This is a genomic window from Mesorhizobium sp. (assembly GCF_041661565.1).
GTDB lineage: Bacteria > Pseudomonadota > Alphaproteobacteria > Rhizobiales > Rhizobiaceae > Mesorhizobium.
This window is the reverse complement of the sequence record NZ_JBAZUD010000011.1, coordinates 1-57,671: the sequence shown is the minus strand read 5'-3', so window position 1 is coordinate 57,671 and position 57,671 is coordinate 1. Positions and strand designations below refer to the sequence as shown.

Annotated in this window: 48 protein-coding genes and 5 pseudogenes (1 of these 53 running past the window's edge); 33 read left to right on the top strand and 20 right to left on the bottom strand. The window is 62.8% G+C overall.

Features of this window, described 5'->3' with window-relative positions; translation table 11 throughout:
- From WC739_RS03865 to WC739_RS03840, 6 genes and pseudogenes are all read right to left on the bottom strand, one after another.
- The coding region annotated (locus tag WC739_RS03865) for a TRAP transporter permease (protein WP_372951693.1) crosses the window boundary (this coding region is incomplete at its 3' end): on the bottom strand, positions 1–995 show 995 of its 1,417 nt. Its footprint begins 422 nt before the window's first position.
- An 86-nt stretch (positions 996–1,081) separates the two neighbouring features.
- Positions 1,082–2,071: a TAXI family TRAP transporter solute-binding subunit gene (locus WC739_RS03860; protein ID WP_372951692.1), complete on the bottom strand. Its 990-nt coding sequence runs from the start codon at positions 2,069–2,071 to the stop codon at positions 1,082–1,084.
- A gap of 316 nt (positions 2,072–2,387) precedes the next feature.
- Positions 2,388–3,177, bottom strand: a pseudogene (locus tag WC739_RS03855) (enolase C-terminal domain-like protein); the annotation flags it as partial.
- Positions 3,178–3,239: 62 nt separating this feature from the next.
- Entirely contained in the window at positions 3,240–4,322 is a 1,083-nt protein-coding gene (locus tag WC739_RS03850; RefSeq protein WP_372951691.1) for an L-idonate 5-dehydrogenase, read from the bottom strand.
- A gap of 22 nt (positions 4,323–4,344) precedes the next feature.
- Positions 4,345–5,022, bottom strand: a pseudogene (locus WC739_RS03845) (SDR family oxidoreductase).
- 129 nt (positions 5,023–5,151) lie between these two features.
- Entirely contained in the window at positions 5,152–5,859 is a 708-nt protein-coding gene (locus tag WC739_RS03840; RefSeq protein WP_372951696.1) for a FadR/GntR family transcriptional regulator, read from the bottom strand.
- A 177-nt stretch (positions 5,860–6,036) separates the two neighbouring features.
- Between WC739_RS03840 and WC739_RS03835 the strand changes: the two genes are divergently transcribed.
- The 6 genes and pseudogenes from WC739_RS03835 (at position 6,037) to dgoD (ending at position 12,796) form a co-directional block, all read left to right on the top strand.
- Positions 6,037–6,984 carry an ABC transporter permease gene (locus tag WC739_RS03835; protein ID WP_372951690.1) on the top strand — a complete coding sequence of 316 codons (948 nt, stop codon included), beginning with the start codon at positions 6,037–6,039 and terminating at the stop codon, positions 6,982–6,984.
- A gap of 21 nt (positions 6,985–7,005) precedes the next feature.
- The gene (locus tag WC739_RS03830; RefSeq protein ID WP_372951689.1) at positions 7,006–8,085 is read left to right on the top strand and encodes an ABC transporter substrate-binding protein; all 1,080 of its coding nucleotides are present in this window, start codon (positions 7,006–7,008) and stop codon (positions 8,083–8,085) included.
- Positions 8,086–8,150: 65 nt separating this feature from the next.
- Positions 8,151–8,672 (top strand): annotated as a pseudogene (locus tag WC739_RS03825) (ATP-binding cassette domain-containing protein); the annotation flags it as partial.
- Between the two features lie 207 nt (positions 8,673–8,879).
- Complete coding sequence (locus WC739_RS03820) at positions 8,880–10,697, top strand: ATP-binding cassette domain-containing protein (protein WP_372951695.1); 1,818 nt, start codon at positions 8,880–8,882, stop codon at positions 10,695–10,697.
- A complete protein-coding gene (locus tag WC739_RS03815) occupies positions 10,694–11,584 on the top strand; it encodes an SMP-30/gluconolactonase/LRE family protein (RefSeq protein ID WP_372951688.1) in 891 nt (296 codons plus the stop codon). The genes WC739_RS03820 and WC739_RS03815 overlap by 4 nt, the downstream gene beginning before the upstream one ends.
- A 39-nt stretch (positions 11,585–11,623) precedes the next feature.
- Positions 11,624–12,796, top strand: a complete 1,173-nt coding sequence (dgoD, locus tag WC739_RS03810) for a galactonate dehydratase (protein ID WP_372951687.1) — start codon at positions 11,624–11,626, stop codon at positions 12,794–12,796.
- 52 nt (positions 12,797–12,848) lie between these two features.
- On the opposite strand, the gene WC739_RS03805 is transcribed toward dgoD, so the two are convergent.
- Positions 12,849–13,286 (bottom strand): Lrp/AsnC family transcriptional regulator, encoded by a 438-nt coding sequence (locus WC739_RS03805; protein ID WP_372951686.1) that lies wholly within the window; start codon positions 13,284–13,286, stop codon positions 12,849–12,851.
- A gap of 137 nt (positions 13,287–13,423) precedes the next feature.
- Here WC739_RS03805 and WC739_RS03800 point away from each other — a divergent pair, with 137 nt between their 5' ends.
- The 4 genes from WC739_RS03800 (at position 13,424) to WC739_RS03785 (ending at position 17,066) form a co-directional block, all read left to right on the top strand.
- On the top strand, positions 13,424–13,744 hold the full coding sequence (locus tag WC739_RS03800; protein ID WP_372951685.1) for a DUF1330 domain-containing protein: 321 nt from the start codon (positions 13,424–13,426) through the stop codon (positions 13,742–13,744).
- A 13-nt stretch (positions 13,745–13,757) separates the two neighbouring features.
- Entirely contained in the window at positions 13,758–15,011 is a 1,254-nt protein-coding gene (locus WC739_RS03795; protein WP_372951684.1) for a PLP-dependent aminotransferase family protein, read from the top strand.
- Between the two features lie 68 nt (positions 15,012–15,079).
- Complete coding sequence (locus tag WC739_RS03790; protein ID WP_372951683.1) at positions 15,080–15,991, top strand: helix-turn-helix domain-containing protein; 912 nt, start codon at positions 15,080–15,082, stop codon at positions 15,989–15,991.
- Positions 15,992–16,169: 178 nt separating this feature from the next.
- Positions 16,170–17,066 carry an amidohydrolase gene (locus WC739_RS03785; protein WP_372951682.1) on the top strand — a complete coding sequence of 299 codons (897 nt, stop codon included), beginning with the start codon at positions 16,170–16,172 and terminating at the stop codon, positions 17,064–17,066.
- Positions 17,067–17,092: 26 nt separating this feature from the next.
- On the opposite strand, the gene argE is transcribed toward WC739_RS03785, so the two are convergent.
- Positions 17,093–18,256: an acetylornithine deacetylase gene (argE, locus tag WC739_RS03780; protein WP_372951681.1), complete on the bottom strand. Its 1,164-nt coding sequence runs from the start codon at positions 18,254–18,256 to the stop codon at positions 17,093–17,095.
- 119 nt (positions 18,257–18,375) lie between these two features.
- Here argE and WC739_RS03775 point away from each other — a divergent pair, with 119 nt between their 5' ends.
- The 6 genes from WC739_RS03775 to WC739_RS03750 all read left to right on the top strand — a co-directional run bounded on the left by WC739_RS03775 (position 18,376) and on the right by WC739_RS03750 (position 25,242).
- Positions 18,376–19,623, top strand: a complete 1,248-nt coding sequence (locus tag WC739_RS03775; RefSeq protein ID WP_372951680.1) for an ABC transporter substrate-binding protein — start codon at positions 18,376–18,378, stop codon at positions 19,621–19,623.
- A 107-nt stretch (positions 19,624–19,730) separates the two neighbouring features.
- Positions 19,731–20,465, top strand: a complete 735-nt coding sequence (locus tag WC739_RS03770; RefSeq protein WP_372951679.1) for an ABC transporter ATP-binding protein — start codon at positions 19,731–19,733, stop codon at positions 20,463–20,465.
- Positions 20,462–21,253 (top strand): ABC transporter ATP-binding protein, encoded by a 792-nt coding sequence (locus tag WC739_RS03765; protein WP_372951678.1) that lies wholly within the window; start codon positions 20,462–20,464, stop codon positions 21,251–21,253. Before WC739_RS03770 ends, WC739_RS03765 begins: the two co-directional genes overlap by 4 nt.
- Positions 21,250–22,137, top strand: coding sequence for a branched-chain amino acid ABC transporter permease (locus tag WC739_RS03760; RefSeq protein WP_372951677.1), 888 nt, complete (start codon positions 21,250–21,252; stop codon positions 22,135–22,137). The genes WC739_RS03765 and WC739_RS03760 overlap by 4 nt, the downstream gene beginning before the upstream one ends.
- On the top strand, positions 22,137–24,026 hold the full coding sequence (locus tag WC739_RS03755; protein ID WP_372951676.1) for an alpha/beta fold hydrolase: 1,890 nt from the start codon (positions 22,137–22,139) through the stop codon (positions 24,024–24,026). The genes WC739_RS03760 and WC739_RS03755 overlap by 1 nt, the downstream gene beginning before the upstream one ends.
- A gap of 16 nt (positions 24,027–24,042) precedes the next feature.
- Positions 24,043–25,242 carry an amidohydrolase gene (locus WC739_RS03750; protein WP_372951675.1) on the top strand — a complete coding sequence of 400 codons (1,200 nt, stop codon included), beginning with the start codon at positions 24,043–24,045 and terminating at the stop codon, positions 25,240–25,242.
- Between the two features lie 432 nt (positions 25,243–25,674).
- On the opposite strand, the gene WC739_RS03745 is transcribed toward WC739_RS03750, so the two are convergent.
- A complete protein-coding gene (locus WC739_RS03745) occupies positions 25,675–28,068 on the bottom strand; it encodes a transketolase (RefSeq protein ID WP_372951674.1) in 2,394 nt (797 codons plus the stop codon).
- A gap of 129 nt (positions 28,069–28,197) precedes the next feature.
- On the opposite strand from WC739_RS03745, the gene WC739_RS03740 reads away from it, so the two are divergent.
- Positions 28,198–28,662 (top strand): Lrp/AsnC family transcriptional regulator, encoded by a 465-nt coding sequence (locus WC739_RS03740; RefSeq protein ID WP_372951673.1) that lies wholly within the window; start codon positions 28,198–28,200, stop codon positions 28,660–28,662.
- Between the two features lie 98 nt (positions 28,663–28,760).
- Here WC739_RS03740 and WC739_RS03735 read toward each other — a convergent pair.
- The 3 genes and pseudogenes from WC739_RS03735 to WC739_RS03725 all read right to left on the bottom strand — a co-directional run bounded on the left by WC739_RS03735 (position 28,761) and on the right by WC739_RS03725 (position 30,704).
- Positions 28,761–29,711, bottom strand: a pseudogene (locus tag WC739_RS03735) (magnesium transporter CorA family protein).
- Positions 29,712–29,822: 111 nt separating this feature from the next.
- Entirely contained in the window at positions 29,823–30,119 is a 297-nt protein-coding gene (locus WC739_RS03730; RefSeq protein ID WP_372951672.1) for a SemiSWEET family sugar transporter, read from the bottom strand.
- 15 nt (positions 30,120–30,134) lie between these two features.
- Entirely contained in the window at positions 30,135–30,704 is a 570-nt protein-coding gene (locus WC739_RS03725) for a hypothetical protein (RefSeq protein WP_372951671.1), read from the bottom strand.
- 544 nt (positions 30,705–31,248) lie between these two features.
- Between WC739_RS03725 and WC739_RS03720 the strand changes: the two genes are divergently transcribed.
- Complete coding sequence (locus WC739_RS03720; protein ID WP_372951670.1) at positions 31,249–33,795, top strand: excinuclease ABC subunit A; 2,547 nt, start codon at positions 31,249–31,251, stop codon at positions 33,793–33,795.
- A 162-nt stretch (positions 33,796–33,957) separates the two neighbouring features.
- Here WC739_RS03720 and WC739_RS03715 read toward each other — a convergent pair whose 3' ends face one another.
- The 3 genes from WC739_RS03715 to WC739_RS03705 all read right to left on the bottom strand — a co-directional run bounded on the left by WC739_RS03715 (position 33,958) and on the right by WC739_RS03705 (position 35,527).
- Positions 33,958–34,122, bottom strand: coding sequence for a hypothetical protein (locus WC739_RS03715; RefSeq protein WP_372951669.1), 165 nt, complete (start codon positions 34,120–34,122; stop codon positions 33,958–33,960).
- The gene (locus WC739_RS03710; protein ID WP_372951668.1) at positions 34,119–34,319 is read right to left on the bottom strand and encodes a hypothetical protein; all 201 of its coding nucleotides are present in this window, start codon (positions 34,317–34,319) and stop codon (positions 34,119–34,121) included. The genes WC739_RS03715 and WC739_RS03710 overlap by 4 nt, the downstream gene beginning before the upstream one ends.
- A gap of 377 nt (positions 34,320–34,696) precedes the next feature.
- Complete coding sequence (locus WC739_RS03705) at positions 34,697–35,527, bottom strand: SMP-30/gluconolactonase/LRE family protein (protein WP_372951667.1); 831 nt, start codon at positions 35,525–35,527, stop codon at positions 34,697–34,699.
- 461 nt (positions 35,528–35,988) lie between these two features.
- Here WC739_RS03705 and WC739_RS03700 point away from each other — a divergent pair, with 461 nt between their 5' ends.
- The 3 genes from WC739_RS03700 to WC739_RS03690 are packed head-to-tail and all read left to right on the top strand — an operon-like array spanning position 35,989 to position 39,915.
- Positions 35,989–36,609, top strand: coding sequence for a (2Fe-2S)-binding protein (locus tag WC739_RS03700; RefSeq protein WP_372951666.1), 621 nt, complete (start codon positions 35,989–35,991; stop codon positions 36,607–36,609).
- A gap of 1 nt (position 36,610) precedes the next feature.
- Positions 36,611–37,633, top strand: coding sequence for a xanthine dehydrogenase family protein subunit M (locus WC739_RS03695; protein WP_372951665.1), 1,023 nt, complete (start codon positions 36,611–36,613; stop codon positions 37,631–37,633).
- Positions 37,634–37,635: 2 nt separating this feature from the next.
- Positions 37,636–39,915 (top strand): xanthine dehydrogenase family protein molybdopterin-binding subunit, encoded by a 2,280-nt coding sequence (locus WC739_RS03690; RefSeq protein ID WP_372951664.1) that lies wholly within the window; start codon positions 37,636–37,638, stop codon positions 39,913–39,915.
- 96 nt (positions 39,916–40,011) lie between these two features.
- Here WC739_RS03690 and WC739_RS03685 read toward each other — a convergent pair whose 3' ends face one another.
- Complete coding sequence (locus tag WC739_RS03685; RefSeq protein WP_372951663.1) at positions 40,012–41,193, bottom strand: LacI family DNA-binding transcriptional regulator; 1,182 nt, start codon at positions 41,191–41,193, stop codon at positions 40,012–40,014.
- A gap of 75 nt (positions 41,194–41,268) precedes the next feature.
- Between WC739_RS03685 and WC739_RS03680 the strand changes: the two genes are divergently transcribed.
- The 5 genes from WC739_RS03680 (at position 41,269) to WC739_RS03660 (ending at position 46,116) form a co-directional block, all read left to right on the top strand.
- Complete coding sequence (locus WC739_RS03680) at positions 41,269–42,060, top strand: ABC transporter ATP-binding protein (protein ID WP_372951662.1); 792 nt, start codon at positions 41,269–41,271, stop codon at positions 42,058–42,060.
- Between the two features lie 17 nt (positions 42,061–42,077).
- The gene (locus WC739_RS03675; protein ID WP_372951661.1) at positions 42,078–42,893 is read left to right on the top strand and encodes an ABC transporter permease; all 816 of its coding nucleotides are present in this window, start codon (positions 42,078–42,080) and stop codon (positions 42,891–42,893) included.
- 44 nt (positions 42,894–42,937) lie between these two features.
- Entirely contained in the window at positions 42,938–43,927 is a 990-nt protein-coding gene (locus tag WC739_RS03670; RefSeq protein ID WP_372951660.1) for an ABC transporter substrate-binding protein, read from the top strand.
- An 81-nt stretch (positions 43,928–44,008) separates the two neighbouring features.
- Positions 44,009–44,956 carry a nucleoside hydrolase gene (locus tag WC739_RS03665; RefSeq protein WP_372951659.1) on the top strand — a complete coding sequence of 316 codons (948 nt, stop codon included), beginning with the start codon at positions 44,009–44,011 and terminating at the stop codon, positions 44,954–44,956.
- A 212-nt stretch (positions 44,957–45,168) separates the two neighbouring features.
- Positions 45,169–46,116, top strand: a complete 948-nt coding sequence (locus tag WC739_RS03660) for an IS110 family transposase (protein ID WP_372951658.1) — start codon at positions 45,169–45,171, stop codon at positions 46,114–46,116.
- 753 nt (positions 46,117–46,869) lie between these two features.
- Here WC739_RS03660 and WC739_RS03655 read toward each other — a convergent pair.
- Together WC739_RS03655 and WC739_RS03650 are read right to left on the bottom strand one after the other, a co-directional pair.
- Positions 46,870–47,181, bottom strand: coding sequence for a hypothetical protein (locus tag WC739_RS03655; protein ID WP_372951657.1), 312 nt, complete (start codon positions 47,179–47,181; stop codon positions 46,870–46,872).
- Between the two features lie 13 nt (positions 47,182–47,194).
- Positions 47,195–47,404 (bottom strand): hypothetical protein, encoded by a 210-nt coding sequence (locus WC739_RS03650; protein WP_372951656.1) that lies wholly within the window; start codon positions 47,402–47,404, stop codon positions 47,195–47,197.
- A 491-nt stretch (positions 47,405–47,895) separates the two neighbouring features.
- On the opposite strand from WC739_RS03650, the gene WC739_RS03645 reads away from it, so the two are divergent.
- Positions 47,896–48,615 carry a GntR family transcriptional regulator gene (locus WC739_RS03645; protein ID WP_372951655.1) on the top strand — a complete coding sequence of 240 codons (720 nt, stop codon included), beginning with the start codon at positions 47,896–47,898 and terminating at the stop codon, positions 48,613–48,615.
- Between the two features lie 7 nt (positions 48,616–48,622).
- Here the strand turns inward: WC739_RS03645 and WC739_RS03640 are convergent.
- Positions 48,623–49,541 (bottom strand): annotated as a pseudogene (locus WC739_RS03640) (SMP-30/gluconolactonase/LRE family protein).
- A 170-nt stretch (positions 49,542–49,711) separates the two neighbouring features.
- Here WC739_RS03640 and WC739_RS03635 point away from each other — a divergent pair.
- The 6 genes from WC739_RS03635 to WC739_RS03610 are packed head-to-tail and all read left to right on the top strand — an operon-like array spanning position 49,712 to position 56,383.
- Positions 49,712–50,746: an ABC transporter substrate-binding protein gene (locus tag WC739_RS03635; protein ID WP_372951654.1), complete on the top strand. Its 1,035-nt coding sequence runs from the start codon at positions 49,712–49,714 to the stop codon at positions 50,744–50,746.
- A 19-nt stretch (positions 50,747–50,765) separates the two neighbouring features.
- Positions 50,766–52,220, top strand: coding sequence for a sugar ABC transporter ATP-binding protein (locus WC739_RS03630; RefSeq protein WP_372951694.1), 1,455 nt, complete (start codon positions 50,766–50,768; stop codon positions 52,218–52,220).
- Positions 52,217–53,182, top strand: coding sequence for an ABC transporter permease (locus WC739_RS03625; protein ID WP_372951653.1), 966 nt, complete (start codon positions 52,217–52,219; stop codon positions 53,180–53,182). Before WC739_RS03630 ends, WC739_RS03625 begins: the two co-directional genes overlap by 4 nt.
- On the top strand, positions 53,179–54,129 hold the full coding sequence (locus WC739_RS03620; RefSeq protein ID WP_372951652.1) for an ABC transporter permease: 951 nt from the start codon (positions 53,179–53,181) through the stop codon (positions 54,127–54,129). Before WC739_RS03625 ends, WC739_RS03620 begins: the two co-directional genes overlap by 4 nt.
- An 18-nt stretch (positions 54,130–54,147) precedes the next feature.
- Positions 54,148–54,963 carry an HpcH/HpaI aldolase/citrate lyase family protein gene (locus WC739_RS03615; RefSeq protein ID WP_372951651.1) on the top strand — a complete coding sequence of 272 codons (816 nt, stop codon included), beginning with the start codon at positions 54,148–54,150 and terminating at the stop codon, positions 54,961–54,963.
- 4 nt (positions 54,964–54,967) lie between these two features.
- Positions 54,968–56,383, top strand: a complete 1,416-nt coding sequence (locus WC739_RS03610; protein WP_372951650.1) for an FAD-binding oxidoreductase — start codon at positions 54,968–54,970, stop codon at positions 56,381–56,383.
- Between the two features lie 666 nt (positions 56,384–57,049).
- Here WC739_RS03610 and WC739_RS03605 read toward each other — a convergent pair.
- On the bottom strand, positions 57,050–57,469 hold the full coding sequence (locus WC739_RS03605; protein WP_372951649.1) for an HD domain-containing protein: 420 nt from the start codon (positions 57,467–57,469) through the stop codon (positions 57,050–57,052).
- Between the last annotated feature and the right edge of the window lie 202 nt (positions 57,470–57,671).

Genomic DNA, 57,671 nt, shown 5'->3' with positions numbered 1-57,671 from the left:
ATGGTCGTGTAGGGCAGTTCGAGAAATTCGATCATCAGGAAGGCCGCTGCGCCCATGATCGGCGGCGTCACCTGACCGCCGGTCGAGGACGCCGCTTCCACCGCTGCGGCGAAATGTTTCTTGTAGCCGAGCTTGATCATGGCCGGGATGGTCAGCGAGCCGACAGTGACGGTGTTGGCGACCGACGAGCCGGAGATCATCCCGAACAGCGCCGAGCCGAAGATCGACACCTTGGCGGGACCGCCGGCGTAGCGGCCGGCGACCCACGCCGCGCAGTCGAGGAAGAGCTGACCGAGGCCAATGCGGGTGGCGAAGACGCCGAACAACACGAAGTGGAAGACGTAGGTGGCAACGACGCCAAGCGCGATGCCGTAGATGCCCTGCGTTGTCAGATAAAGGTGATCGACGAGCTGGGAGACGGACGCGCCGGGGTGCACAAGAATGCTCGGCATATACCGTCCCAACAGCGCGTAGGCCATGAAGACGACGGCGATGATAGGCAGCGGGATGCCGACGGAGCGGCGCGTCGCTTCCAGCAGAAGCAGGATGAGGATAAGGCCGAACACCACGTCGAGCGCCGTGGGATTGCCGACGCGGAAGGCAAGGTCGTCGAGCGGGATCATAGGCACGTGCATGACGACGACAACGGCAGCGATCGCCAGCAGCCAGTCGAAAAAGGGTATGCCGAGCGGCCGCAGCAGGCTGGGCTGCGCGGGCTGGTCGTAGCTTTTCTTGACCAGCGGGAAGACGAGAAAGATCAGCGCCAGCACCATCGACAGATGGATGCCGCGGTGCAGCATTTCCTGCAGCAGCCCGAAGCCGGCGGTGTAGTAATGAAACAGGGACAGCGCCACCAGGAGGAAGCCGACCAGCCAGCCCGCGACACGGGTCAGTGGCCGGAAGCGGATTTCGGAGTCGAATTTCTCCTCCAGTTCGCGAGCGTTCTCCTCGTCGAACTCCATTGCGGAAAGCTTGATCTTCTCGTCGTCGCTCATGGCCGGTTCCGTGTCCTGAATTTCCAGACAAAAGAGGCGGAAAGCATGCCTTCCGCCTCGTTGTTGTCAGCCGGTCCAAGTGCCTCCTATTTCAGGGCGCCGACTTCCTTGTAGAATTTCTCCGCGCCGGGATGAAATGGAATGCCGGCGCTGGTGACCGCGTTCTGCAGCGTGATCAGCTTGCCCTTGGCGTGGCCTGCCTGCAGCGCCTTCTGGGTTTCTTCGCTGTAAAGCGACTTGACGATCTTGTAGACGAGGTCGTCGGTCTGCTTGGCGCTGGTCACCCATTGCGCGGCGACGGAAATGGTCTTGGTTTCGCCGACATTTTTGTAGGTGCCTTCCGGCACGGTGTCGGTGGAGAAGAACTTCTGCTCGGACAGAAGCTTGTCTGCTTCGGGGCCGGTGATCGGCACCAGCGTGATGTTGTTGGTGGTGGCAAGCTCAACAATGGCGCCGGTCGGATAGCCGCCGACGAAGAAATAGGCGTCCATGGCGCCATCCTGCAGCCGCTCTCCGGCCGGGCCAGGCTTGAGGTATTCGGGATGCACGTCCTTTTCAGTCAGACCGTAAGCGCTAAGCACAAGTCGCGCATCGACGATGGTGCCCGAGCCCGGCTCGTCAAGGGAGACGCGCTTGCCCTTGAGATCCGCCACCGACTTGATGCCGGCGTCGGCACGCGCGACCAAATGGATCGTCTCGGGATAGAGCGTCGCGATGAGGCGCAGGTCGTCAACCTTGGGCTTGCCCTCATAGAGGCCAGTGCCCGAATACGCCCAGTAGGCAACGTCGGATTGCGTGAAGCCCGATTCGGACGCTCCCGACTGGATGGCGCTGATATTGGCTACCGAACCGTTGGAGGACGTGGCGCTGGCGACCAAGCCTTCGACGCCGGCCGGCCCCGTTGCCGAGATGGCGTTGGCGATCAGGCCGCCCACCGGATAGTAGGTGCCGGACGTTCCGCCCGTGCCGATGCGGAAAAATGCCTGCTGCGCGCGTGCCGGCGAAAATCCGGCCGCAGCCAGCGCCAGAGCGCTCGCGCCTATGGAAAAGGTGCGGCGGTTGATCGAAATAGTCATGCTACCTCCCAGTCTAAAGACCGGCAGGATGTTGCAGCAGCCAAGGTGTTGTCAACCTGCACGCGCTCTTTGAGAGTGGATCGGTCCTCGCGGGCTGTGGCTATCGGCTGTTGCTGGCCATGGCGTATCCTAAGTGCAAATAGGGAAGAAGCACCAAAATTCGATCTGAGGCTTCATCATTGGTTGAACAGCAGTCATCCGCATCCTTTCGCGATTGCAGGCATCGGCGCATGGCCGCTTTGGGGCGTGGAGGCTCGTAAGGGCGCTCCCACATTTGCAACCAGCTCGCCATTCACCCGGAGATGGGTTGTTGTCCGAAAGTCTCAGTCGGCGCGGCAAGCTCGGCAAGCGCAGAGGTCGAATTCATGCCGATAGGGTCCTCGTACCAGGTCGGTTGAAAGGCTTCGAGTTCGCGTGCGATACGCTTGATGCTGGGCAGATGCCACAGGCAATGGAACTCGACCATGATCTGCATCTGGTCGCCGACGCGCTTGCGGATTTTCTCGAACGGCGAAAGGGCTGTGCGAAGCTGGCCTGCCGTGATCAATCGCCCATCGTTGTCCACGGCGGCGGGGTCGCAGGGCCATATCTTCATAGCTGTGATGCCGCTCTCCAGCAGATTTTCGGCCAATGCGCCGGCGTCAGTCATGAAGGAGACGAGGTCTTCGTAAGGACCGTCGGACGCTCCCATGTTCCAGGTGTCGACCGGTTTGATGCGGTTCGAACGCACATAGCCGTAGCCCGCACAGCTGTTGTAGACGGGGATGCGCGTATGGCAGGCGCCGCCCGGCATTTGGTGGACAGGAAGGTTGCAGACCGTGCCGAATATGTCCCACAGGGCCAGATCGATCGCGCAAGCAGCCCTGTATTCCGCTGCCGGTGGAGGATTGCGCCAGCGGCAGGTTCACCAGTTCCCGCGACAGCGCCTCGACGTGGAGGGGGTCCCGGCCAAGCAGGCGACTGGACAGTACTTCGTGGATATGGGCCTCCACGGCGCCAGCGCCGTAGGAGGTCTTGCCGAGCCCAATGAAGCCGGCATCGGTCTCGAGTTGAACCCAAAGCACATTGGCGAACTCTTGCAGCCTTAAGGTGCGGATCGCGGTGATCTTGGGCTTGGCGGCTCCTCGGTCGGTCTTCGCCGCACCCTGGCGGCCATGGGGTGGATGAATCACCGGTGGCCGAGCATCGTCCCGGCGCTCGGTTGTTGCTGGATGTCCTGACCAAAGCTGATCTGGACCTTTGTCGCCTTCGATTTGTCATTCGCCAGCGCAAAGGCCTCCAACACTCTGTCGAGCGGAAAAACGGCGCTGAGCAGTGGCCTTACATCGATGCGCCCGCTGTTGATGAGAGCGACGGCCTCCTCGAACTCCTTGTCGAAGCGGAAGCTGCCGCGAAGATCGATCTCGCGGGTCACGACCAGGTTAAGGGGAAGCCCGACGTCGCCTCCCAGACCAAGCTGCACCAATATGCCGCGTGGACGCAGGTGAGGGAGCGCACCGCGCAGGACCAATGCGCTTCCCGAAGCTTCGAAATGGACGTGGAATGCGCCGCTCCGCTTGGCGAACTCGGCAAGCGCCTCAGGATCTTCCGCCACATTCAGGACATGGTCGGCCCCGAGTTTGTGCGCCAGAGCAAGGGCGGAATCGTGGATGTCGGTCGCCACGATTCCGGCAGCGCCGGCATCGCGGGCGGCCATGATGGTCAGGATGCCGATCGGCCCGCAGCCGGTGACCAGCACCTGGCGCCCTTCGAGCGGCCCCGCCCGTCTGACGGCGTGCAGGCACACGGCAAGCGGCTCGGCCATTGCGGCCTCACCCAGCGACACGTCCTCGGCGACGGGAAAGACCTGATCCCGATCGACACAAAGCATTTCACGGAATCCGCCCTGGATATGCGGGAAGCGCATGGCGCTGCCCATGAAGCGCATATCGATGCAGTGGTTGCGCAGACCGGCCCGGCAATTCTCGCAATCACCACAGGGCCGGCTGGGATTGATCGCCACGCGTGTTCCCGGCGCGATGCCGGAGACGCCGGGGCCAAGGGCCGCGATGGTGCCGGCGATCTCATGGCCGAGGATCATCGGCTCGCGCAAACGGATCGAATCCGTTCCCCCGTGATTGAAGTAATGCAGGTCCGAACCGCAGATTCCGCCTGCCGCAATACGGATTTGAACCTCACCTGGCCCCGGTTCGATATTGTTAATCTCCTCGACGCGGAGATCGAGAGCAGCATGGACGACGACACCGAGCATTTTGATTCCCTGAAGTGGCCGGCTAGAGGACGGCAAGCATGCCGCCGTCGACATAGATGATCTGGCCGTTGACGCAATCCGAGGCGGGCGATGCGAGGAAGATTGCGGTTCCAACCAGATCCTTAGGCAGGCCCCATCGGTCCGAGGGCGTGCGACCCTTGACCCAGGCATCGAACTTGGGGTCGGACGTCAACGCCTTGTTCATTTCGGTATCGATGCAGCCCGGGCCGATCGCATTGGCCTGGATGCCGTGGGCCGCCCATTCGGCCGCCATCGCGCGGGTAAGCATCTTGATGCCGCCCTTCGCTGCCGTGTACGGGGCGACGCTGGCGCGCGCGACCTCACTATATTGATGATCTTGCCGCCGCCCCTTGCAACCATCCGGCGGGCGGCCTCGCGGCCCACGATGAAGGCGCTGGTGAGACTGGTCTCCAGCACCCCCCGCCAATCGGCGCTTTCCAGCTCGAGCATCGGCCGGCGAAACTGGACGCCGGCATTGTTGACCAGGATATCGATGGTGCGACCCTCGTCGTCGAGGCGTGCGGACGCGCTCCGGATCGCCTTCATCGCATACGTCAAATACACTGCAGTGAACCTGTGCTGCGCGCTCGGCGAAGCTCGCTGCCGCCTGCGCGAGCCTGTCGGCATCACGTCCGTTGAGAACAACCTCAGCGCCTGCTTCCGCCAGGCCACGGGCCATGGCCAGACCCAGTCCGCCGGACGACCCGGTCACCAGCGCGGTCTTGCCCGTCAGGTCGAAGTAGGGGATCGCACTCATTCTCAACTCGATTTCGATGCGGCGGTATCAAGGGTTGGAGCGTGCCGCGGATCAAACGACTCCGGCGGTGAGCAGGGCGCGGACGGTGAGGTCGAAATGGTCCGCCATCGCCTTCTCGGCCGCCCTCGCATCACCGCGCCGGATGGCGGCGGCGATTGTGCCATGGCCTTCGATGCTACCCATGCGCTCGGCGTCGGTTGGGCGGGCGGCCCAACCGATTGCCCAATTCTGCCGCGTGACCGAAGCAAAGGATGTGACCAGCAAGGCGAAAAGGGGGTTGCGCGACGCTCGCGCCACGGCAGCGTGGAAAGAGATGTCGAGTTCCATCACGTCGCCTGTCGTTGCAAAGCTCAGCTTCATCCCGTCTGCGAGCGCACAAATCTCGTCAGCCTCCTGGTCGGTGCGGCGCAGGGATGCGAGGGCGGCCGTCCTCAGTTCGATCGTGCGGCGCACGTCGAATATCTGCTGGACGGAAAGCTGGTTGGTATAGACGCAATGGTCGATCATACGGCCGATCGCGGAGCCGTCTGCGGGCGCCACGCGCGCGCGCCGGCCGTTGCCGACATCGATCAGCCGCAACGCGGCAAGGCTTCTGAAGGCTTCGCGGGCGACGGCGCGCGAGGCGCCTGCTTCGCCAGCGAACGCCGACTCACTGGGAAGCGGGGAACCGGGTGCAAGTGCATTGGTGCGAATGTGGTCAACCACCCTGTCCGCGACGGCGTCGACGAGCGACTGCGGCGCGTCGCCGGTTTCTATCATTTTTGTCATCGCAGTCATTCCGCTCCTTATCGCTTCAACCTATATGATAGGTCAAGCTCATTTTGCCTAAATTTTCGCCGAACCTGTTTACATCAGCGACTTGCGCGTGATACAGGGCATGCCAATTTTGCAGGAAGCATCGTGCACGACCCGATGACAACAGAGAAGTTCGCATAAATGCGCCCGGCGCTCGGCATGGTGCGGCGCTATCCGGTCTGGGTCGCGGTGATCGTGCTTTACGCCGTGGCGGGTTTCTTCTCGCCCGCCATGCTGAAACCTGAGCAGGTCCTCAACATCCTTCAGGTCACCGCCTTCCTTGGGCTGGTCGCGTCGGGTCAGACACTTGCCCTGCTCGTCGGCGGCATCGATCTTTCCGTCGCAGGCGTCGTCACCATGACCAACATCCTGGCGACCAGCATCATGATGGGCCAGAACGAGCGTATTCCGCTGGCACTGGCCTGTTGCCTGGCGCTTGGACTAGGGGTCGGCGTGATCAACGGGATTCTGATCGCGGTCCTGCGCATTGCGCCAATCATCGCCACCCTGGCCATGAACGCCATCCTGTTCGGCGCGGCCCTCGTTTACACGGGCGGCGCGCCGTACGGAACCTCCGCGCCGGCCTTCAACGTGGTTGGTCAGGGCTCGCTTTTCGGCCTTCCAGCGAGCGCTTTGTGCTGGTTGGCCATTACGCTTGCGCTCGCCTGGATCATGCGGCGCACGACGCTCGGCCGGTGGATTTATGCGGTCGGCGCCAATGAGACTGCGGCGCGGTTCATGGGTGTGCCGGCGCGCAGCGTCCTGGTCATAGCCTACGCGCTCTCAGCCATGCTGGCCGTGCTCGGCGGCCTTCTGCTCACGGCCTATATCGGCAATCCGAGCCTCGGCATCGGCAACCAGTTCCTGCTGACTTCGGTCGTCGCCGTCGTTGTCGGAGGAACTGCGCTAACGGGTGGCATTGGAAGCGTGCTCGCCACCGTCGCCGGCGCGCTGTTCGTAACCGAACTCAACAGCTTCACCAACATCGCCCAGGTATCCACGGGCACCCAATACGTCATCCAGGGCGTTCTCATCGCCCTGAGCGTGATCGTCTACCGGCTAATCGGCGCGAGTGCCGATGAACGGTGAAATCCCAGAAGGAGGAGAGCAATGACAGAATATACAATCGACCGCCGCAAGCTGCTGATGATGGGCGCAGGGGCCGCCATCGGTTCCTTGACACTCGCCCGTGGCGCCTTGGCCGACGTGATCAGCAACGCCAAGATCGAAGGCTCGGCCGACATGGCCAATGGCACGCAAAAATCTGGCAAGATGCGTATCGGCTTCTCGAACGGCTTCTCGGGCAACACCTGGCGCACGCAGAACCTTGCCTCCATGCAGACCGAGGCTGCCGCCAACAAGGACAAGTACGACCTGATCACGGTCGACGGCCAGGGTGATATCACCAAGCAGGTCAATGACATCGAGGACCTGATCGCGCAGAATGTCGATGCCCTGCTTGTCATACCCAACTCGGGCACGGCGGTTGTTCCAGCACTGAGGAAAGCAACCAGGGCCGGTATCATCACAATTCCCTTCAACCTGCCGGTCGAAGGAGACAACTGGACCGCATTCATCGGCACCGATCCGAAGAAGAAGGGCGCGACCACAGGCAAATTCCTCAATGATGCGCTGGGCGGCAAGGGCAAGATCGTCGCCCTGGGCGGCCTGCCGGGCAACTCCTACACGGCAGAGTGCTGGGCAGGTGCGCAGACTCAGTTCGGTTCCGGCATCGAGGTGCTGGCCTTCAAGGATGCGTCCTGGCAAGAAGACAAGGCCAAGGTGGTCATGGCGGACCTGATCGCAGCTTATCCGCAGATCGACGGCATCTGGTGCGATGGCGGGCAAGACGCGGCAGGGGGGCTCAAGGCGCTCATGGCGGCGAACCGTCCGCTGGTGCCCGCCACGGGTGACGACTACAATGGGCTTCTCAAGCTCTATGACGCGCAGAAGGCGGCCAATCCGAAGTTCAAGATCGGCTGCGTCTCCGAGCCGTCATGGGAAGGTGTCGTTGCCTTGCGCACAGCGATGAAGCTGCTTTCCGGCCAGGACGCCCCCAGGCGCCAGATCATCAGCCCGGTCCTCATGGATGACAGCAACTACAGCCAGTTCATCAAGAAGGATCTGCCTGACGGGGTGTTCGTCGACACGCTGCTGACTGACGATGAACTGAAGAAGCTCTTCAGCTGAGAACTGGAAGAACTGACCGGCGGGCCGCTCCAGAATGCGGCCCGTCCTTGCCTGAAAGACACCGGATGCAGCACGACACGGCCGCTGGGACGGACACCTACGCGCTAGAACTGAGGGGCATCGAAAAGAGCTTCGTCGGCGTCAAGGCGCTGAAAGGCGCTTCGTTCGCATGCCGTCCAGGCGAGGTCCATGCGTTGATGGGGGAGAACGGCGCCGGCAAGTCGACGCTCATGCGCGTCATCGCCGGCGTCTGGAAACCCGATGCGGGAACGATCCTCGTCCAGGGGCGCGAGGTGCACATCACCGGACCGCGTCATTCCCAGGGTCTTGGCATCGCGATGGTCTACCAGGACACGCGCCTTGTTCCCGATCTCGACGTAGCGCAGAACATCTGGCTGGGACGCTAACCAGGCGGTGCGATCACGGTCGATCGTGGGGCCATGGAGGAGGGCGCGCGCACTATCCTGGGTCGTCTCGGCGTGACCTTGCCGATGACTCGTCTGGTCAGGGATCTTGAGGTCGCCGAACGCCAGATCGTGGAGATCGCGCGGGCATTGACGGGCGATCCTTCTGTCTTGATCCTCGATGAGCCGACTTCGGCCCTCGACGCGGCTGAAATCGAACGGCTGTTCTCGATTGTGACCGAACTCAAGCGTCAGGGCACCGCGGTCATTTTCATTTCCCATAGGCTGCCGGAAGTCTTCGCGATCGCCGATCGTATCACCGTTCTCAAGGACGGAGAGCTCGTCGGAACGGTCGACCGCGACGCCGTGGACCATGAGCAGCTCGTGGCGATGATGGTCGGGCGCGATCTCGCCCTGGCCTATCCACCACGCGCGCAAGCGGTGGGTGCGGAGCGGCTCAAGGTCGAGGCGCTTTCGAGCCCCGGTCTTTTCAGCCATCTTTCCTTCAGTGTTGGCGCCGGAGAGATCGTCGGCTTCGGTGGCATCCAGGGTAATGGCCAAGCCGATGTCGCCCGCGCTCTTTATGGCTTGGCCCCCTGCGCCGGCTCGGTGATGTTGGACGGCAACCCGGCGCGCTTCAAATCGCCCGCGCACGCCATCAAGGCCGGCTTGGTCTATATTCCCGGCGACAGGCACCGCGAGGGCCTGTTCATGCCGCACTCCATCCGCGAGAATCTGTCTGTTCCGCATCTGGCGGAATGGGCTGGTCTCGGACGCATCCCCGCCCCCCGAGAGCGCCGGGAGACGCGCGATGCGATGTCGCGTTTCACAATCAAGGCGTCCTCTGGCGAGCAGGCTGTACGCGCGCTATCGGGCGGCAACCAGCAGAAGGTCGTGCTCGGCCGATGGACCGTCGGCAATCCCAAGGTCTATGTCTTCGAGGATCCGACCCGCGGCGTCGACGTTGCCACCAAGCTCGAGATCTACCGGCGGATCCGCGCGCTGGCCGAAACCGGCGCGGCCGTAATCCTGGTCGCCTCCGACCTTCTGGAACTGATAGGGTTGAGCGACCGCATCCTCGTCTTCTCTAAAGGCCGGATCGTCGACGAAATCGCCGGCGCCGATGCGACGGAGGAGAGGATCGTCGGCAGCGCCGTCGAGGCCGGGCAGACGCATGGCGATCCGCAGGCTGCCACGCAAATGATCGGCGACGCAACAACACCTTCGGCCCCAGCTACAACGGGCTCGGCAGCCGGTTCTGGCCTGCTTTCCCGTTACATAGGTCCGCTGTTGCTGCTGCTGCTCATAGCATTGCTGGGGCTGGCGACGACCCGCTACTCCGATTTTTTCCTGACGTCGCGCAACCTGTCCAACATTGCCGCGCAGGTGGCGCCGCTGGCTCTCGTTGCGCTTGGACAGTTCTGCGTGGTCGTGCTGGGCGGCATCGATTTGTCCGTCGGTCCCCTCATCAGTCTCGTCACGGCCATGGCCTCCTTCCTTGCCGCGACCGAAGGTGGTGCTGGAGTCGTGGCTGCCATCGGCGCTGCTCTGGCGGCCGGTGCGGCGACGGGCCTGGTCAACGCTTTCCTGATCGTGCGGTTGAAGATCCCCGACCTCGTCGCGACGCTTGCCACCTACTCGCTCGTCTTCGGCCTTGCGCTGATTGTCCGGCCCAGCCCCGGCGGGCTCGTGAGCGATGATTTCCTCGACTTCTTCGAGACCTCGCTGGGCCCGATGCCGGTCGCAGCGCTCGCGATCGTATTTTTCTATATTGCTTTCGAATACTTGATGCTGCGGGGGCGCCTGGGCCAACGCCTCTATGCCGTCGGATCGAGCAGCGAGGCAAGTCTGGCTGTGGGGATCCGGACATCCTGGATTCGCGGGGCCGCCTATGTCTTTTGCGGAATTTGCGCCGCCATGGCCGGCCTTATCGTGACCGCACGTATCGGAAGCGGCGATCCGCAGGCCGGTTCGATCTTCACGCTCGCCTCGGTGACGGCTGTCGTGGTGGGTGGCGTCTCCGTGTTCGGTGGGCGTGGCACCGCGATCGGGGTGCTGCTTGGCGCCGTGGCGGTCGGGGTGATGCAGAATGCGCTGAACCTGATGCAGGTTTCCGCCTACTACCAGTATATCTGGACCGGCGGCCTCACCCTGCTCGCGGTCGCAGGCTACTCGCTTCGACTGTCGAGGAAGAGGAAGAGGTCATGACAAGGGAGGCGTCAGCGCCGGAGGTTTTCTGCGTCGTCGACTGCGCGAACAAGCTGGGCGAGGTGCCCGTGTGGGACGTGGGCGAGCAGGCACTCTATTGGGTTGATATCGAGGGGTGCCTGCTGCAGCGCTTCCATCCGGGGTCCGGCGAAACCCGCACCTGGCGCCTGCCCGAGCGCGTCGCCTCGCTGGCGCTGCGCGTGGCGGGAGGCATCGTGCTGGCGCTCGCCTCCGGCTTCGCCTTTTTCGACCCGAAGACCGGTGCGATCGAACGGCTCGCCGCCCCCGAGGCCGACAAGCCAAGCAATCGCTTCAATGATGGGAAGTGCGATCGGCGCGGCCGCTTCTGGGCAGGGACGATGGACGATTCCCTCAAGAACCGTACGGGCGGCCTGTATCGTCTCGATCCCGATCTGTCCTGTACGACGATGGAGGAAGGTATCGGTATCTCCAACAGCCTGGCTTGGAGCCCGGATGACCGGACATTCTACTTTGCCGATACGCTGATCCGTACGATCTTCGCCTACGACTTTGACCTGGAACATGGGGCGATTGCCAATCGCCGTGTGTTCACAGATTGCACGGGTCAGCCTGGGAACCCCGACGGTTCGACGATCGACGCGCAAGGGTTTCTGTGGAATGCGCAGTGGGACGGCTGGCGGCTGGTGCGTTACGCACCCGACGGCCGCGTCGACCGCATCGTCCCATTGCCCGTCCAGAAACCAACGAGTTGCATGTTCGGCGGCCCCGATCTCTCGACGCTTTACGTCACGTCCGCCATCTGGGATCTCTCGACCGAGGCCTTGAAGCAGCAGCCTCATGCCGGCGGCATTCTTGCTCTCGATGTCGGCGTGCGCGGCCTGCCCGAGCCGCGCTTCGCGGGCTAACGCTGTCTCCCTCCCTCCCTCGCATCAGGTGCCAAGACCTTGAAGATCACCGCCATAACGACCCGCATCGTCAACGCAGAGATGCGCAACTGGGTTTTCGTCAAGGTCGAGACCGACCAGCCGGGGCTTTTCGGCTGGGGGGAGGCGACGCTGGAATGGAAGACGCATGCCGTAGCCGGAGCGGTCGAAGATCTCTCGCCGCTGATGATCGGACGCGATCCGCGCGACATCGAGCAGGCCGTGAGGGTTATGAAGAAGCACAGCTTCTGGCGCCTTGGCGTGATCGGCATGAGCGCGATCTCCGGCATCGAGATGGCGTTGTGGGACATTATGGGTAAGGACTTCGGCGTGCCGGTGTGGCGGCTGCTCGGCGGCAAGGTCCGCGACAAGGTGCTGGTCTATACCCATCTCGGCCTCGGCGACATGCGCGCCGTGTACGAGACGTTGGAGGAAGCGCCGCTGGTGGAACGCGCAAGCGAGGTGGTGGAGAAGGGATACCGCGCTTTCAAGGCCGTCTTCATTCCCTACACGAACTACCATGCGCCCCTGCCCGAGATCGACAAGGTCGCCCGCATGATGGAGGCAATGCGCAAGGCGACTGGCAATTCGGTCGAGATCATGGTGGATTTCCATGGCCGCCCGGCAAGCGCGGCTGCCTCGATTGCCTACATCAACGCGCTGGCGCCCGGTCGCCCGATGTTCGTGGAAGAGCCCGTGCCTCCAGGCGAGACCGCCGCGTTAAGAGCGATCGCGCAACGCGTCACGGTGCCGCTGGCGACTGGGGAGCGCCTTGTCGACCGCCCGGAGTTCGTCGATCTGCTGAATGCTCGTGCAGTCGATATTATCCAGCCGGACATCTGCCACTGCGGCGGGCTCGGGGAAGCCAAGAAGATCGCTGCGATGGCCGAGGCCTTTTCGGTTGGAGTGGCGCCGCACAACCCACTCGGTCCGATCGCTGGCGCGGCCGCGCTGCATTTCGCGGTCTCAACGCCAAACCACGTCATCCAGGAGGAGATGGTTGGCGCCGTCCCTTGGTATTTCGATGTTGTTCAGGGCCCCATTCGTCGTATTGACGGCTATTGGCAGGTACCCGACGCTCCGGGCCTCGGAGTCGAGGTGGACGAGAAGGAATGCGCGCGACACCCGTTCGCGCCCGAAGTACTGCACACGAGTAATGCGGTTCTGGAAGATGGCACAGTCGTCGACTGGTAGGTCGTGCACCGTGCTGCCTTGAAATGTCTGAAACGCTTGAAAGGTCGAACGGCTAGTCAAGGTTCAGCACCACCATCGTGGAAGTCTCAGCTACCGACGGGATCGATTGCAGGACATTGCTGATGAAGTTGCGGAGCGCGGCTATGTCCTTGACCCAGACACGCAGCAGGTAGTCGATATTGCCCGTCACCAGCAGGCATTCGGTGATCTCCGGCCGTTTAGCGACCTCGCGCAGGAATTCACCGGCTCCTTCGGGGCCTTGCTTGCCCAGACGCACCGAGACCATGACGCAGATCGCCAAACCCATCGCCGACGGGTTGATCTTCGCAGCGTAGCCCTGGATGACACCCCTGTCCTCCAGGCGTTTTACCCGGCGTGCGCAGGGCGTCGCAGACAGGCCGACCCGCGCAGCGAGATCGACCGTCGAGATACGCGCATCCACCTGCAGTTCGCGCAGGATCTTGTGATCGAGAGCGTCCAGAATTGTCATGACCGATTCCACCAAATTTCACCCTGATCATAGTGAGTAACTCCAACAGAACCAGAGATGACGACGTCATTTGGTGTAAAACGCTCTCAAGCCCGTCCTAAGCTCGACCCCAACGCAACGCGGAGGAGGATGAAGCATTGGCAGCTTACATGATCTGCACGATGACTGTGCACGATGCCGAAACCTACAAGAAATACACAGCGGTGACGCCCGGCACCCTGGCACGCTACGGCGGCAGGTTTCTGACGCGCGGCGAGCCGGTCACGACCTCGGAAGGTGAACCCTTCAGGCAACGCATGGTGATCCTCGAATTCCCCGATCGGGCGTCGGCCGAGGCTTGGTACAACGATCCGGAGTATCAGCGCGTGTCGGAATTTCGCCGGGCCGCGGCGTCCGACGGAAGGATGATTCTTCAGGAAGGCCGGCCGCAGAGCGCCGCGCCCGATCCGTTGGTCTGAGAAGGTGGACGTGGTGGCAAGCAATCTCGCCCCGTCGATGAGCGACCAGGCAAAGGCGGCGGGCGGCGGGCGGCCGCCATTTGCGGCGTGGCTGTCGACGACCAATGACGTCACCAAGACCTTCCTGTCGGTGGCGGAAAGGGCCGACGTGATCAACCTCGCCGGCGGCTTGCCCGAGCCGGCCACCTATCCCGCCGAGGAACTGGCCGGCCTCGCTGCCGAGGCGCTTCGCAAGCACGGAACGGAAGTGCTGGGCTACAGTCAGATCGATGGTTTGCCGGCGTTGCGTGACCGCTTGGCCGAACGCTTCAGCGACGAGCATGTGCGGCTGACGCGCGAAAACGTCATCGTCACCACGGCAGGCATGCAGGCGCTCGACCTGATCGGCAAGGTGCTGCTCGAAAAAGGCAGCGTCATCGCCGCGCATGCTCCAACCTATCTTGGCGCGATCGACGCATGGCGGCCGCGCGCGCCGCGCTATCGCCCATTCACACCGGGCAGCAGCATGCTGGACTATCCAACAGCATTTGAGGGCGCCAGCTTCGCCTACACGGTGCCCAACTTTTCCAATCCAAGCGGCAAGCTGGTGACCCACGGCCAACGCGTCGCGATGGTGGAAGCGGCGCACCAGACCGGCGTCTGGCTGGTCGAGGACGACCCGTATGGCGGTCTTTACTACGACGGTGCTCCGCTGCCGCGCCTGCTTTCGCTTTCGGGTAGGCTGCTGGGCGAGGCCGGTGCCGAACCCTATCGGGGACCCGTCATCTATACGGGCACACTTTCCAAGGAGGTTGCGCCCGGCTTGCGCGTCGGCTGGGTGATCGCTGCGCCCGAGATGATCCGGGCGCTGACCGTCGCAAAACAGGGCTCGGATATGTGCACCAGCGGCCTCAGCCAGCGGCTCGCGCTCGACGCACTGGACGCCCGATTGCCCGAGCGCATGCAGCCTCAGATCCTGGCGCTCTACCGCGCGCGCCGTGACGCCTTGTGCGATGCGATGGAAGAACATCTGGGCTCGCTCTTCGTCTGGGAAAAGCCGCAAGGGGGCATGTTCGTCTGGGCGACGGCGCGCAATCCATCGCTCGACACGGACGCGCTGATGCGGTTGGGGCTGGAGGAAGGTGTCTGTGTCACGCCGAGCAGCGTGTTCGACGTGACCGGAGAGGATCGTCGCGCCATTCGCATCAACTTTACGCTCAATGCGCCCGAGCGGCTGCACGAAGGGGTGCGGCGCCTGGCTGTTGCGGCCCGCAGGCTTGCTCAATGATCGCAGGGGCGGTTTGATAGATTTATGGATGCCTTGTCGAACCCCGCAGCGTTGCACGGAAGCCAGATTTGAGAACTCAGACAGCGCAGGTTGATCCCGCTTATCGGACCTATGCCGACTTCTACTTGCGGTCGGCTTACGGTGTCTTTCCACAGCAGCACAGGCATGTCCAAGGCAGCATGCGTTCCAGCCTGATCCTGGTCGATCAGGGTCGGCACGAATTCGCCGATCCGGCAGTTGACGAACTGGTCGTCTCGACGCCACTCGATGCTTCGTGCAGCTATGACTGGAACATGGGGTCGGGCTGGGTCTCCGGGCAGTCATGCACCGGCGATCTGATCATCGTTCCGCCGGGGACCGACAGCCGCTGGCGTACGGGTGGCGACCGCCGGCTGATCATCCTGGCTATCCCCGTGGCGCTGGTACGTCAGCTGTTGGGGCCGGATTGCCCGGGGGACCTCGCCACAACCTTCGCACCGCTAGGCGGCTCATCCGGCAACGACCCCTTCGTCGCCGCAGTTCTGCGGCGGCTGTGGGAAAACAGCGGCGAGGAAGAGCCGATCAGCCGCCTGCTTGCCGACCGGCTGGTGGAAGCGCTTGTCTGTCACCTCGCAATGCGCGCCGGCACGCTCATGCCGATGCTTCCGCCCAGCCTGTTTTCGCTACGCGAGTGGCGTAGGCTCGAGGACTATGTCGACACGCATCTGCATCGCGACATCCCGCTTCTGGAATTGGCCGATATCACCGGCTGGAGCGTGCGGCACTTCTCGCGCATGTTCCGGCAGGCCACCGGAAAGACGCCGCATGACTGGATCGTGGCCAAGCGTGTAGGCCGCTCCAAGGACCTGCTTGGCAAGCAGAAACTCTCACTGGCCGAAATCGCACTTTCCTGCGGCTTTGCCGACCAGAGTCATTTCACGACCTCTTTCCGGAAAGTGACGGGCATGACGCCGCTTCGCTGGCGTCGCGGCCTTGTCTGAGGTCGGGCCAGTCAAACGCACCGATGCGGCCAACCCATCGCGAACGGATGTCCGGATTTCACAATACCGCATGTGCGAAGGCCATGCACACTACCCGAGCGGGAGTGGCCGATAGGGTGATCGCGGCGGTCGATGTTGGCGCACTGCATCAATATTCTGGAACAAGGGGCCAGGCGACATGTATTCGGGACCGATCATCGATCCGCATCACCACCTATGGGATCTTTCCATGGGCAAGCATGCGTGGCTGGTGCCGTCCGATCCGACGGTACAAGCCATTGCAGGCCTGGAAAGGATCGCCCACGATTATTTGCCGGATGACTACGCAAGGGACGCCGCTCGCCACAACGTCGTAGCGACCGTTCATATCGAGGCGCTTTGGGCCGGCGATCCGGTCGGGGAGACGCGCTGGCTGGAGACGCTCGACAAGTCGAAGGGCGTTGCGCTGCGTTATGTCGCTGGGGCATCTCTCGGTAGGGGCGGCGCCGAGCGGGTGATCGCCGAGCAGGCGGCCTTCGATCGCGTGACCGGCATTCGCGGAATCCTGAGCTGGCATCCCGATCCGAAGAAGTGCTTCGTCACCGATCCGGAACTCGGACGCAACGCCGATTGGCGACGCGATATCGCGCTTTTGCAGGCGCATGGCCTGAACCTCGAACTGATGATGTATCCCTATCAGGCAAGCATCGTGCGCGAGATCGCCGACTCGCTGCCGGATCTCCAGATCATCATCAACCACTGCGGTAGCCCGATCGACCGCGACGGCGAGGGCATGCAGCGCTGGCGCGATGGCCTGAAACTGATCTCGGCCTGCCCCAATATCGCGATCAAGATCTCCAACCCCGGTGCCTATGACCATGACTGGACACTGGAGAGCATCCGTGATGTCGCAATGCACTGCATCGACTGCTTCGGCACCGAACGCAGCATGTTCGGCACGGACTACCCGGTTTCCAAGATCCAGATGAGTTATGATCAGATATACGACACGTTCAAGACCATTGCCTCTGCCTTGTCGGTGGAAGACCAGGCAAAGCTCTTCCACGACAATGCAAAGCGGTTCTATCGCCTATGATCGACCGCGCCGGGACGCTACCGGGATCACGTCCTCCTCGCATGGCCGATCAGGCCATCGATGAAGGCGGTGCAGCGATGCAATTGCTCGACGGCGATCCATTCGTCGGTGATGTGAGCCTCGCTGTCGCGCCCCGGTCCACAGATGATTGTCGCCATTCCGGCGCGCTGGAAGATACCTGCCTCCGAGCCGTAGTTGACCGCGCCGACCTCGTTGGTTCTCGCGAAGCGCTTCGCCAGCGTTTCGGCCAGCGACCCCTCGCTCGGCACCAGCGGCGGCACGTCATAGGCGTATTGGGTCGTGATCGTGGAGTCGGAAAAGCCGGCCTTCATGACGGGCAGGACGGTATCGTCGCAATAGGTGCGGAAGCGTTCAACGAGCTTTTCGACCATGCCGGCCTCTGTTGCCCGGATGTCCCACTGGAAGCGCACGTCGCCCGGAATGGCATTGCGGGCCGTGCCACCCTGGATCACACCGACGCTGACGGTTGTGTAGGGCAGTTCGAACGGCGATTGAGCCTCGGGCGCAGCAGCCAGGTCCTCGGCATAGCCGCGCAACGCGCCGATCAGGTCGACGGCGTGGAAGATCGCATTGACGCCGAGATCCGGTCGCGAGGAATGGCAGGCCTTGCCGGCGATCGTCGTAAGCAGGCCCGTGCTGCCCTTGTGGCCGCCGATCACCCCCATCTCGGTCGGCTCGCCGACAAAGACCGCGAGCTGCTTGGGCAAGGACTTGGTCATGTGGTCAATAAGGCCGTAAGCACCGAGGCAACCGACCTCCTCGTCATAGGACAGCGCCAGGTGGATGGGCGCGGCCAGCGGCGACGCGAGCATGGTTGGCACGCGCGCCAGCATGCAGGCGACGAACCCCTTCATGTCGGTCGTGCCGCGTCCGTAGAGCCTGCCGTCATTCTCCCAGATGCGGAACGGATCGCGCGACCACTGTTGACCCTCGACCGGCACGACGTCGGTATGGCCGCTCAGCACATAGCCTGGTACGTCGGCCGGGCCGATCGTGGCGAAAAGATTTGCCTTCTGGCCGGTCGCATCCGGCAGCAACGTGCTCGCGACACCCAGTCCGTCGAGATACGATCGCACGAAGTCGATCAGTTCGAGGTTGGAGCGGCTGCTCACTGTGTCGAAGCCGACCAGGCGGTCCAGCAGTTCGATCTCGGAAAGGGGCGTCGTCATGGCAGGTCCTCGTCTTGGCGAACGACCAGTTTAGCCGAGACCGCTCGGCGATCTTTTGCAATCCGGCCAAACGGCCGGAGAAACTCGTTCAACCCAGAACCATAGAGGGGAACTGACACATGCAGTCGCATGGATTGAAACACTACCTGGCGGCTTGTGCCGTCAGCCTTACTGCCTTGTTGGCGGGCCTGGACGTGGCCGCGGCCGACGTCGTCAAGATCGGCGTGCTCGCGCCGCTGACCGGTCCGTCGGCGGCCGACGGCGCCGACTTCATGCGCGGCGTGGAACTGGCGGTCGAGGAGCAGAATGCCAAGGGTGGCGTTGCCGGCCACACGTTCGAGATCGTCTCCGCCGACGTCAAGGACGGTTCGCCCGACAATGTCAGCAGCGCCGCACAGCGCCTGATCAACACCGACGGCATCGAGGTCGTGCTGACCGGCTACGCCAGCCTGTCGCTGTTCGAAGTCGATCTCTTCGCCGACGCAAACCTGCCCTACCTTTCGTCGGGTCCGTCCGGGCCGTTCGCCGAGATCGTCTCGAAGAAACCCGAGGACTACAATTGCTGCTGGTCGCTCTCGCCCTCCTACAAGGGCTACGAGACTGACGTACTGCCGCTGGTCGAAGGTCTGATCGCCAAGGGCACGTTCAAGGCTTCCAACAAGAAGATCGCGATGATCTCTTCTGACAACCCTTACTCCAAGGCGATCTCCGAGGGCATGAAGACCTCGTTCGCGGCCGCTGGCTGGACCTTGACCGTCGACGAGATGGTGCCGTTCGGGCCTGTCAATGACTGGCGCGCAAGCCTCGCCAAGGTGCGCCAGGATCCACCCGCGCTCATCGTCAACACCGACTACCAGCCGGCCAACTCCGCGCTTTTCCTGCAACAGTTCCTCGACCAGCCGACGCAGAGTCTGGTCTTCCTGCAATATGCGCCATCCGTGCCGGAGTTCGTCGAGCTGACAAAGGAGAAATCGAACGGCGTGCTCTACAACCTGATCGGCGGCGCGATCGACTCGCCTAATTGGCCGCGCGGGCAGGAAGTGAACAAGAAGCTCTCCGACAAGTACGGTGTGAAGCCCGGCGTCTATGGCTCGGCGCTCTACGAGGAAGCCACGATCTACTTCAAGGCCCTCGAGAAGGTGGGCGACCCGACCGATCACGACGCGATTGGCAAGGCAATCGGCGAGGTGACTTATGACGCCGCCCCGGGACCGGTTGCGTTCGATCCCGCGACCCATCTCGCCTTGCAGGACGACAACCACATCCCGGTCACCTTCTGGCAGATCTGGGATGGCCAGCGCACGCTGATCTCGCCGAAGAAATATTCCACCGGCGACATCAAGCTGCCGCCCTGGATCAAGCAGTAATTGAGTAACCGTTGAGCGGCGCACCCGCTATCGGGCGCGGCCCCTGAAAAGGGCCGCGCCGTCACCATCGAGCGATCGCGCGTCTCCGTGCATGGCCTCCTTTTCATATGGCAGATATGATCCTCCAGGCAGACAATCTCACCAAGTCCTTCGGCGGCCTGCGCGCGGTCGGCGGCGTCAGCTTCACGCTTGACGTCAACGAGATCCTCGGCATCGCCGGCCCCAATGGCAGCGGCAAGAGCACGCTCTTCAACATTGTGACCGGCATCCCGTTCGGGCCGGACAGCGGGCGCGTTATCTTCGAAGGCAAAGAGATCCAGGATGTCGCGCCCGAGGAGCTCGCCCGCTCGGGCCTCGCGCGCACGTTCCAGCGCGAGAGCATCTTTCCTTCGCTGAGTGCCATCGACAACGTGCTGGTCTCGGTCGAGCACAACGGTCGCCGCGCGCGGCCCAAGGACAACGAGGCCGCCGCGGTACTTGCCCTCGACATGGTCGGATTCCCGCAGACGCTGCACAACGCGCCGACGGCAACGCTGCCGATCTTCTTTCGCAAGACGCTGATGATGGCGAGCGCGCTGGCCATGTCTCCGCGCGTCCTGCTTCTTGACGAACCGGCCTCAAGTCTGACGCCTGCCGAAATCGAGCACATGAAGGCGCTGATCCTGAAGCTGCGTGCCGCCGGCATCGCGATCCTGCTCATCGAACACGTGTTGCCGCTGCTGATGACGGTGTGTGACCGCCTGGTTGTGCTGGACCAGGGCCAGGTCATCGCCCAGGGCTTGCCCAATGACGTGGTGGCCGATCCGAAGGTGATCGAGGCCTATCTGGGACAGGGGCAATGACGCAACCACTACTTCTCGACGTGCGCGGCCTCGACGGCGGCTACGAGCCACTGCAGATTTTCCGCAAGATCGACCTTCAGCTCGCACCCGGTGGCAGCGTCGGTCTGTTCGGACCGAACGGCCACGGCAAGACGACCTTCCTGCGCACGCTCAGCGGCATCATCGACCCGTGGGACGGAGACATCTTCTTCGAGGGTGTCCAGCTCAACCGTTCGGGACCTCGCGGCAGCCGCCGCTGGCGCAACTTCAACTACGATGCGGTGACGCGCCGGCGCATGGACCCCAAGTCCGTGGCCCGCGCAGGGTTGATCCACGTGCCCCAGGGCAATCTCCTGTTCCCCGATATGACGGTGGCGGAAACGCTGTCGATCGCGCCATATGCCTCTTGCGGACGCTCCTCGGCCTCCGAGACGCTCGACTACGTCTTCAGGCTGTTTCCGCGCGTGCAGGAGCGGCTCAGCTCCAAGATCCGCTTCCTGTCGGGAGGTGAGCGCCAGATGGTGGCGATCAGTGTTGGCCTGATGGCGGCACCCAAACTGCTCATCCTCGACGAGCCGACGCTTGGCCTGTCGCCAAAACTGCGCGGCGAACTCGCGGAGGCGATCCGCACGATCCGCCAGTCGGGCGTGCCGTTGATCGTCGTCGACCAGGACATTGCCTTCCTCGAGTCGCTGATCGACACGCTGTACTTGTTCGACCACGGGCGGATCTCGCGGCGCATCGAAAAGGCCGACATGCCGACCCACGGGGAAATCATGAAACTCATGTTCGGCGAGGAGCACCGGTGACCTTCGACACGCTAACGCTGATCCTGCTCGGCGGCGTCGTACTCGGCGCGCTCTACGCGCTGATGGCGACCGGCCTCGCGCTGGTTTGGACCACGCTCGGCATCTTCAACTTCGCGCACGGCACCTTCATCGCGCTCGGTGCCTATATCGCCTGGCAGGTTGCCAGCCCCGAGGCGCTGGGCGGCGGCCTGCTGGTCGGTGCACTGGTCTCGGTGGTCGGCATGTTCTTCATTGGCGTGGCGGTCTACTACCTGCTGATCAAGCCGTTTGAACGCAGTCCTGACATCGTGGTGAAATCCGTCATCACGACGCTGGCCGGTGCAACGATCCTGGAGAACCTGATCAGCATTGCCTGGGGGCCACGCAACAAGCAGCTCTCGGGAGTGCTGACCGGCGACCTGCAGTTTCTCGGCCTCGTCATGTCGCGCAACGAGGCGGCGGCAGTCGTTGTCTCGCTGATTATTCTGGCCGGCCTCGGCATCTTCCTGCAGCGCGCGCCGCTCGGCCGGGCCATGCGCGCCGTGGCGCAGAACCGCGAGGCGGCCCAGCTGATGGGCATCGACGTCGTGCGGCTCTATGCGGTGGCCTTCGGCCTGTCTGCCGCGCTCGCGGCGATCGCGGGCGTGCTGATCGGCTCCATCCGTTTCATGAATCCACTGATGGGCTCCGACCCCTTGATGAAGGCGCTGATCGTCGTGATCTTTGGCGGCATCGCGCGATTCACCGGGCCGATCTACGCCGCCTTCATCGTCGGCCTGCTGGAAGCCTTCATGACCTACGCGGTTGGCCTCTACTGGAGCCCGACCGTGCTCTTCGTCATCATGATCGTCGTTCTGGTCGTCAAGCCTGAAGGCCTATTCGGCAAGCACAGGAAATCGGTCTGATGCGCTACAGCCCGTCCTTCGCCCGCTCCTCGGGCCTCATCCCGACGCTGGCCGCACTGGCCGCGCTGGCACTGCTGCCGCTGGTTTTCGACGGCAACTATCTGCGCCATCTGCTGGTCTTGGCCTTCCTCTTCGCGATCGTCGCTTCGAGCTGGGACCTCAGCCTCGGTTATGGCGGCCTGTTCAATTTCTCCCATGTCGCGCTCTTCGCAGTCGGCATCTACGCCTATGGCCTCGCAGCCAAGACGTTCGGACTGTCGCCGTGGCTCGGTCTGGTCGCCGCGGGCGGCGCGGCGGGGGTGGTGGCAGCGCTGATCACCCTGCCCATCATGCGGCTGTCGGGCATCTATATCATCCTGGTGACGATCGCCGCCTCGCAGGTGCTCTATCAGATCGTCATCAGCCAGTCGCAGATTACAGGCGGCACCTCGGGCATGGTAAGCCTGCCGGGGCTCGAACTTTTCGGCTATCGCATGAGCCGCGACGGCAAGATCGGCTACTACTATCTCGCGCTGGTCATGCTCGTCGTGTCGACGATCCTGCTCTACAAAATCACGCGCTCGCGCTGGGGCCGCGCGATCGTGGCGATGCGCGACAACAAGTACTACGCGATCTCGCGCGGCATGTCGGAGACGCGTACGCGACTGTTCACCCTTACCGTCAGTGCGGCGATCAGCGGGGTCGCCGGCGGTCTTTACGGCTCCTACATGCGCGTCGCCTCGCCCGACAATTTCGGGCTCGGCCTGCTCGGCTTGCTGCTCAGCATGCTCCTGCTCGGCGGCGCCGGGACAATCTGGGGTCCGATCCTGGCCGCCTTCTTTGTCACGATCGTGTCGGAGGCGTTGGCCGAATACGGCGCCTGGCGCAACATCATCATGTCGCTGCTCCTGATCGTGATCCTGATCTTCTATCCGGGTGGTCTGTGGGCCCTGTTGCAGACGGCGCGCGAAGCTTTCGACGTCGTCCGCACGCAGGCGATCGCAACGTTGCGCCGCCGTTCAGGCAAGGCCGGGCGGGAGACGCTGACCGGCGGTCAGGAGCGCATCATTCCCACGCGTCACGGCAGGGTCGCGGTCGCCGACGGCGGCGGCAACGGACCGGCGCTGCTCTTCATCCACGGCAACTCGTCCGCCAAGGAGGTATTTGCAGAACAGTTCAAGGCATTTGGCGACCGCTACCGCGTCATTTCGTTCGACTTGCCCGGCCACGGTGTGTCCGACAATGCCGATCCGGAGCAGGACTATTCGGTGGAGGCCTTCGCCGATGTGGCGGAAGACGTGCTGGAGACCCTGCGCGCCACCAACACCATCGTGTTCGGCTGGTCGCTTGGCGGCTACATCGCCATCGAGCTCGCCGCGCGCGGCTACCCGATCCGGGCGCTCTCGATCTCGGGCACGCCGCCCCTGCGTGTCGTGCCCGAGGACGTCGGAAAATCCTACGATGCAACAAGCCATTTTGCCCTGGCCAGTCGGCGCTTCCTGTCGCCGAGCGAAGTACGAGACTTCGCGACCTCGACGACCGGGCCGAGGGACGCCACGACGAAGCATCTGCACCGCGCCGTGGCGCGCACCGATGGCCGCGCGCGCGCCTATACGCTGGGCAAGCTACAGATCGTCGACTGGCCCCGGCAGATGCGCTTCCTGCGGGCCGCCGCCGTGCCCTTCGCGATTTTGAACGGCTCGAAGGACCCTTTCCTCAACCACCAGTATTTCGGCGAACTGAAGCTGGCGCAGTGGACGGGCGAGCCAGCCGACGTGGTCGGAGCCGGCCACGCCCCATTCCTGACGATGCCGGACGCGTTCAATGCCAGGCTGGCCGCCTTCCTTGAGGCTGTCGATCAAGGCCACTCCATAAGCCAGGCTACGGATCGGCCGATGATCTCGCAGTGATCAGAAAGGAATTTCCATGGACACGGGTTTCGACAAATGGCTGAACGACAATGTCGGGCGGCTGATCGAGCTACGCCGGGATCTCCACGCGCACCCCGAACTCGGCTTCGAAGAGGAGCGGACCTCGGGCATCGTCGCGGATATGCTTCGCCAGGCTGATATAGAGGTGACGCAGCACATCGGGCGCACCGGCGTGGTCGGGGTCATCAAGGGTGGACTGCCCGGACAGCGTTCGATCGGCCTGCGCGCCGACATGGATGCCCTGCCGATCCTTGAGGCGACCGGGCTCTCCTATGCATCGAAATCGAGCGGGTGCATGCATGCCTGCGGGCATGACGGCCATACCACGATGCTGCTTGGCGCCGCGCTTTATCTTGCGGAGAACCGGGACTTCGGCGGGACGCTCAACCTTATCTTTCAGCCTGCCGAGGAGGGGCGCGGCGGTGCGGACGCCATGCTCGCCGACGGCATCTTCGAGCGCTTTCCTTGCGACGCGATCTATGGCCTGCACAACCAGCCGGGCGGTCCCGCAGGGACCATGGCCGGGCGTCTGGGCCAATCGATGGCGGCTGCCGATTTCTGGGAAGTCATCTTCAAGGGCGTGGGCGGCCATGGCGGCGTGGCGCCGCATCAGTCGACGGACATTACCTACGCGCAGGCGCAACTGGTCCTGTCATTGCAAGGGATCGTCGGCCGATCCCTGGCTCCGCTCGAGACAGGCGTCATCAGCGTCGGCTATATCCACGGCGGTTCAGCGGTGGCGCCGAGCGTGATCCCCTCTGAACTGGTCATTGGCGGAACGACGCGGAGCTTTCGACCGGAGACGCGCGATCTGATCGAGCATCGCATGCGCGAAGTTTCGGAACAGACGGCCCGGACCTGGGGCTGCAAGGCCGAGTTCAAGTTCAACCGATCGACGAGCGTCGTGGTCAGTGCAGAGGAGCCGTTCAAGGCTGCTTCGGCCGCGGCAAGGGCAACCGTAGGCGAGCAGAACTACAACGACAGGCTCGATCTGTCCTGTGCCGGCGAGGATTTCGCCAACATGATGGATGTTCGTCCCGGTGCGTTCCTGTGGATAGGCAACGGAGCAGAGCCAGACGGAACATTTCACCAGCTCCACACGCCGCAATACAATTTCAACGACGAGATCATACCGACGGGCATACGGTATTGGATCAATCTGGCGTACTTGGAACTCGGCGGGCGCTGCGTCTGACGCGAGGGCTTCGGCGTGAGAAGGGCATTCTTGTGGATGTTCGGTCGGACCTTCCGGTGAGTGCTGAGGCTGCCGCGGAGCTGCTGCTGGCGCAGTTTGCCGCAAAGCCAAGCACTGCCTGCTTGATGCTAGCGAGGTTTACCCGAACATGGATTGGTAAGGTGATCGAAGGGCAATCGCAGATCGCAGAGACCCCACCTTGGAGAGAAGCATCCTTTTCCGGTCGCGGGGGACCTCAGTCACCACTTCAGACACGAAATGGGTCCGCCTGCCAGATGGTCGGTGCGTGGTCGTCCCATTGGCCATCGGTCTGAACACGTAATCCTGACACGGCATCTGATCGCTTTGATACCGGCGCAGCAATGTGAATCGAGAGGAGGGAGGCGGCCTTGACTGTTTCCACGCCGAATCCACTCAGACGGTTGGCATGGTCTAGACCACCCGCAAATTCCTGATCGGCCGGCCGGGTGTCAGCGCCTCCGCCGCAGCGATGATGCCACGGGCATCGATGCCGAAATGGCGGTAAAGATCGGCGATGGTCCCGGTCTGACCGAAGTGCTCGACGCCCAGCGGGCGAGAGCGGTGACCGTGCACGGATCCGAGCCAAGCCAGGGTGGCCGGGTGGCCGTCAGTGACACTGACGATGCCGCAATGAGAGGGCACGTCTTCCAGGAGCCTCTCAATGTGGCTGCGAGCGTGTGAAAGGCCGTTCTCGCGGGCACGCAGCGCTGCGGTCCAGCCCGCGTTGAGCCTGTCGGCGGAAGTCACAGCGAGAAGGCCGACATCGCGGCGGTCCTCCGCCATGAGGCCGATCGCTTCGATCGCTTCGGGAGCGATTGCGCCGGTGTAGGCAACGATGATCTGAGCATTGGGACCGGGCTTGCGCATCCAATAGGCTCCGTTGAGAATCTCCTTCTCCAACTCGGGCGTGATCACGCGTTTCGGCTGATCGATCGAGCGTGTGGACAGGCGCAGATAGACGGAACCGCCCGTAGCGTCGCGGAGCCACGTCACGCTGTCCGCTTCGGTTTCGCCCGATCGCTGCATATATTCGAACGACCAGCGCATGATCACGGCAAGCTCGTCGACAAAGGCAGGCTCGAAGCTCGCCAGGCCGTCCTGGGCCATGCCGATCAACGGCGTGGCGATCGACTGGTGCGCGCCACCTTCTGGTGCGAGTGTTACACCGGACGGCGTTGCCACCAGCATGAAGCGGGCGTCCTGATAACAGGCATAGTTGAGCGCATCGAGCCCGCGTTCGATGAACGGATCGTAGAGCGTGCCCACCGGCAGCAGGCGCTCACCGAAAATCGAATGGGACAGGCCAAGTGCCGACAGCATGATGAACAGGTTCATCTCGGCAATGCCGAGTTCCATATGCTGGCCCTTGGGCGAGAAGGTCCAGTTGTAGGTCGAAGGAATGCGTTCGGTCTTGAACAGGTCGGCCATTTCCTCCCGAGCGAAAAGGCCGCGTCGGTTGACCCAGGCGCCGAGATTGGTCGACACCGTGACGTCCGGAGAAGTGGTTACAATGCGGCTGGCGAATTTCGTATCGCCCTTGGCGATCTCATGCATAACCAGCCCGAAACCCTGCTGCGTCGACATGGAGGGTTGAGCGCCGAATTCGAGCCGCTCCGGCACCTCGATGACCGGCGAAATGTAGCGGCGGCGGCCGGACTGCACAAACGGCACGCCAGCAAGAAACGCCTTCAGCTTGGCTTCCGGTGTAGCGAGCCCTTCGAAGAGGTTCCACTCGCGCCCCTCGCGCACTTTCATCGATTTGCGCAGGGTCTCAACCTGGGTCGGGGTCATCAGTCCGGCGTGATTGTCCTTGTGGCCGGCCAGCGGCAGGCCGAAGCCCTTGATCGTATAGGCGATGAAGCAGGTGGGACGGTCATGCATCCTGGCCTGCTCGAATGCCTCCAGGATCGATGGCAGATCATGCCCGCCCAGATTGCTCATCAACTGGGCGAGTTCGTCGTCGCCGCGTCTTTCGATCAGCCGCGAAACGTCACCCTGGTCGCCGAGGTCGTCGAGCAGGCGCTTGCGCCAGGCTGCTCCTCCCTGGAAGGTCAGGGCCGAGTAAAGCTGGTTGGGGCAGGCGTTGATCCAGTCGCGCAGCTTCTCGCCGCCGGGCTCAGTGAAGGCCCGCTGTTGCAGGACGCCGTGCTTGAGGATCACCACATCCCACCCGAAATTGCGGAACATCGATTCGAACCGCTCCCACAGTCCCTCGCGCACGACCGCATCGAGGCTCTGCCGGTTGTAGTCGACGACCCACCAGGTGTTGCGAAGACCATGCTTCCAGCCCTCGAGCAGCGCCTCGAAGATGTTGCCCTCATCCATCTCGGCATCGCCAATCAGTGCCACCATGCGGCCTTCGGGCAGGGTGGTGCCGAGGCCCTTGGCCCGGATGAAGTCCTGCACCAGCGAAGAGAAAAGTGTCTGCGCCACGCCGAGCCCGACGGAGCCGGTCGAGAAATCGACGTCATCGACGTCCTTGGTGCGCGAGGGATAGGATTGCGCGCCATTGAAGCCGCGAAAATTCTCCAGCTTCTCGCGGGTCTGATTGCCGAACAGATACTGGATTGCGTGGAAGATCGGGCTGGCATGCGGCTTGACCGCGACTCTGTCCTCGGGCCGCAGGACGGCGAAATAGAGTGCAGTCAGGATCGTGTTCAGCGAGGCCGAAGACGCCTGATGGCCTCCCACCTTCAACCCGTCGTCATTGTCGCGCAGATGGTTGGCGTTGTGAATTGTCCAGGTTGCCAGCCACAGCACCTTGCGCTCGAGTTCGGACAGGATGGAAAGCCGGTGCGCTGTCATGATCAGGTCCCTTGAGAAGGGTAGAGGCTAAACCTCTTCAGCCGCGAGAAGTGACCAAACTTGCACTTGGGCAGGCAATCATTTAGCTGCTTTTGCCGACAACGTTCTTGTGGTGAAGAAAACCAGCTAATGCGCGTGTTGGACGATATCGACAGGAAGATCATCGCCGCGATCCAGGGCAACGGCAAGATCACGGCCAACGAGTTGTCTGATCGGGTCGGTTTGTCACCGTCCCCTTGCGCCCGGCGTGTGCGCTTGCTGGAAGATTCTGGCGTGATCAAAGGTTACACGGCGGTGATAGACCAGAAGAAGGTTGGCCTGCCGATCAGCGCCTTCGCATCGATCAAGCTCGAGCGGCAGCGCGAAGAAGATCTTGACCGGTTCGCGCTCGCCGTGGCGCGGTGGCCGGAGGTGGTGGATTGCTACCTGATGACGGGGCAGCGGGATTATCTGATGCGTATTGTTGTGCGCGATCTCGAAGCCTACGAACGGTTCATCAAGGATAAACTCACGCGTCTGGACGGTGTCGCCTCGATCGAAACGAGCTTCGCTCTTGATCAGGTCAAGCGTTCCGAAGTGCTGCCCCTGGAGTAATATCTGGACGTGCCGAGGTCTCCCGACCTGCACGTTCGTCATCTGCCCTGACCGCGCGTGCTTCGATCATGGCCTCAGGCAATCACGATGGCCGACGGCTAAAACCAGCCGCGCCATTTGAACCAGGCGAGGGGGATGAGGCCGCTGACTGCAATCATTGCAAGACCATACGGGTATCCATAAGCCCAGTCGTATTCGGGCATAAGCTTGAAATTCATGCCGTAGATGCTTGCCATCAAAGTCGGCGGAATCCCTACGATCGATACTATGGTCAGAATCTTGAAGATGTCGTTTTGGGCGATGCCGATCAAGCCGACCATAGCGTCGAGCAGGAACTGCACCTTGTCGGAAAGGTGGGCCTAGTAACTGTCAAGCGATGCGACGTCCAACTGGAGGCCGTTCATGCGCGACGCGAGCTCCGTGTCGCTCCATTCCGTGGTCATCCCGCATGCGAAATCGATTGCCCGTCCTAGAGCAAGTAGGGCGTCACGCTTTTCAGAAAGATTGTCACCCAGCCTGCCGACATGGCGAAGCTCCGTGCGAATGATGTTGTTTGAACGGATTGCCCTGCGTCCCTGGCCATCAGGAAGATGGAAGGCCTTTTCAGACAGGGTGCGGAGATCTGTCGCCGCTGTTTCGAGCCCGTCGGCCAGACGATCGATCACCTCATCACAGAGATCAACGAACACCTCTACACTTGAGGCCGGCCGCTCCTCGGTGAAGCGATCGGCAACCGTTTGAAATGCAGGCAGGTCCACGAACCGGATGGTGATCAGGCGCTCACGCGACAGAACGAACCCGACAGGCGCAACCTGTGGAGCGCAACCTTCGACATGGATTACCATCGGTATGCTCATGAAAAGGACGCCGTCGCGAACCTTCAGTCGACTCGAGCTTTCAATTTCGCTGAGGGCGGCTCGGCTCGGCAATTTGATGCCCGCCAACTCCTCCACCTCAGCAATTTCTTCTGCATCGGGGTCGTTAAGATCCAGCCAGAGGGGCCTTTTCGCGGCTTTCTGACCGCTCCTTTTGGGATAATCGTTCAACATTGCATGGGTTGACCAAAGCTGAGGAAGCAGGAGGCTCCGTGTAGGATGTGAATTGAGGTCTTAAGGGCGACCTTTACTGTCGGACGCATTCAATTCGCCAGCTCGGCGGTGCTAATTGTCCGGATCAAGAACGTCGGCAACGGCATCTTTCTCAGCTTGGGGTAGAGCCGACATCGTGAGGATGAAGGCTGAAAGCAAGAGACAGATGGCATTGGTGATGATGATCGGCCATTCTGTCTTCAAGATCCCGAAGGCCAGCCACAAGGCGAACCCAAGCACGGTGATTGCGTACATAGGCACGGAGATACCTCTGCTATCTCGCGTCTTGATGATTTTCCAAGCCTGTGGCGTGAAACTGGTCATGGAGCAAATGGTAGCCAGGTAGCCGACGATCGTCACCGTTTCCATGCAGCGGCTCTGACTCTAAGTCGCATCTGCACGGGCAAGATCAGATAGACGGACGACGCCGTGCTGGCTGATGAATGTCACGGCCGAGTCCATGCTTTGGCTTTGCGAGACACCTGATATGCGATGGTCGCCGGTGTCATAGATTTCAATCTTTCCGTGATCGTCGATGACAAGGCGGCGCTTACCCGGAAAGGCCGCATAGCGCATTTGGTTTTGTGCTCCGACTGCCGAGGGATCTCCAAACCGCGCGGGCCACCAGGAAGCGCCATGAGTCTCACCAGCAGAACGGTAGCTCACAGCGCTGTCTTCGTGCTGCGCCTCATCCGGATGCTCGCGAAGGTACGCTGACAATTCAGCCGCGATGGAATTGAGTTTGGTCTTGAGGCCATCATTGAACATGTCTCCGACCATCGTCATGCCCGGAGACCATTGCGCCATCCCGCCGAAATCGGCATGGCTCACCTGAGCCATGGTTCCACCCCCACGTCGGAGGGCTTGGAACACCGCGCTGACCGCGCTTTCAGAGACGGCTTGTTCCCTTGCAAGGCGGGCAAAGAACTCCGCTTTCGTCGGGGCATCGGGCATCTGCGGATCCTAAAATGGGTTGGAAATACCGCAGCGGTTAGTCACGGCTATGGGCAGTGCTGGCCACAGGAAACTTGCGATCGGCCGTCCTGTTCCGGCGGAAATCACCGCTCGCCAATTTTGTTCCACCCGCTTTACCCCGAGACCGGACACATGGGGACTGAGTGTCAACCGCCTCGACACCTGGACAAGAGATCTTCCTGCGCGACGCGCCGCCCCATGCGGGAGATTGCGGAAAGCCCTTGGCTCACTTGAGCTGTTGCGTCTAGGCGTTCAATTCCAGCGGCTTGTGAACCCTTTGAGCGTGACGCGCGACCCGTCGGAAGTCTCGCATGTCGATATCTGGTGACAGACCGGGCAAGTGATGAAACTGTCGCGCTTGTCTCCTGGCTCGCCGCCTTGCCGCTTGCCGACTTTCGGGGGGCCGGGTCAGGTCGTTTTATCATTCGGTCAAACCTGCATTTCAGCCCAGGCGTCGGACCTGACGTAAGGCTGTTGCCAGGCTATTTCTCACGAAACCCGTGTTGGGGTAGAGGAGGTTCGCATGCGGGATATCAAGGCCTCCGGGTTCGTCCACGTTCGCGGCGCGCGCGAGCACAATCTCAAGAACGTCGATGTCGACGTACCGCGCGATGCGTTCGTCGTGTTTACCGGCGTGTCGGGATCGGGCAAGTCGTCGCTCGCTTTCTCCACCCTCTATGCCGAGGCGCAGCGCCGCTATCTGGAATCGGTCTCGCCTTATGCGCGCCGCCTCTTCCACCAGATGAAAGTGCCCGAGGTCGACGAAGTCGAGGGGCTGCCCCCGGCGGTGGCGCTGCAGCAGCAGCGCGGATCGCCAACCACCCGCTCGTCGGTCGGCAGCGTCACCACGCTCTCCAACCTCCTGCGAATGCTCTACTCGCGCGCCGGCGACTATCCGCCGGGCCAGGCGCATCTCGACGCAGAATCTTTCTCGCCCAACACGCCTGAGGGAGCCTGCCCACGCTGCCACGGCCTCGGCCGCATCCACGAGGTCACCGAGGCGTCGATGGTGCCCGATCCTTCCAAGACGATCCGCGAGCGCGCGGTCGCAGCCTGGCCAATGGCTTGGGGCGGCCAGAATCTGCGCGACATACTGATCAGCCTAGGCATCGACGTCGACACGCCGTGGCGGAACTTGCCGAAGAAGGTGCGCAACTGGATCCTGTTTACCGAAGAGCAGCCCCAGGTCCCCGTCTATCCGGGATGGAGCCATGACGAGATCGAGCGCGCGATCCGGCGCAAGGTCGAGCCCGCTTATATGGGTACCTTCTCGAGCGCGAAGCGCCATGTCACCCACAGCTATGCGACAACCCAGAGCGCGATGATGAAGAAACGCGCTGCGCGCTTCATGATCGGGCGTGCCTGCCCGATCTGTGACGGAAAGAGGCTGCGCCGGGAAGCCTTGTCGGTCCGCTTCGAGGGCCTCGACATCGCCGAGATGAACCGCCTGCCCATGGTCCGGTTCTCGGAGATCTTCGGGCCATATGCCCAGGCGACAGCCGGTAAGCTCCGGGCGCTGCGCAAGGCCCATCCGGAGAAGGCCTTGGTGGTCGAGCGCATCGCCCGCGATCTGTGCCGCCGGCTGTCCGTGCTGTTGGACCTCGGTCTCGGCTATTTGACGCTGGAACGCAGCACCCCGACCCTGTCGCCGGGCGAGCTGCAGCGGCTGCGGCTTGCCACCCAGGTCGTCTCGAATCTGTTTGGAGTCGTCTATGTGATGGACGAGCCGTCTGCCGGGCTCCATCCCGCCGACACCGAGGCCCTGCTGCGCGCGCTCGACGGCCTGAAGGCTGTCGGCAATTCGCTATTCGTCGTCGAGCATGAGATGGACGTCGTCCGCCGCGCCGACTGGATCATCGATGTTGGCCCTGGCGCTGGCGAGCATGGCGGCGAGATCCTCTACAGCGGCCCGATCGAAGGCCTGCGCAAGGTCGCGGCGTCGCAGACAAGGCGCCATCTGTTCGACGAAGGCGGCGGGCTGCCGCGCCAAGTGCGCGAGCCAGCCGGTTGGTTGCGACTGGAAGGGGTTTCACGCAACAATCTAAAGCAGGTCGATTGCGCGATCCCGCTTGGCGTGATGACCACGGTTACCGGAATCTCCGGGTCGGGGAAATCAAGCCTAGTCAGCCAGGCGCTTGTCGAACTCGTTGCTGATGCGCTCGGCGTCCCGGTCTCGGCCGACGACGAGACGGAGCCCGAAGCGGCGCTCGAGGACCGCCCGGTCGGCGTCACCGAAGGTCGGATCCTGGGCGGCCTCGAAGGAATAAGGCGGTTGATCCAGGTCGACCAGAAGCCGATCGGCCGCACCCCGCGCTCCAACCTCGCTACCTATACCGGCCTGTTCGACCATGTCCGGACGTTGTTCGCGGCAACTCCCGAAGCCAAGAAGCGCCGGTACGATGCCGGCCGCTTCTCGTTCAATGTCGCCAAGGGCCGCTGCCCGCGCTGCGAGGGGGAAGGCTTCGTCATGGTCGAATTGCTTTTCCTGCCCAGCGTCTACGCCCCCTGTCCCACCTGTCACGGCACCCGCTACAATCCCAAGACACTTGAGATCCTGTATCGTGGCAAGACCATCGCCGATGTGCTCGCGCTTACCGTTGAGGGTGCCTGGGAATTTTTCGACGACGCGCCCAACGTGTGCCGGTCGCTCAAGGTGCTTCGCGAAGTCGGACTTAACTATCTCCGCCTCGGACAGCCGGCGACCGAGTTTTCGGGCGGCGAGGCGCAAAGGGTGAAGCTCGCCACCGAGTTGCAACGCGCCCACCGCGGCGGCGCGCTCTATGTGCTCGACGAGCCGACCACCGGCCTTCACCCGACCGACGTCGAACGCCTGCTCGGCCAGCTCCACGCTCTGGTCGACGCCGGCAACAGCGTCGTCCTCGTCGATCACGACATGAAGGTGGCGGCGGCGAGCGACTGGGTGATCGACATCGGCCCCGGCGCCGGCGACGAGGGCGGGCGGATCGTCGCCAGCGGCCCGCCGGCAAAAGTCTCTAGCTGCAAAACCAGCCGCACCGCGCCCTATCTCGATCGAGCGTTGGGCGGTGGGGCGGCCCTCACGGCCAGATGATCATCGGCACCGAAGCGGCTGCGACATCATGGCTAGGCTTCTTCGGAGGTGGTGATTACCCTGTTCATGTGGACGGCTCCATGAGCGCGAGCCTGGCGGTGTAAGCGGTGCGATGAGGGGCAAGCCGCGCGCTGGGCCGGCATTGCGCGCGTAAGCCGCGCTCTACTGCAGAGCGTCGTTGAGCAGCTTGGCCAGACGCGCAGCAGCGAGGGGCAGCTGCAGCTCGGCCGCCTCGCGCGCATTGGTCTCGTAGGCACGGGTCAGTTCGGCTTTCTGCGCCACGTTGCCATTGGCATCGAGAACAGGCGGCGGGTAGGCGGTGCTCACGGCCAACTGGTTGCTCTCCGAGATCCACGTGTCGACGTCGGTGACAGCCCCTTGACCGGATCGGCGGCCGGCAAGGTCGGCTCGTGGGTGTACGGATCGACGTTGTCATAGATCGCCCCGTACACGGTCGAATATCCGCCGAAGGTCGCATCGAAGTAGGCGTGCAGTTTGACCGGCCCGCCATCCGCCGGGATCACCAGGATTTCGTTCCCGCCTCGCTAATGGCTCATCGTTCGTCGGGATTGTCGGCACCTCGGTTTGGCCAATTGAGAGGCCGGTTACTCACTTCGTCGACCAAACCGCCATGCGCTGCGGAACCGTGCCAAGCGCGTCGGAAATTTCGGGCAACGAATTCCGTCACATTGCCGGAACCACGGTGTCGCGTTCGAGATAGCGCACGCGCTCGGTGGAAGGCTGATCATCGCCGTCGTGGCGTTGATCCCCTGCCACTATTCGCCGCCCGCTGGCGCAAGCCGCGGTCGGCACGGTGCCCACGTGAAGAGGTTCACCCTGCAACCGTCTGACGCATCAGGGCACACCCCTCAGGACATTTGTGTGGAAAGCCGAGCTACAATCAGAAATTGGTGACGGCGTAGATTTTTCCGGGGTAGGGCGCTGCTGACTTGTCATCAACGGCGGTGACATAGATCGTCTTTCCGTCGCCGCTGAATGCAAGGTTGGGCGCCGCGGCCGACGGAACATCTATCGTCTTGACCAGCTTCTTTGTCGAAGGGTCGACGACCAAAATACGGCCGGCGCTGTATTCACCGATGTACAGATTACCGTCGGGTCCGAGCTTGATACCGTCCGGGTAAGCCGCTGCAGGCTCTCCGAGCTCGTAGAGGCGCAGGTAGAGACGCCGGTCCGACAAGGACCCGTCAGCGGCAATCTTGAACCGGATAACGCGACCCGCCTCTGATTCATTGACATAGAGGGTCTGGCCATCCGCGGAGACCACCAAGCCATTGGCGTAGTGAATGTCCTTGGCGAGAACCCGGGTTTTGCCGTCCTTGGCGACATGAACGATCTTGCCGACGATCGGTCCGCTTTCCCAGGGCCCCGACAGCGACACATAGGCGCCGCCTTTTCCATCAAGGGCGATGTCGTTTGGGCCGAGCAGCTTCTGGCCCTCGTCATCCTGCGCGATCACCGTCTTGGTCGTGCCGCTTGCATCGGTGAGCACGATGGTCCCATTGTCGTAACCCGCGATGATGAAGCCGTCACCGAACCGCTGCACGGCATTGGCGCCTGAGCCTTCTTGGTGCCAGAGGACGGTGCGCTGCTTGCCGTCCCACTTGTCGATCTCTCCCGCCCCGTACTGGGCATAGTAAAGAACACCGTTCTCGACAAAGGGGCCTTCGGGAAACTTGGCGTCGGCATCGATGACCTTGACGTCGGCCGCCATGGCCGAGCCACAGCACAGCAACATCGTCGCAGCAATAACGGCAAACTTCATGTCCGGTCTCCATGTTTATGGGACACGGTACCAGACGCCAACGCGAAGCATATCAGAAAGACGACTAGAATTTTCCAAGCAGATCACCACCTGCGACTGGTCATGGATGCACCGCCCCTGACGTGTCTGATTGCGGCAACCAGAGCACAGTGCAGCAGCCGTTGCGTTTGGATCGGGCCCCTGCCGCGAGCCAGGGCCTTCCTGGTATGCTTCTGGACAGGAACACCCGCCAATTCCCTGGTCCGCGGTTCCAGCGCGGCGCCTCACCTGGTGGCGGCCGACGGGGAGTTTCGCCTGGACAGCGCCGCAAATGCGTTCACGTTTCTCGTTCGACAGCCAAGGATTTGGAACCTTGCATCAGTACAGAGATTACGCAGCTAGGTTTTCAGCCAGCGACTATGGAGCCAGCCATGCCAGACCCAGAAACCCAAGGGACGCAACTGGTGAGCCGGCGTGGTTTCATGTCGGGATCGATCTCGGCCGTCGCCGCGGTTCCCTTCCTTGCGCCTGTTGCGGAGGCCGAAGCCGCGGCGTTCAGACAGGGCGAGCCGCGCGATCTGTCCGAGGTGTCGCTGCGCGTCAACCGCCAGTCCTACAAGATGGCGCTCGACAACCGGACCAGTCTGCTCGACGCCCTGCGCGACCATGTCGGCCTGACTGGCACCAAGAAGGGCTGCGACCACGGCCAGTGCGGCGCCTGCACCGTGCTCGTCGACGGCAAGCGGGTGCTGTCCTGCCTGAGCTTCGCCGTGCTCACGCAGGACCGCGACATCACCACCGTGGAGGGTCTGGCGTCCACCGACGGCGATCTGCATCCCATGCAGCAGGCCTTTGTCGACAACGACGCCTTCCAGTGCGGCTACTGCACCCCCGGGCAGATCATGTCCGCGATCGGCTGCGTCAACGAAGGTCATGCCGGGTCAGAGGACGAGATCCGCGAGTTCATGAGCGGCAATCTGTGCCGGTGCGCCGCCTATCCGAACATCGTCGCGGCGATCGTCCAGGCCCGCGACGAAACAAGGAAGGCCTGACATGCGCCCGTTCAGCTATGAAAGGCCGGCAAGCGTTGCGGCGGCGGTGGCGGCGGCCGCACAGCGTGCCAGGCCGCGGACGCCGCCGACCCAGTCCGACGCGCAGTTCATCGGCGGCGGCACCAACCTGGCCGATTACATGAAGCTCGGCGTCGCACAGCCCGAACGGCTGGTCGATCTCAACGGGCTCGATGATCCGGGCCTGCGCCGGATCAGGGTCGACGACGATCGCATCGTCTTCGGCTCGCTGGTGCGCATGAGCGACGCCGCCGACCATGCTGAGGTCAGGCGCCGGTGCCCGCTCGTCGCCGAGAGCCTCGTCCTGGCGGCCAGCGGCCAGATCCGCAACATGGCCACGCTTGGTGGCAACGTGCTGCAGCGTACGCGATGCGAGTATTTCCGCGAGACGTCCTGGGCCTGCAACAAGCGCCAGCCGGGATCAGGATGCGCGGCAATGGACGGCTTCAACCGCCAGCACGCAGTGCTGGGCGGCAGCGATCAGTGCATCGCCACCTATCACGGCGATTTCGCGCAGGCGTTGATCGCACTCGATGCCAGGGTCGTGGTCGAGGGACAGCAGGGCGCGCGCACGATGGCCTTCGCGGAGCTGCATCGGTTGCCGGGCGACACCCCGAACATCGAAACCGCGCTTGGCCCCGCCGACATCATCGTCGCCATCGAGGTTCCGCTGGGCCCGTGGAGCGCGCGCTCGCGCTACCTGAAGATCCGCGATCGCGAATCCTACGCCTTTGCGCTCGCCTCGGCCGCGATCGCGCTCGACATGAATGGCGACACGGTGCGGCACGCCCGCATCGCGCTGGGCGGCGTCGCCACCGTCCCTTGGAAGGCGAAGGCGGCGGAGGAAGCGCTTCAAGGCAAGGTGCTGGACAAATCGGCGGCGCACGCTGCCGCCGAGGCGGCGTTCGCCGATGCCAGGCCGCACGAGCACAACGCGTTCAAGATTCCGCTCGGCAAAAGCACGCTGGTGCGCGCCCTGCTCGAAACCCGCGACATGAAGGTTTGACCATGACCGAAGCCGCCCCCGCCCCGAAGGAAAACATGGGAGCTCCCCTTCCTCGCATCGATGCGCGGCTGAAGGTGACGGGCCAGGCGCCGTATCCGGCAGATTTTGCCGCCGCCAACGTTGCCTATGGCGTGCTGGCCACCAGCACGATCGCCAGGGGCTCGATAACGGCGCTGCACCTCGACCGCGCCCGGGCCGTGTCGGGGGTTCTCGACATCATCAGCGCCGGAGATGTCGGCTCCATCGACAAGCCGAAATTCGGCAATACCGGCGCCAGTTCCATCGGCCCGCTGCATGACACCAGGATTTTCCACGACGGCCAGATCATCGCGCTGGTCGTGGCGGACACGTTCGAAGCGGCCGCGGAGGCCGCCATGCTGGTGCGTGCCGACTACGCCGAGGAAACGCCCAGCGCTGGCTTCGACTCCAAGGGAGCGGAGACCGAAGCCGCCGCTGGCAAGAGCCCGATGTTCAAGGAAGACGTCAAGGCCGGCGACTTCGATGCCGCCTATGCAGCCGCCGCGGTGAAGATCGACCAGAAATACTCGACCCCGACCCAGCATCACAATCCGATCGAGCTCTTTTCGACGACCGCCATGTGGCAGGGCGACCAGCTCACCGTCCACGAGCCGTGCCAGAACGTTACAGGCTGGAAGGCGGAGCTGGCGCGCCAGCTGAAGATGGATCCCGCCAATGTGCGCATCATCAGTTCCTATGTCGGTGGCGCCTTCGGCTCGAAGGGTCCGATGACGGCGCGGACCGCAATTGTCGCGCTCGCGGCGCGGCGCGTCGGCAGGCCCGTCCGTTGCGTGGTCAGCCGCATGCAGGCCTTCGGGACTCAGACCTATCGGGCCGAAACCCGCCACCGGATCAGGATGGGCGCGGACAGGAATGGACGGATCTCGGCTTTCGGGCATGAAGGCTGGGAAGTGACGTCGCGGCCGGATCCCTATGTCGTTGGCGGCACATCCGCGACCGGCCGCATGTACGACTATGGCTCCGTGCTGACCCATGTCTCGATCGTGCGCGCCGACCGCAACACGCCAGGCTACATGCGCTCGCCGCCGGAAACGCCCTATGTCTATGCGCTCGAAAGCGCCATGGATGAGATGGCGGTGGCGCTGGGAATGGACCCCGTCGAGTTCAGGCGCGTCAACGAGCCGCAAAAGGAACCCATCGGCGGCAAGCCGTTCTCCAGCCGTTCGCTGCTCCAATGCTATGACCAGGCCGCGGAGGCCTTCGGCTGGTCGCGCCGGGAAGCCGCCGTCGGGTCGATGCGCGACGGCGACTGGCTGGTCGGCATGGGATGCGCGACCGCCATCTATCCCACCAGCGTCGCGCCATGCGCGGCCCGCATCCGCCTGACCGATGACGGCCAGGTCCGCGTCCAGTGCGGTTCGCACGAGATCGGTACCGGCGTGCGCACCGTGGCCGCGCAGATGGCGGCCGAGCGGCTGGCGGTCGATATCGGCAAGGTCAGTGTCGAAATGGGGGACAGCGCCTTGCCGCCCGCGCCGGTTTCAGGCGGCTCGATCTCGACGGCGAGCGTCTGCTCGGCGGTGCTGAAGGCGGCCGATGCGGTACGCGCCAGGCTGTTCGCGGCCGCCGTGGCCAAAGGCGGGCCGCTGGCGGGTTCCGGCAACGAGAAGCTCGACATGCAGGACGGCAAGGTCGTGGCCGCCAGCGGAAGATCTGCCGCCATCGCCGAGGTTTTCAAGTCTCTGCAGGTCGGCGCCATCGAAGAATATGCCGAATTCGCCCCCAGGGGGTCGACCGGCCAGGCCCTGAAGAAGCTCTATGCCGGCGAGTCCGAGTTCCACGGCGGCGAGCAGGATAAGGACTCCGTGAAATATGCCTTCGGCGCCGAATTCGTCGAAGTGCGCATCAACAGCTACACCCGCGAAATCCGCGTCCCGCAGATCGTCGGTGCCTTTGCGGCCGGGCGCATCATGAATACGCGCACCGCGCGCAGCCAGCTGATGGGCGGCATGATCTGGGGCATCAGCCATGCTTTGCATGAAGCAACCGAAATCGATCGGCGCCACGCCCGCTACGTGAACCGCGACCTGCAGGACTACCTGGTGCCCGTGAATGCCGACATCAAGAAGGTGGACGTCATTCTGGTCCCGGAAGTCGACATGGAGGTCAATCCTGCCGGCGTGAAAGGCCTGGGCGAACTGGGCAATGTGGGAACCGCGGCGGCCATTGCCAGCGCCGTCTATCATGCGACCGGCAAGCGCATCCGCGATCTTCCCATCCGGGTCGAGGACTTGCTGGCGTAGATCTGCAAACCTTCGGCGGAACTTTAGCCCTTGGCAAAGGTCGACATCGCAGGTGATCAGCAGCAGACCCGCTTGTATAGGGGTGCGCTTGGCAGATTACGTTGTCTCACGCTGGACAACAGTGGGCTCCATCAGCACCATCCGGCGCGGATGTGTCTGGTCGTCAAGAAAATCGATCAGCGCGCCGATCGCGAGATAACCGGCTTGCGATATGCGGCGTTCGATCGTCGATAACGGGCGCACCAGCAGCGGCGCTATGTAGATGTTGTCAAAGCCCATCACCGCGCAATCGTCGGGAACGGCCAGGCCGCGTTCGCGCAGCGCAACCGTCGCTCCCATCGCCAGCATGTCGCTCATGCAGGACATGGCGGAAAAGCTGGTGCGGTCGAGCAATGTGCGCGTCGCCAGCAGTCCGAAGCGGTGATTGAACGCGCCGCACTCGATCAGCTCGGCATCGACCGGCAGCCCGGCCTCGCGGTGCGCCCGTTCGAATCCTGCGCGCCTGATCCTCGTGTTCGAGGCCAAGGGATTGCCGCTGACGAAGGCAATGCGGGTGTGGCCGGCCTCGATCAGATGGCGCGCCGACAGAAAGGCGCCCTGTTCGTAATCCGTATCGATGCGCGCAGCGAGACAATCGAGGTCTGGCACCTCGCGATCCATGGACACCAGCGGAATGCGAAGCCTGTCCAGCAATTGAGCATCGGGGATCAGGTCACTTGCGGCGAGCACGATGCCATCGACGCCGTGGCTGGCGAGGAAGGTGAGATGCGCTGCCTCCTTCTGCGGATCGCTATCGGAATTGCACAGGATCGTCGAATAGCCGCGCTCGCGTGCAGCCTGGTCGCAGGCGCGCACCAGCTCGGTGAAGTAGGCGTTGAGAATATCCGGCACGATGACGCCGATGACACGCGAGCTGCGGGTGATGAGCGAGCGGGCAATCGAGTTGGGCGTGTAGTTGAGCTCCTTGACCAGCGCCCAGATTCTGTCACGGGTCGGCTCGCTTATGGATTGGTCTTTCCGGTTGAGGACCTTTGAGACCGTGGCCGCCGTCACACCTGCCAGCTGGGCGATATCTTTGATCGTTGTTGCCACGTTCCCTCGCAGCTCGACGAGCATGGCCTGTCTGCAGCCGCCATCGAACATCGCCACGCGACTAGCACGGATCGTGTCCTGCAACAAACCAACAGCGCCAGCCACACCCCGGCGCATGGTTTGACAACAGGCCAGAATGCATTTAGGTAAACGTTTACCTAAGACGGTTTGTGCTCTCTGGGGCATCGAGCAGGCGGGCCGGTTTCCGGCAGTGGGAGGACTATGCGTTTGCGAGTGAGCTTGTCCCGAGGGGGCAATTGAATGCCGGAGGGGTTGCAACCGCACAGCACCGCCGGCTGCCAAGAATCTGCCCCGACCAAGCTGTCGATCGAGAACGTCAACGTCCATTTCGGCTCGGTCGTTGCGCTCAGCGATGTCAGCCTTGACATATTGGATGGCGAATTCGTCTGTATCCTCGGCGCCTCCGGCTGCGGCAAGAGCACACTGTTCAACGTCGTCTCGGGCCTGCTCACGGCGAACTCGGGAAGGATCGTGCTCGACGGCCAGGATGTCAGCAACCGCCCCGGCCAGGTCGGCTACATGCTGCAGAAGGACTTGATGCTGCCCTGGCGCACCGTGCTCGGCAACATCACGTTGGCCGCGTCATTGACGCGGGGCGCCACCGCGCAGGACCGCGCCGAGGCGGCGGAGCTTGCCAGCCGCTATGGCCTGGGTGAATTCCTCAACCATTATCCGCACGCACTGTCGGGCGGTATGCGCCAGCGCGTGGCGATGATGCGCACCATCGCCGCGGGCCGCCAGGTAATGCTGCTCGATGAACCTTTCGGCGCACTGGACGCGCAGACCCGGCTCGGCATGCAGCAATGGCTGCTGCAGCTGTGGCGCGACCTCAAGCGAACCATTCTGTTCGTCACCCACGACGTCGACGAGGCGATCTTTCTCGCAGACCGCATCGTGGTGATGACGCCGCGCCCGGGCCGCATCGCCGAAATCCTGAAAGTCGACCTGCCACGGCCAAGGCTGCTCGAAGTGCTGACGACTGACACATTCGTCGGCCTGAAGCGGCAGATCATGCAGCACCTCTACCATTGAAGCGGCGGACCACTCGAATGAACACACGATTTGGCACGGCGGCGGGTCCCTTCCTGATCTGGATCGTGGCCATGGTGCTGATCCTTGGCGCCTGGCAGATGCTGGTCTGGCTCTCCGGCCTGCCGCCTTATGTCATCCCGCCGCCGGCACTCGCCTTTTCGACGCTTTTCGAGAACTGGCCGCGGCTCTCGGTCCTGACCGGCCAGACACTCTACGAAACCGCGATCGGCTATGTGGCGGGTGCCCTGATCGGCTTTGTTCTGGCCCTTGCCATGGGACAGATCCGCGTCGTTCAGCGGCTGGTCATGCCGGCGCTGATCATTTCGCAGGCCGTGCCGATCGTAGCTGTCGCCGCCCCTTTGGTCATCATCTTCGGCTTTGGCCTGATGCCCAAGCTGATCATCGTCGCCTGGATCGTGTTTTTCCCGGTCGTCGTCAATGTGCTGGACGGCCTTGCCTCGGTCGATCGCGACATGCTGAACCTCGCGCGCCTGATGGGCGGCGGGAGCCTGCGCACTTTTGCCATTGTAAAATTGCCGGCCTGCATCGGGCCGCTGTTTTCCGGGCTCAAGATCGGCGCCACCTATGCAGTGACGGGCGCTGTCATCGGCGAATGGACGGCTTCGTCCAAGCAGGGCCTTGGTACGTACCTGCTGACCGCCAACGCGCAGATGAACACGGCTGGCGTCTACGCCGCCATGCTGCTTCTCACCGTCATTGGCGTCGGCTCGTTCCTGCTGGTCTTCGGGCTCGAGGTGCTGGCAACGCCATGGCGCTCGCGCTCCACCGCGCCAGCCTGGGCGCAGTGGAAGCCCAAACAAGCTGCCGTGTGATCACCAGTTTCCATTCAGTCGACAACAACCAAAAGGGGAATTCAATGCAGAGTGCCTACACCAGAGCAGTTTCGGCAACCGTCGGCCTGCTCGCTCTCAGTGCAGCCTTCGGCACGGCTCAGGCCAGCGCCGCCGACCTCACGACCGTGCGCTTCGTCTATGACTGGCCGAGCGCCGACTTCGAACTGATCCCGACGCTGGTAGCCCAGCAGAAGGGCTTTTATGAAGCCGAAGGCGTCAAGGTCGATGTCATCTTCCCGCCGGACTCGCAGACCACTGCCCGCCTGCTCGCCGTCGGCCAGGCCGAGATCGGCTTTGAGGCGACCACCGACGTCGTCTTCGGTGCCTCGCAGGGCATCCCGATCACCTCGATCGGCCTCTATACGAAGAGCAACAATTGGGGCCTGTTCGGCCGCCCTGGCGAGCCGCTTTCGCTCGACACCCTGAAGGGCAAGTCGATCGCCATCTACACCGACTCCTGGACCAAGGCGATGATGCCGTTCGTGCTCAAGGCGGCCAAGCTGACCGAGGATGACGTGAAGCTGATCATCGCGCAGGATTCCGACACCAACCTGTTGCTCGCCGGCAAGATCGATATCGCCACCAACACTGAAAATTATCTGGTGCCGCAGGTGCAGGAGACGCTGAAGAAGGACCCGACCAGCCTGATCGGCAAGGCAGCCGGCGCACCCGACGTTCCGGTCTGGACCTACACCGCCTCCACCGCCTATCTGGCCGAGCATGGCGAAGTCGCCAGGAAGTGGATGCGCGCCACCGTCAAGGGCACCGAATGGGCGGCCGAGCATCCCGAAGAAGCCGCGCAAATGTTCACCAAGGCTTATCCCGAGGGCGGCAGCCTCGCCTACAACATCTCCGGCTGGAAGCTGACAGCCGCGCTCATGAAGGGCGAGACCGGCTACATGATGCAGGAAGACAAGAACTGGCTGCCGATCGCCCAGGCACTGAAGGACACCGACCAGATCAAGGAAGTCCTTCCGGCGTCGAAATACTACACCAACGAACTGCTCAAATAGTCGCTGCACGCTTCCCGACGAAGGGCCATCCCGCTTGGGATCGCCCTTTGTCACCCGTACACAGAGAGTGGAATTTCCGGCATGGCCAAGCGCAGAATCATCATCGATTGCGATCCCGGCGTCGACGACGCCATCGCGCTCCTTCTAGCCTTTGCCTCGCCCGACGAAATCGAGATTGTCGGCATCACCACGGTCATCGGCAATGTCTCGCAGCCCGCGACGACCCGCAACGCATTGCGCATTGCCGCCATGGCCAACCGCCAGGACATTCCGATCTACGCCGGCTGCAGCCGGCCGATCATTCTGCCGCACGAGCAGCGCGGCGCTTCGGTGCATGGCACCGACGGCCTTGGCGATCTCGGCGTGCCCGATGCCACGCACGCCGTGCAGGACCATCATGCGGTCGACTTCATCATCGACACCATCCTGCGCGAACCCGGCCAGATCACGCTCTGTCCGATCGGCCCGATGACAAACATCGCAATGGCCCTGATCAAGGAGCCGTCCATTGCGGCCAAGATCAGGGACATCGCCTTCATGGGCGGTGCCGCCTTCAGCGCCGGCAACACCGCGACCGACGCCGAATTCAACATCTGGATCGATCCGCATGCCGCACAGGTGGTGCTGTCATCCGGCATCCCGATGACCATGTTCGGCCTCGACGTGACGCGTCACGCGACGCTGACCCAAGCCAGGTTCGACCAGCTCGATCGCGACGCCAGTCCGATCATGCAGACGGCCATCGCCATGATGCGGCACTACGGCGGCGGCGACGCCAGCCTCCACGATCCCTGCGTGATAGCGTTCCTCATTGACCCGACACTGTTTAGGGGGGTCGACGCGGTGATCGAAGTCGACTGCGACGAGGCCGGCTCCTACGGCCGCACGCGCGCAACGCTGGTCGAGAACGGCCGTGGCCAAGGCCAATCGGTCTGCCACGTCATAACCGAGGTCGACGATGAGCGGCTGTTTCAACTGATCGACCGGAGGCTCAGACTGTTGCGACCCACGCAGGAAATGGCGGCTTGAACTGCTTGTCTTATGACTTTCCGTCGTTTCAAGGCCAAAGTGGGTTGCCGCCTGCGGGCCTTCACCACCCGCAGGCGGCGGGAGGGGTGGGATCGATGAACCGCCGGTCGTGATGGACCGAGCTAGAGTATGATCGCCCCTCTCTTTTCCATGAGGCCTGAACGGATAGCCGGGTTTCTAGACCCGGATGACAAGCACGGGACACGGAAAAGATGACCGCAACCATAGCACTAACGCTCGGAATCGACATCTCGAAAGATCGCCTCGACGTTCATCTGCTGCCGGAAGGTACGGAGCGGCAATACGCCAACGACGCCAGCGGTCTACGCGAACTGATCCGCTGGCTGGCGCCTCTTGCGCCTGCCCGCATCGTCTACGAGGCGACGGGCGCCTACCATCGGTTGCTCGAACGCACGTTAGGTGCCAAGGGCCTGCCGCTGGTCAAGATGAACCCACAGCGCACGCGTGCCTTCGCAAAGGCCGCCGGCCGCTTGTCCAAGACCGATCGGATCGATGCCGCCATGCTCGCCCACTTCGGCGCGCTGATGGCGCCGCAGATCCGGCCGATCCGCAGCGATGCCCTTGATGCGCTTTGCGAACTGGTCGCTGCCCGACGAGCGCTGATCAAGGACCGCACCGCCACATTGAACCGACAGAAGTCTTTGACCATCCCGCTGTTGAAGCGTCAGGCCGAGCAACGGTTGAAACAAATCGCTGCCCAGATCACAGCGATCGACACCGAATGCCGAACCCATATCGCCAGCGAACCCGATCTCAGACGTCGCTTCGATATTCTCACCAGCATTCCGGGGCTTGGAGAGGCGAGCGCCTTCGCCATCGTCGCTGACATGCCCGAACTGGGTGCACTCGAAAACAAGCAAGCTGCAAGCTTGGCCGGCCTTGCCCCGGTCGACCGCCAATCCGGCCAGTGGAAGGGCAAGAGCTTCATCCAGGGCGGCCGGCAAATGCTCAGGCAGGCACTCTACATGCCCGCCCTCGTCGCCATCCGATTCAATCAGCCTCTTAAGGCAAAATACGAAAGCCTCCGAGCAGGCGGAAAACCTGCAAAAGTCGCCATAACCGCAATCATGCGAAAGCTTGTCGTCCTCGCAAACGTGCTCATCAGGGACGACCGAAAATGGGCTCCAAACATTCCTTGACCAAGACGGATACTCAAGCCTTTCGGTGGCGCAAAATCACGCTGCCACCGTTCCAAAAGATCGCCCTGCTGATCGGCCCCCCGCGGGCGGCTTGTCATCCTGTGTGCCGGCGCTACCCGGCCTGCTCGCAGCCCCGTGCCGCCGAGCCTGCCTTAAGCGCACTCCGTATGGAACTGCGCCACGCCTGAGCCGACACGGCTTAAGAACAACAGCTGTCCGAGACAAATGCGGCTCCGGGTATTCGGGCAAAAGGCCGGGCGCCTCCCCCGAGGACTGTGGCGACCCGCTCCGGAATGCGGAGCAGGGCGGCCAAGCCCGTTACGGAAAGAAAGACGCTTATGCCAAATCTCGTCCTGGGCGCTCCCAGGCGCAGGGGCGATGGGTTTACGCCCTGGATCTGCTTGACGAAGGGCCGCGACGTCTTGTCGTAGAGCGCAACCGCTCGCGCGAGATTTCCCGAATGGCAGTGATCGCTCTGTGGATTGTCGAAGCCCTGTTCAGAGCTCTCCCTGAGCACGAAGTAGCCTTGCGTTTCCGCCGGGCTATGGCTCCGCAGAACGAGTTGACTGTGAAGTCTGGAACCGTAGCAGGCGCAGTGGTCTTGGAAAGAGGCCCATGGCGGCTGCCACGGCTGCAGCCACCTCGCCATTGGCCGGAGTTGGGTTGTTGTCTGAAAATCGCGGTCAGCGGTGATGATTGCCTTATTCGCCAAGCGAAGGCTTAGCCTCGCGCGACCACGCAATGAGGCCAGCATTATCCGGCGTGGTTGTCTTTCCGTTGACCCAACAGCCGGTTGAAGTTGAGCGGTGCGGGGGGAAGAACCTCGGTCATCTCGAACAGCGGGACCGTTGAGGCCTCCGGCGCCGTTTGCCTGGCCTTGAGGTCGGTGATTTCCTCGTCGCGTCGTGCAATTCGGCTTTCCAGATTGGCGATGCGTTCAGTCAGGAAATAGCGCCCAACAGCAAACCCACCGCCACCAAAGAGCAATGCAAACGTCGCAAACGCAGCCGGGTTGGCGGCCACCAGCATAGTGTTGCTGCCTATGAAGGCGATAAGGTCGTGCATCGGGCTTGTCCGATCACCCCACAACAGGCGGCGCATGATCATATGCAATGGAAACTACCCCGGGGTGCCGGTGAGCAATCGCCGGTATCTGAGTCTCAAGCTCGCAATTGTAGGCCATTAGCGCCTTGACGGTTTCAAGGGGGCTCTCGTAGCGGGCAATCAGCTTGACGGCTTCCGCGTGCAGCTCGGCTTTGGCTTCGGCGTCAAAGTGCATCGTGCCCATACGGGTTCCTCTCCTGGCCTCTGGCGCGGCTTGGTACTCATGGCAATTGAATGCCAAGCCCTTCCGCCAGAAGAGAACAAAAAGGGAACAAAATTGTCAAGAGCGAATTGAAGACGGGAACTGGTTCGTCGCTGTATGGCTCTTTGGTACTCGCCGCCCTCGCGGTTTTGTGTTTCACGGCCTCGGCGGCGCGGAAGGCTAGAAGCCGCTTCCCAAACCGCGTTGACGGGGCTGGACTCAAACAAACCTGCGCTATTCGTCCCGCGTCGAACGCCCCGTCGCGGAGATATCTGGCGCGCCATAGAAAGCCGCGTCGAAGGCAGGCTTGTCCGGAGCCACAATTGCCTGGTTACGTCATGGCGATGGGATGTCGGCTACTTCCCGTCATGCAGTCCGGCTTGGGGACGGAGGCAGGCAACCGCCATTGGCAATTTTATCTGCCATGTAGTACCTTTTAAACAAGTTGCCGTTCCCCCCAAAAGTCTGTCGCCATGAATGCCTCGCCGGAACTGACCATTGACCGTCCGAGATCCCTGGCCGCGACTGTGGCGGATCGGCTGCGGCAGGCCATCGTCGATGCGGAACTGGCCCTTGGCAGCGAGATCTCCGAAGCCAGCCTTGCCACCAAACTCGGTGTCAGCCGCACGCCGGTGCGTGAGGCTTTGAACTTGCTGCAGCAGCAGGGCATGGTGACCATCATTCCGCAACGGGGAAGCTATGTTTTCTTCCCGACCGAACAGGATATTGTCGACCTGTGCGAATACAGGATTGTTCTGGAAAACCGCGCGGTCAGCTTCTCGATGGCCCGGCAACGTGAGGCAACGCTTGCCCGGTTGAATGATGCACTGGCGATCATGGAACAGGCGCGCAACGATGGCGATCCAGTGGCCTATTCAAGAGGCGACACGCTGTTTCATGAAGCCTTTGTCCGAAACTGCCGCAACCGCTATCTGCAGGAAGCCTACGATCTGGTGTCGGGCCAGATATCGACACTGAGGACGCATCTCTCGGTGCCGATCGCCGGAGCGCAGGATCGGTCCTGGGTCCACCACCGGCAGATCGCCGAAGCGTTCGCCGCAGGTGACGTGCCGGCCATAGAAGCTATTCTGACCGAGCACATACTGGCTACGCGCCAGTCCTATATCGAAGCCATGCATGATGGGCTGATCAAGGCTCCAGGCCGGATCGACATGGCCGCCCCCCGCCCTTGACAGACCTTCAAAACGTCTTGGCGCCGGCTACCGGGAGCCGCACGCCGTAAAGCGACGTCGTCCCACAGATGTAGAGATAGTTTCGCTTCGGCCCGCCGAAGCAGAGGTTGGCCACTACCTCCGGCACCATGATCTTGCCGAGCAGTGTGCCATCCGGATCATAGCAATGCACGCCGTCGCCAGCGCTCGTCCAGATGCGCCCGTGCATGTCCAGCCTCAGCCCGTCGAAGCAGCCATGCGTGCATTCGGCGAACACGCCGCGCGGCACCAGCCGGCCATCTTCGCCGACATCGAAGCTGCGAATATGCCTTGGGCCATCTGGGCGGTGGCTTCGGCCGGTGTCGACGATGTAGAGGAGGCGTTCATCCGGCGAAAAGGCGATGCCGTTGGGCTGGACAAAATCATCGGCAACGACCTTGAGTTCGCCACTGCGCGCATCGAGGCGATAGACGAAATTCCCTGCCTGCTCCACCTCGCCCTTTTGCCCCTCATAGTCGGAATCGATCCCATAGGTTGGGTCGGTGAACCATAGGCTTCCATCCGATTTCTCGACGAGATCGTTGGGGCTGTTAAGGCGCTTGCCCAGGTAGTTGTCGGCCAAGGTGATCACCTGGCCGTCAATTTCGGTGCGCGATACCCGCCGGCCGCCATGTTCGCAGCTTACCAGCCGGCCGGCGCGGTCCACGGTGTTGCCATTCGCATGCCCCGAGGACTGCCGGAATACAGCGACGCTGCCGCTGCATTCGTCATAGCGCAGCATGCGGTCATTCGGAATGTCCGACCACACAAGAAAACGACCCGCTGGAAAATAGGCGGGGCCTTCCGCCCAGCGGCATCCTTTAAACAGCTGGTCCCAACTGCGCGCTCGGGACGAATAGGCGCTCGAAGCGACTGTCCAGGACTTCGAAGCACGCATTTCCATCCATCTCGCACCTCCAATCATTGCCGCGGGCAAGCTGATTGGGGCAGGGACGTGCCTCTTGTCAAGGCATCTGATATACGGTACCTTAGATACAGCTACCTCAGCGGGTGGCGTGGCCAACGGCACGGGTCGGCCCGTAACGCAGCCAGGGGGAATGTCTTTTGGGAGGAAAACATGATACGATTGAATGGTTTGCTTGCCGCGACCACTTTTGCGGTAGCTATTTCGGCAACCTTGGCCTTCCCGGCGATGGCTGACACTGCTGGCAAGAAGATCGCCCTGTCGAACGGCTATGCCGGCAATTCCTGGCGCCAAAGCATGCTGCAAAGCTGGGCCAAGATCGGCGACAAGGCTGTGGCCGACAAGACCGTTGCGGCCGCCGACGCCTTTACCACGGCGGCGCGCGAGGCGCCGCAGCAGGCTGCCCAGATCCAGAACCTGATCTTGCAAGGCTATGACGCCATCGTGCTCAACGCGCTGTCGCCGGATGCGCTTAACGGCGCGGTCAAGCAGGCCTGCGACGCAGGCATCGTCGTCGTCGCCTTCGATGGCCTCGTGACCGAACCTTGCGCCTACAAGGTGACCGTCGACTTGGCCGAAACCTACGGCGCCGAGCAGGTCCGGCAGATGGCCAAGCGGCTGCCCAATGGCGGCAACATCCTCTATATACGCGGCGTCGCCGGCACCAGCATCGACGATGACGTCACCAGAGGCGTGCTGCGCGAGATTGAGAAGCACCCCAACCTCAAGATCGTCAGCACCGTCCATGGCGATTGGGACCAGACAACGGCGCAGAAGGCGGTCACCGGCGTGCTTCCTTCGCTGCCACAGATCGACGGCATCATCGATCAGGGCGGCGACGGCTACGGCACGGCGGAAGCGTTCCGTTCAGCGGGTCGCCGGCTGCCCATCATCATGCTCGGCAACCGCAAGGACGAACTGGTCTGGTGGAAGAAGCAGATCGATGCCAACGGCAAATACGACACCTGGTCGGCATCGGAAGCGCCAGGCATGGCGACCTTCGCCTTCTGGGTGGCGCAGCAGATCCTTGATGGCAAGCCCGTGCCCAAGGAAGTGCCGATGGACATCCTGTTCGTCGACCACGAAACCCTGGACGCGCAGATCGCGGCGACGCCGGATGGCGGCGTCGCCAATGTCGAATACTCGCAGGACGACGTGGTCAAGGCCATCGCCGCCGCCAAGAAATAGGCGAGCGTCAGGGTTTATGATGATCGCCGAAAACACTTCGGTCGTTGCGTTTTCTGCGATTGCCAAATCGTTTGGCACCGTGAAAGCGCTCTCCGGCGTCGACTTTTCGGTCGACGCCGGAGAGTGTGTCGGCCTGGTGGGCCACAATGGTGCCGGCAAGTCGACGCTGATGCATATGCTGGCAGGCACGTTGCAGCCGGATTCCGGCCACCGCGTGATTACGGGCCGGGAGATGCCTGACTATTCCGTCGTGCTCGCCCATAGGCTCGGCATACGCTGCGTTTTTCAGGAATTATCGCTCTGCCCCAACCTGACGGTTGCCGAGAACACCCGCATCACCCATCCCTCGCTGAACGGTTGGGGTTCCCTCAGGCGCGCCGACGAGATGATCGTGGGCCAGCTCGACGAGATCTTCCCCGGTCATGGCATCGCCGGAACCGACATTGTTGGCGAGCTCTCGATCGGACGTCGACAAATGATCGAGGTGGCGCGCGCCTTCACACGCGCCTCGGACCCTATCGCGCTCGTCATCCTGGATGAACCGACATCCTCGCTCGATACCCACGCGTCTTCCCAGTTGTTGGCGTTCGTGCGTCGCGCGGTCGCCGGCGGCACAAGCTGCATCTTCATCTCGCATCTGCTGAACGAAGTGCTGGCATCGACCGACCGGATCGTCGTCATGCGTGACGGCAAGGTGTCGGCGGCCGGCGCGACCTCGAGCTTGGACCGGGAAAAGCTGGTTGCGGCAATGGTCGGCCTGCCGAAGGAACGGCCGGCCGGCGTGGTCGCTGCGCAACGCGCCGATGCCCCGGTCCGTGTCAGGCTCGGCACCACGCAAGATGCGGATTTTCTCGCTCGGGCCGGAGAGGTGGTCGGCCTTGCGGGCCTCGCCGCGCACGGGCAGAGCGCGCTGCTCTTACGCATATTCGAAGCCGCCGGGCGGCGCACGCCGGGCGTCGAGGTCACCGCTCCGGTCGCCGTGGTCGCGGGCGATCGCCAAAGCGACGGCGTATTTCCGCTGTGGTCTATCCTTGAAAACATCAGCGTCCGCTCGCTGTCGGACATGAGCAGACACTTTCTCATTTCGCAGGATATGCAGCGCTCGCTGGGCGAGACATGGCACCGGCGGCTCGGCATTCGTACGCCCGACATGGGCAATTCCATCCTGTCGCTTTCCGGAGGCAATCAGCAGAAGGCGTTGTTTGCCCGGGCGCTCGCTTCTGACGCCGGGATTATTCTCATGGACGATCCCATGCGCGGCGTCGACATCGCCACCAAGATCGAAGTCTACGACATCATCCGGGACGAGGCCGCTAAGGGCCGCACCTTCATCTGGTACACCACGGAGTTCGAAGAGCTGGAGAACTGCGACCGTGTCTATGTGCTGCGCAACGGTACAATCACCGCGGCACTCGATCGGGGCGAGGTGAGCGAAGAAAACGTCATCCGCTCGTCTTTCGGAGAAGCGGCATGAGCGACGCGGCCATTCCCGAACGCCGTGGCGCGGCCCTGCTGTCGCCGGCACTGTTGCGGACGGCGCTGCCTTTCGTCTCTCTGGCCTTGATGCTGCTCGCCATCGGCTGGCTCAACCCGCGCGCAATCAGCTACATGGGCTTCAATCTCATGCTGAGCCTTGCGGTGCCGGTCGCGCTGGCGACGGTCGCGCAGATGTTCGTCATCACCGTCAACGAGCTCGATCTTTCGGCTGGCTTCTTCATCAGCTTCGTCGCCGGCGTCGCTGTGACGATGCTGAACCAAACGCCTTTGCTTGGCGTCGCCATTATCGTCGGCGCGGTTCTCGTCTATGCGGCAATCGGCGCGCTGATCCATCTTCGCGACCTGCCTTCGATCGTCGTCACGCTCGGCATGGCTTTCGTCTGGCAAGGCCTGGCGCTGATGGTGCTGCCTCAGCCGGGCGGCAAGGCGCCTAGCTGGCTGCAGGCCATGATGGCCGTCAGGATCCCCTTCGTGCCGTTCCCGATCGTGGCCGCCGTGGTGATTGCGCTGGTCGTCCATCTGGCGCTGATGAAGACCAGCTATGGCGCGGTGCTGCGCGGCATTGGCGGCAACCAGGCGGCGGTGGCACGGGCCGGCTGGTCGGTGCTGCGCGCCAAGGTGCTGGCCTTTGCGCTTGCCGGCGTCTTCGGCGTGCTGTCGGCGCTGGCGCTGGTCGGCCTTTCGACGGCCGCCGACGCCAATATCGGCGCTGGCTACACGCTGCTGGCGATTGCCGGTGTCATCCTCGGCGGCGGCGAGTTCATGGGTGGCAGGGTGTCCGCCGCCGGCGCGGTCGCTGGCGCCATCACGCTGACCCTGGCGTCGGCCTCGCTGTTGTCCTTCATGCACATTCCGACCGACTGGCAGATCGGCGCCAATGGCGCGATCCTGATCATCGTGCTGGCTGTGCGGGCCCTGATCGAAAGGCGCGCCGCATGACCGTCCTGCTCAAGAGCCTGCTGGCCAGGCCATGGATCTGGTCGTTCATCGGAGCGGCAATCGTCTTCGTCGCCTCGATCGCTTTCACCGGCGGCTTCGGCGCCGGCGGCATCGCGGTGGCGGCGCTTTCGCTGGCCTCCTTCGCGGTGATCGTCGGCCTCGGCCAGATGTTCGTGATGTCGCTCGGCCCCGGCAATGTCGACCTGTCGCTGCCCGCCAATATCGGCCTCGCCAGCGCCATCGCCATGAAGGTGATGAACGGCTCCAACACCATGATCGTCGTGGGACTGACTGCCGCGCTTGCCAGTGGCCTGCTGATCGGTCTGTTCAACTACCTGCTGATCCGCATGCTGCGCATTCCGCCCATCATCGCGACGCTGTCGACGAGCTTCATCGTCCAATCGGTCGACATCAGCTACGGGCGCGGCCTGCAGGTCAAGCCGCCGCCCGGCTTTGCCGACTTCACCGATATGCGCCTGCTCGGCGTTCCGGTCTTCGTGCTGTTGGTCGTGGCGTTGACAATTGTCGCGGCGGTGGCGCTCGACCGCACGGTCTATGGCCGCTCGGTGCTGGCCATTGGCCAGAACATGCGGGCGGCCTGGCTGGCTGGCATCAAGGTCGAGCGTATCCGCCGCGCTACCTACATGCTGTGCGGTGCGCTGGGTGGTTTGAGCGGCGCCTTGCTGGCTGCCTATTTCCGCGGCTCATCCACTGACATCGGCAACGAATACCTGCTCGCTTCGATCGCCGTCGTCGTGATCGGCGGGACTTCGGTGGCGGGCGGGCGCGCCAACGTGCCGGGCCTGTGGGGGGCAGCCCTTTTCCTCGTCCTGCTGCAGGTCATGCTGAACACGTTCGGCGCCGACGCAAGCGTTCGCCTCGTCACCACCGGTATCGTCATCATCGCTGTCATCACGGCCGCGGGCGGCCGCAAATCCATACGCTGATAGAAAGGGAATTCGATCTTGTTCAAGCTTAATCCACTGAAGAAACGGCTGGCCGCCGGCGAGCGCCTGTTCGGCACATGGATCGCTTCGGGCAGTGCGACCAATGTTGAAATCCTTGGACAGACCGGCTTCGATTTCCTGCTCATCGACCTGGAGCACGGGCAAGGCGAGCTTGGCGAGCTCATTCATATGCTGCGCGCTGCAGAGGTCGCCGGCACACCCTGCATCGTGCGCGTGGCGTGGAACGATCCGGTCATCCTGAAGCGCGTCCTCGACGCCGGCGTCGACAGCATCATGATCCCGATGGTCGAGACGGCGGAGGAGGCGGCCGCAGCCGTTCGGGCCTGTCACTATCCGCCGCACGGCGCGCGCGGCTATGCGGCGCCGCTGGTTCGCGCGTCGAACTATGGCCTGGTCAACGACTACATCGACATCGCCAACGACAACATTCTGCTCATCGTGCAGATCGAATCCACCGCGGCCGCCTCGCGGGCGGCGGCCATTGCCGCGGTCGCCGGCGTGGATATGGTGTTCATCGGGGTGAATGATCTCGCCGGCTCGATCGGCCGGCTGGAACAGCTCGATCACCCCGACGTGCGCACCAGCGTGCGCGAGGCTGAGGACGCCATCCGCGCCTCCGGACGCTGGCTCGGCACCGTTCCCAGCGCCGGGGCGTCGTGGCGCGACCTGTTCGAAGCCGGATACAACCTCGTCCCCGTAGCAAGTGACATAACGCTGCTGCGCGATGCCGCCATTGCCTGCGTGCGCGAACAGATCGAACAGCGCGACGGTGCAGCCGGCGCGCCGGCACTCCAGCCGAAACGCGGCTACTGACCACATGGGCGAAAGCGTCACGGACCAAGTCCAGCCCGATGTTGTCGAGGCCCTGAAGGCCGCCCTTGGGTCCGCCGTGTTGAGCGGTGTCGACATTCCTGCCCGTAACGAGCAGGACTGGAGCACCCTTGCGCCGGTTCGCCCGCTGGCGGTCGTTCGGCCGGCGTCCCCGGGGGACGTGGCGGTCGCGGTCGGCATCTGCCACCGGCGCCGTACCCCGGTGGTTCCACAGGGTGGGCTGACGGGGCTTGCGGGAGGGGCGACGCCGATCGAAGGTTGCGTGGTCATCTCCCTTGAGCGGTTCACCGGCATAGAAGAAATCGATTGCGACTCCGCCACCATGATTGTGCGGGCCGGAACGCCGCTCGAGGCCGTGCAACGGGCGGCCGACGATGCGGGCCTGTTCTTCGCGCTCGATCTCGGATCGCGCGGATCGTGTACGGTCGGCGGCAATCTTTCCACCAATGCCGGGGGCAACCGGGTCATCCGCTATGGCATGATGCGGGAAATGGTTCTCGGCCTCGAAGTGGTGCTGCCCGACGGCACGTTGATGACCAGCCTCAACAAGATGCTCAAGAACAATGCCGGCTATGACCTGAAGCAACTGTTCATCGGTAGCGAGGGCACTCTTGGGATCGTCACCCGTGTCGTGCTTCGCCTCCATCCAAAGCCCGTCAGCACCATGGCGGCAATGCTGGCGCTGAACAGCTACGAGGATGTGCTTAAACTGCTTGCCGCCATGCGCTCCGGTTTGGGGCCATTGCTGTCAGCTTTCGAGGTCATGTGGAGCGACTACTGGGCCGTTGCGACCGGCGAGGTGAAAGGCGTTCGCAATCCCTTTTCCGCAAATCATGCCTTCCTCGTGCTGGTGGAAGCACAGGGCAGCGATGCGGAAGCCGATCCCGTTCGCTTCCAGAGTATCCTCGAAAAGGTCGTCGAAAACAGCATCGTCGTCGACGCGGCGGTCGCTCAGTCGCTGTCGGACGTGAAGGCTTTCTGGCAGACACGCGATGCGGCAGCCGAATTCAAACAGGTTCTCGGTCCACATCTGTCCTTCGATATCGGCTTGCCGGTCGCGGCGATGGACCGCTTCGCTGCGGAATGCCGAGAGACGCTGCTGCGTGATGTCGATGGCTGCCGATCCTATTTCTACGGCCACATAGCGGACGGCAACATGCACATCATCGCCCATGTGCCCGCGCGCACTCCGCAGCCGATCGCGCGCATAGACCGGGCCGTCTATGATCTGGTGAACAAGCATCACGGCACGGTCTCGGCCGAGCACGGCATTGGCTTGAGCAAGAAGCCTTATCTTTCATTGACCCGCAGTCCCGAAGAGCTGCATCTGATGCGTGTGCTCAAGCAGGCTCTCGATCCCTTTGGTGGCATGAATCCGGGCAAGGTATTCGATCCGGTCTGACAAATCCTTCGATCCTAATCTATCCGTAGAGACCCGGCAGAAACGCTTCGCGTGACCGTGACGACGCCGATGAAAATCCTCGTTGAACAGCCGCCCGTCTACATCGACGACAGGCAAGGGCTCTCAACTTTGCAGCACGTGCAGTATCGTGCCGGGTTACGTTATGGTCGTCGTGCAGGCCTAGCAGTCCGCAGGGTCGCTGGTCTGGCGGTTGCGGCCTGCGACAACAGCACCGAGCCGACAGAAGCCAACACCGACACTGTCAACAAGAACCCGATGGTTGATCAGGATGCCAGTGACGGTACGATTTTCCGACGCCATAGGCAGCCGCGGACCGAGCCAAGGTGTTGCGGGAAGAGGACACGAGGCTGTATTCTACATCTGTTCGAAAATATTATTCCGATCCTTTCGAAAAGACCAACACCACGAGCGAAAGCCCGATGAAGACCACCGCCAGCTACTGGCGCATCAATGCCGTAGGCTTGGCGACGATTTCATGTGGGCATATGAAACTCCCGACACCGCGGCGAAGGCAGTCGCGGGTCACGGCGCGTTGATCCTGAAAAGGCGCATTGATGTCGAACCGTCGGAAGACAAGAGGCATACGCCCCACGTCCTGGAGCAGACCGCTCGTGCGCACACCGAGCCGGGCTTAGCCTCGGGATGCTAGCTGCGCGGAAACTCCTCATCAAGAATGCGTAGTGCCTCTTCGTATTCGTCAGTCGATGCCCCAACTTGTCGCGCCTGCCAGACATTGTCTTCCAGATCCGCACGCTTCACCGGCAGAGCCAATGGGTTCGATGCGGCGCGTCGCACGAAGGCGAAATAATTCTCGCCGTCTCTGCGCGACATGGCGTCGACAGCAGAAGCGACCTTCGAACCAAAGCCCGCTTCCTCGAGCTTGGTCCGCGTCCAGCCATCGCCTTTTTCCAGCACGTCATGAAGATAGGCAACGACCTTCTGATCCATGGTGTCGACAGCATCAACGACACGCCGGCAATGCTCGATGTAAGGTTGCCCGGTCTTGTCGCGTTGTGACGAATGGACCTCTTCCGCGATCTTGGCCGCGCGGTAAAAGATGCTCATCTGGCTTCCTCCTCAGGCAAAGGTTTCACCATCGCTCCTCGGTATCGCGGTGCGGCAGCTCTATTCCACAGCAAACCCAGCCAAGTCGCTGCCCCGACCCATAGTTGTAGCGCGGCTCCAGGTGGGCCGGATCGTCGAACGTCCCAACATGCAGCGCGATCTCGCCGGGCGAGGCGTCATAAGAAAGGCTGAGCGGCGATCC

Bases quoted from the DNA above. Each gene is read 5' to 3' on its own strand.
- WC739_RS03685 (WP_372951663.1), bottom strand. From the start codon at position 41,193: ATGCCCCAGAGAGCACAAACCGTCTTAGGTAAACGTTTACCTAAATGC.
- WC739_RS03680 (WP_372951662.1), top strand. From the start codon at position 41,269: ATGCCGGAGGGGTTGCAACCGCACAGCACCGCCGGCTGCCAAGAATCT.
- WC739_RS03805 (WP_372951686.1), bottom strand. From the start codon at position 13,286: ATGACAATTCTGGACGCTCTCGATCACAAGATCCTGCGCGAACTGCAG.
- WC739_RS03620 (WP_372951652.1), top strand. From the start codon at position 53,179: ATGACCGTCCTGCTCAAGAGCCTGCTGGCCAGGCCATGGATCTGGTCG.
- WC739_RS03785 (WP_372951682.1), top strand. From the start codon at position 16,170: ATGTATTCGGGACCGATCATCGATCCGCATCACCACCTATGGGATCTT.
- WC739_RS03665 (WP_372951659.1), top strand. From the start codon at position 44,009: ATGGCCAAGCGCAGAATCATCATCGATTGCGATCCCGGCGTCGACGAC.
- WC739_RS03650 (WP_372951656.1), bottom strand. From the start codon at position 47,404: ATGGGCACGATGCACTTTGACGCCGAAGCCAAAGCCGAGCTGCACGCG.
- WC739_RS03655 (WP_372951657.1), bottom strand. From the start codon at position 47,181: ATGCACGACCTTATCGCCTTCATAGGCAGCAACACTATGCTGGTGGCC.
- WC739_RS03725 (WP_372951671.1), bottom strand. From the start codon at position 30,704: ATGCCCGATGCCCCGACGAAAGCGGAGTTCTTTGCCCGCCTTGCAAGG.
- WC739_RS03775 (WP_372951680.1), top strand. From the start codon at position 18,376: ATGCAGTCGCATGGATTGAAACACTACCTGGCGGCTTGTGCCGTCAGC.
- WC739_RS03755 (WP_372951676.1), top strand. From the start codon at position 22,137: ATGCGCTACAGCCCGTCCTTCGCCCGCTCCTCGGGCCTCATCCCGACG.
- WC739_RS03660 (WP_372951658.1), top strand. From the start codon at position 45,169: ATGACCGCAACCATAGCACTAACGCTCGGAATCGACATCTCGAAAGAT.
- WC739_RS03675 (WP_372951661.1), top strand. From the start codon at position 42,078: ATGAACACACGATTTGGCACGGCGGCGGGTCCCTTCCTGATCTGGATC.
- WC739_RS03815 (WP_372951688.1), top strand. From the start codon at position 10,694: ATGACAAGGGAGGCGTCAGCGCCGGAGGTTTTCTGCGTCGTCGACTGC.
- WC739_RS03765 (WP_372951678.1), top strand. From the start codon at position 20,462: ATGACGCAACCACTACTTCTCGACGTGCGCGGCCTCGACGGCGGCTAC.
- WC739_RS03750 (WP_372951675.1), top strand. From the start codon at position 24,043: ATGGACACGGGTTTCGACAAATGGCTGAACGACAATGTCGGGCGGCTG.
- WC739_RS03770 (WP_372951679.1), top strand. From the start codon at position 19,731: ATGGCAGATATGATCCTCCAGGCAGACAATCTCACCAAGTCCTTCGGC.
- WC739_RS03605 (WP_372951649.1), bottom strand. From the start codon at position 57,469: ATGAGCATCTTTTACCGCGCGGCCAAGATCGCGGAAGAGGTCCATTCG.
- WC739_RS03745 (WP_372951674.1), bottom strand. From the start codon at position 28,068: ATGACAGCGCACCGGCTTTCCATCCTGTCCGAACTCGAGCGCAAGGTG.
- WC739_RS03720 (WP_372951670.1), top strand. From the start codon at position 31,249: ATGCGGGATATCAAGGCCTCCGGGTTCGTCCACGTTCGCGGCGCGCGC.
- WC739_RS03635 (WP_372951654.1), top strand. From the start codon at position 49,712: ATGATACGATTGAATGGTTTGCTTGCCGCGACCACTTTTGCGGTAGCT.
- WC739_RS03700 (WP_372951666.1), top strand. From the start codon at position 35,989: ATGCCAGACCCAGAAACCCAAGGGACGCAACTGGTGAGCCGGCGTGGT.
- WC739_RS03835 (WP_372951690.1), top strand. From the start codon at position 6,037: ATGCGCCCGGCGCTCGGCATGGTGCGGCGCTATCCGGTCTGGGTCGCG.
- argE (WP_372951681.1), bottom strand. From the start codon at position 18,256: ATGACGACGCCCCTTTCCGAGATCGAACTGCTGGACCGCCTGGTCGGC.
- WC739_RS03820 (WP_372951695.1), top strand. From the start codon at position 8,880: ATGATGGTCGGGCGCGATCTCGCCCTGGCCTATCCACCACGCGCGCAA.
- WC739_RS03740 (WP_372951673.1), top strand. From the start codon at position 28,198: ATGCGCGTGTTGGACGATATCGACAGGAAGATCATCGCCGCGATCCAG.
- WC739_RS03860 (WP_372951692.1), bottom strand. From the start codon at position 2,071: ATGACTATTTCGATCAACCGCCGCACCTTTTCCATAGGCGCGAGCGCT.
- WC739_RS03670 (WP_372951660.1), top strand. From the start codon at position 42,938: ATGCAGAGTGCCTACACCAGAGCAGTTTCGGCAACCGTCGGCCTGCTC.
- WC739_RS03840 (WP_372951696.1), bottom strand. From the start codon at position 5,859: ATGATAGAAACCGGCGACGCGCCGCAGTCGCTCGTCGACGCCGTCGCG.
- WC739_RS03705 (WP_372951667.1), bottom strand. From the start codon at position 35,527: ATGGCGGCCGACGTCAAGGTCATCGATGCCGACGCCAAGTTTCCCGAA.
- WC739_RS03695 (WP_372951665.1), top strand. From the start codon at position 36,611: ATGCGCCCGTTCAGCTATGAAAGGCCGGCAAGCGTTGCGGCGGCGGTG.
- WC739_RS03625 (WP_372951653.1), top strand. From the start codon at position 52,217: ATGAGCGACGCGGCCATTCCCGAACGCCGTGGCGCGGCCCTGCTGTCG.
- WC739_RS03645 (WP_372951655.1), top strand. From the start codon at position 47,896: ATGAATGCCTCGCCGGAACTGACCATTGACCGTCCGAGATCCCTGGCC.
- WC739_RS03690 (WP_372951664.1), top strand. From the start codon at position 37,636: ATGACCGAAGCCGCCCCCGCCCCGAAGGAAAACATGGGAGCTCCCCTT.
- WC739_RS03630 (WP_372951694.1), top strand. From the start codon at position 50,766: ATGATCGCCGAAAACACTTCGGTCGTTGCGTTTTCTGCGATTGCCAAA.
- WC739_RS03830 (WP_372951689.1), top strand. From the start codon at position 7,006: ATGACAGAATATACAATCGACCGCCGCAAGCTGCTGATGATGGGCGCA.
- WC739_RS03610 (WP_372951650.1), top strand. From the start codon at position 54,968: ATGGGCGAAAGCGTCACGGACCAAGTCCAGCCCGATGTTGTCGAGGCC.
- WC739_RS03730 (WP_372951672.1), bottom strand. From the start codon at position 30,119: ATGGAAACGGTGACGATCGTCGGCTACCTGGCTACCATTTGCTCCATG.
- WC739_RS03850 (WP_372951691.1), bottom strand. From the start codon at position 4,322: ATGCTCGGTGTCGTCGTCCATGCTGCTCTCGATCTCCGCGTCGAGGAG.